Raw genomic sequence first — 57,671 nt, forward strand, 5'->3', positions numbered from 1 at the left:
TGGTGAGGGCGGATACAGTCTTTACACCGAGTTTCTCCTGAATATTCTTCCTGTGGCTGATGACGGTGGTGAGAGCGATGTTCAGTCTGTCGGCAATTTCCTTGTTCATCAGTCCCTTGGCTATCAGCGACAGAACCTCTATCTCGCGGCTGCTGAGGATATTGGCTTGTGCGTTATGTGGCATCTCCGGTAGGTGCTGGCCACGTCCGTGCGCATGCTGCTCCAGAGCAAGAACCGCCCTTACGAGCTGCTCCTCAGCGACATTGGTACAAATGGTGTGGAAATCAGCAAGCTGCGCATGGTCGAGCGATGGAGACAGCACAATGGTCTTGTTATGCCGTTCGGTGAAGAACGCCCTGTTCTCGAGCACCACGCTCATGTTTACGAAATAGTGGACATAGCTATCGGGGTGGTTTGCCTGAAGTTCGGCAAACGAGCCAAAGGAGACAACATCCATTATTGGCATCACCTCCTGCAAAATATGTCGCAACCCCATGGCCGAAAGTATATTCTGGTCAACAATAGCGACGGTTGGTCTGTGGGAGTTCATCATTATGGCAGATAATTGGCCACAAAGTTAGCAATAATATGTGAGATATCATAATTTGACGCTTGAAATATCAACAAGATTGTTGACAATGGCATAGATGGTGAGCCCTGCGGGCGAGTGTATCTGCAGTTTTCGTGCTATGTTTCTGCGATGCGTTATGACGGTGTTGACAGAAATGAAGAGATGGTCAGCAATCTCCTTATTGCTCATACCCTGGACGAGTGCCACGATGACGTCGCGCTCTCTGTCGCTAAGAGACTCCTGTATGTCGGGCGACTTGCTTATCATCTTGGTAATCTTCTGCGTGACATCGTTCTGCCTCATCTTGCGCTCCATGTTTCGTATTGCAGGCACAAAGATAAAGTCCTCCACCTGTGAGTGCTGCGCCAGCCACTCCTCGCAGTTGTAGATGTCGTAGAGAGTAGCTGAGAGATAATTGTTGTGCAGTCCGTCTGAAGGCAGGTATTTGATGAGGATGTTCTTCAGCTCCTTTAGTTTCTGGTCTATCTGCAGGTGGTGTTTGGAGAATGTCTCTATATCGTAGTCGGGCAGTGGGTGACCGTCGATGAGCGACTCCACGTAGGGGAAGAGGTTTTTCTCCTCATATACCATGTGGTTGCGGATGGTGTGGGCATAATCGTCGTAAAGCTTCATTATGAGCTTTGCCAGGCTGTCGTTCTCGTCAAGAGCCTCAGACAGCTCGTTGCGTATGAATGGCAGCTCGAAGCCAAGGTAGTATTCGTGGCTTGCCTTGAGATATTTCAGCAATGTAGGCACAGATAGTTTCTCCACCTCATCGTTAGAGCGATAGCCGTTGATGGTAAAGTTGACCACGGCCAGGAACGTCTGGCAGTCCACTCCCTGTTCCTCGCACACCTCCCTAACGGTCTTGTCTCCAAAGCCGAGGCTGATACCGAAGGAGCCAAGACTCTGAAGTATATTGTAGTTGTCACGGATAATCGAAACGAGGCTGTCATCGGCCTCATACATCTTTTGATTCTTCATAACGACGTATAATATTGCAATGCAAAATAACAAAAAAACTTCCGAACAAACAAGCATTTTCAGCAAAATACCAAAAAATGAGTATAGAGTAAAATGCAATATATAGAAGAACAGAGCGTTAAATAAATAAAGAGAGATAAATTAATGACATACGGAGAAACTATTATCTTAGAAGACACCCAAATAGAACTTTCCGAGTTCTCTGCCACGAGCAGGGAATGGCATGCGATTATACACACTACTGGAACGCGCAAGCCGTTTGCCCATCAGGTCTCAGACCTGCGTCACGGTCTGAGCGGGCTTCTATCGCTGCTGCCCTCCACGGCAGTTGCTATGTTCGCCCGATGCCATGTCAGCGATGCTGCCAATCAGTCGGCAGTGCTCCGTCAGGGACTCTTGGAGCTGCTTGACTGTCCATTGTCCATTATACAGCAGCCACCCCTTGACGGTTCCAAGGCTGCCCTGTGGATATATTTCGTTGACCAAGGCTCGGCAAGGACACTTCACGATGGCACATACGCCGTTGAGCATGGATCCTACACACATCTTTGGCACACAGACACAGGACAGGCCAACGGCGACCCATACATGCAGACGAGGACGGCAATGGAGAATTATGTCAGAGTGCTGGAGGACAACGGATGCTCGCTGGCAGACAACTGCCTGCGCACGTGGCTCTTCGTGCATGATATCGACAACAACTATCCTGGTGTGGTAAGGGCACGCAACGACGTCTTCGGCCAGTACGGACTGACCAACGACACCCACTTCATTGCAAGCACGGGTATCAATGGCTCGGTTGGACGGCAGGGTGTATTGCTCAGTATGGACACCTATGCCGTCAGGGGACTTGCTGACGGACAGGTAAGGTACCTGTTTGCTGCATCGCACATGAACCGCACGTCTGACTACGGAGTGAGCTTTGAGCGTGGAACAGCCATTGAGTATGGCGACAGGGTGCATGCCCTGATTTCAGGCACGGCCTCGATAGACAACAGGGGGCAGATAGTATATCCCGGTGACATAAGAAAGCAGACGGGAAGGATGTGGGAGAATATATCGGCCCTGCTCGACGAGGCAGGCATGGACATAGACGCTGACACGGCATCGATGAATGTATACCTGCGCGACACGGCTGACTATGCTACGGTGAGAAAGCTCTTTGACGAGCGTTTCCCCAACAGACCAAAGAACATACTGCTGGCTCCTGTTTGCCGTCCGGGATGGCTCATAGAAATGGAGTGCATGGCAGTGAAAGACCATCGCTCGGGTTTCCCCGTTTTCTGATTATCCCTCACCACAGTTTCCCTCAATATTGTGAACACCCATCTCAGACATAAGGAGCTTGAGGTATGGGCGTTCCCAATCGTCTATATGGTGGCGGATGCCGTCATACAGTATCAGGTCGACATCAATCTTTATCCTACCCTCCAGACGTTCCTCATGCGTGCTTCCCATAAGTACCTCTATTCTCTTGGCCATTTCCGTGACCTCCGATGTCGTCATCGAGGTGGTGGCAAGGCACAGGCAGTTGAGGAAGCAGGGGCCGCCGATACCGATAGGCTCCGTGGACAGCACACGGCTGAAACGGACGTTGCCGAGCTGGCAACGCAGTATGTCGCATACCTTGCCGATATTGGTGGCGGCGTCAGTATTGGAGCCAAGGGATAATATAATTCTATGTTCCGTCAGTATTGCAGAGAGTTAAGAGGCCAGACGTACTATCTTCTGACGTATGGCAAGGATGTTGAACACTGTGACAACGAGAGTGAGCAGCAGTCCGCAGGCCAATCCGGGCAACAGGCTTCCGTCGGCAATGTCGGGGAAGAGCGCTATGAGGATGTCCATATAATATGTGCGGACGACAAAGAGCAGGGCCAGCGCCATGACGAGGACTCCAAGGTTGAGCCAGATGGAGAGCAACTGGTAAGGACGGGCAACTCTTGCAGGGCTATAGCCGATGAGCAGCAGGTTCTGAAGCTTAGTAGAGTTCTTCTGCACAAGAAGGAAGATACTCAGCATGAGGATATAGAAACTGAGTACGGAAATCACTATGCCCACAGCCATCACCATAGTCACCATCATGCGCAGGAAATAGGTTGTCTTCTCAGCGTCGAGCTTGTCGGCATCAACGTCATACCCCTTGCGCCCGATGTATTTCGCTATGTTCTCGTCAGCAGGGTTAGCCACCTTCATTACGACACGCGTAGGCTCAGAATGCTGCCCTGGGGCATACTTTTCGTTGGACCATTCCATAAACGACTGTGGAACAAGAATGGTGTTAAGCCGGCTGGAGAAACCAATAACACGTCCGCGCAGACAGTCTTCGTGACCATTGCCCTTGAGGAAGAGTGTGAAGTCAATCATTCCCACCAGCCCCTCCGACAGCTTGGGCAACGAGCGGCTCTGGGCGAAGCCGAAATTATACATCGCCATATACGAGCGTGGCAATATGATGGGTATGGTGTTGTCACCAGGCTTGTATTTCCAGCTGTTTAGCGGTACGTCGACAAACTCATCCGGCACGCTCTCAAAGAACAACTCCGAATTGAGCACGCTAAGTCCGTTGACGCTCATTCGGGCATCCACCTTGTATTCCGTCGATGTGAACACCCCTACGGAAGTGGCAAACTGCTGCCTGGCAATATCATCTACATCGGCATTGCTGAACGTATTCTCACGGCTTCCCATAAGGTCGGCAGCCCCTACTTTCTTGCTCATGATGATATAGTCGGCCTTCATGAAGCTGTCTTCAGCCGTAAACACTGGTACGACATCGCTGTAGAACTGATACCCCAGCATTACTATCAGCATGCCGCAAAGGTTGGCAAAAAAGAAACCCACAAACTGTGGGACACTAATATGCTGTCTAAGTAATTTCCAAACTAACATTACATTATTATATTTAGGAGGTTCAATGGACATCACCTCATAACCTCAAAACCCTATCGTACTCGAGCTGCATGTGCTTGCCGATGCTTGTCACTATCACTCCTGCTCCCTGCCTGTGTGCCTCTTCCATCATCAGCTGGGCCATGACTGCGGAATTGTCATCATCGAGATGGCTTATCGGCTCGTCAGCAACGATGAAGTCGAAGGGCTGTGCGAGAGCACGCATAAGGGCTACACGCTGCTGCTGCCCGAACGACATCTGCCCCACCCTAACGTTGCACTTGTCAGCTATGCCCAGACGGTCGAACCAACGCAGAATCTCCTCCTTACTCTTATAGTCTGTCAGGCGGTTCTTTATCAGAACATTCTCCAAGGCAGTAAGCTCAGGGAAGAGCCGCAGTTCCTGGAAGAGCATGCTAACCTGCGATGTGCGCACCATGGTCCAATCGCGGGTGCTGAATTGCCTAATATCACTGCCGTCGAAAAATATCTGACCGCTATAGTCATGTCGGTAACCAAGAATATAGCTGCAAAAAGTACTCTTTCCCTTACCGCTTGCCGCCTCGACGAGCGTCAGGGTATTCTTACTGAATATAAGTTCCTGCCTCCACACCTCTGAGTGGATGTCCGGACATTTTGAAAATACTTCCGGCAGGACGGACTTGAATTGTATAGTCTCCATTATTTCTGAGTGTAAACAATGGTTTTGAAGTTTCCGAACACGGGCGAGAGCACAGACGCTACAGCAGAGGCGTTGCCCCCCGTGAGTGCACCGATATTGATGACAAGCGCCATTTTCTGACCTTTCACCTTCTGTTGCAAAGCTTTTGATATGGGTGTTTCCGACTGTCCGAGCAACGCCATTGCGTCCTCTGGGCTACTGCCACTATAGAACTGCTTGTCTGCTGACACTCCAAAGCAGAACGTAGTCTTTCCATCGGTATACTTATATGCGTTCTCCTTCCAGTCGATAATCCTTCCTCCCTGCGGCACGCTCTGCTTCCAGTAGTCAACATCCGAGAGCCATCCTGCATGAGCCAGCTCGGCAGCCATCGACATTGACAGACGGTCGTCGAGATATTTCGGAGTAATAACGGCCATATCACCATCGACACTTTTTATGATGTTGTCCATGTCGATAGCAGCATTTATTCCGGCAAGCATGGCCTGCAAGCTGCGGTTGGAGCGCATAAGTTCTATGAATTTGTTACCGTCTACATTGACAAACAAACCCATAACGGCATCCGACGGCATGGCGGAGAGATAGCGTCCGGCAATGGGACGATATACGGTATGCGCCTCCCTGATGGCCTTGTCTATTTTCCTGTTGAAAGAGAAGGTGGAGCCATCTACAAACATCACTCCTGACTTAACACTCATCTCAGCAGCTATCATCACTTGTGAGGCATCAGCATCCTTGGGAACACCAAGCATGAAGGGCGTGACGAACTGGTCGGGCAAGGCATGTGCCTGTGCTACCATGGCCATTGGCGAGGATAGAGAGTCGAGCTTTGCAAACAATGGCGTTGCAGCAATGCCGTTATCCTCACTCTGCGACAGATACCGTGCCATCCGGTTCTGAAGCTCTGGCGCGGCAGCGGCAGTAACAGGTCCCATGACAAGCAGCGCATCATCGGAGAAGCCCACGAGCCACGAGCCGTTAACCATTGCAAAATCATAACCGCGCTTGCTGACAACCTCGCATCCCGCCTTGGCCAGTGAGGAGCGAAGGTTGCTGGCATTGTCTACACTGGCACATAATCCCATGTTGCCATCGGCACACTCAAAAAAATAAATCTTACGAGAGACATCAACACCGCAATCGCCATAGCTGGAGACTTTGAACAATGTCTTCAGTACAAAGTTGTTGTTGACGCCAGTCATCTTTGCAAGATCTACAGAAATCAGGGCTGTGCTCTCAGACGGAATAGTGTTGATATAGTCTTTATTGGAGCATGCTGCAAGTACTGCAACCCCCACAAGAGAGAGGCAGTGCAGCAGCGTTTTAACAAAATTATTCATAACAGCCAGTACATTTATCGTTATCCATATACATCTCTTATTCCTTGCGCAAGGCCAACTGCGCCATTGTCACAGCCAACAGTCCTGCAGTCTCGGTGCGCAGACGGCTGTTGCCAAGCGTTATTGACTGATACCCCTTGCTAATGGCCAACTGTACCTCATCAAACGAGAAGTCTCCTTCGGGTCCCACGAGAATAGTCACTTTCTCGTCCTTGGGCATGTTCTGCAGGTCGCTGAAAAGGTCTATTCTCTCAATCTCCTCATAACAATGTGCTATGTACTTTCTGCCCTCGCGTGGCTGGCTGACAAATTCCTTGAAGTTGATAAAGGAGTTTAGCTGGGGTTTCCATGGTTTCCGACTCTGTTTTACAGCCGCCACAGCAATCTTGTCCAACCTCACAGTGCGCATGGACTTGCGTTCTGAAAACTTGCAGTTAAGGAAACTCATCTCGTCGAACCCTATCTCCGTCGCTTTTTCAACGAGCCACTCCACCCTGTCCATCATCTTCGTCGGTGCCATGGCAAGGTGTATGTATCCCGTCCATCCTTTCTGTTGCGGTAACGCTTCCTTGATTTCGTACATACAATGCTTAGTCGCCGCGATGGTTACCTCGGCTCTGTAGAAAGTACCATCGCCGTCCATGAGAAACATCTCATCACCGCTCTTGAGTCTGAGCACCCTAAGGGCGTGCATGGCCTCGTCCATAGGCATCTCAGTCTCGTTGGCCGCATTCGGCACGAAGAAAAACCTGGTTTCTTTCATTTTGTTCTTCTATTTATCTCATCGCGTAATAGCGATGCCAATTCGTAATTCTCAGTCTCGATGGCCTTGTCGAGCTCCACTTGCAGCAGCTTGCAGTCAAGGGTATTGAGCGGCACGGCCAAGTTGCTCCCTTTCTCCACTGGCATGCTTTGGCACATGAAGAGGTCGAAGTCCATATATATAGGTATCTGCCCTTTGCTAATGTATGACAGCAGGATGGCCTCGCAGCCGTACATAGGGAAGACAGAGCCAGTAGTCACCTCCCTCAGCTCCACATCATAGCAGCCGTCTGTGATGCCAGTAATCCTCACCTCATAGTTCTCGTCACTATGGCGTAGAAGCAATCGTAGCAGCACCTCGGGCAACAGCTTGGTCGCATCCTTGACACCTGACAGACGTAGCGAGAACTGGAAGAGCGTCTGATTGTCTCCTGTGATGTTAATCTGCCTTGTTCCATCGTCTGTGACGAGTGTAAGCAGTCCTATCTCGTCGTTGCCGACAATAGTCGATACCTTCTGGAAGTGCAAGCTAACCACTCTCATAGCCATATCTCACAGTTCCTCAAACCGACTTTGGTCTGAAACACAGGGCAAAGGCCACGCCTACCACCAGTGCGTAAGCAGCAAAGATAAACCAGCATGGCTGCCAGTCGGTAACGCCGTCAACGGTATGCGCATTGACGATAGCCTGTGCGGCCAGCGTGCCTATAGTGGCACCGATACCATTTGTCATGAGCATGAACAGTCCCTGAGCACTCGACCGAAGCTTGTGGTCTGTAGTATTGTCAACAAATAGCGAGCCGGAAATATTGAAGAAATCGAAAGCCACACCATAGACTATCATAGATAGTACGAACATCCATACGCCGCTGCCGGGATTGCCCAATCCGAAGAGTGCAAACCTTAGCACCCATGCAAACATGGCTATGAGCATGACGTTCTTGATGCCGAAACGCTTCATGAAGAATGGTATCAGCAATATGCAGAGCGTCTCGCTCATCTGTGACAGTGATATAAGGATGTTGGCATGCTGCACGCCGAATGTGTCGGCATACTCAGGAATAGCCTTGAAGCTCGTTATGAAGGGATTGGCAAAACCGTTCGTAATCTGAAGACTTACTCCAAGCATCATTGAGAAGATGAAGAATATAGCCATCTTCTTCTGTCTGAACAGGGTGAAAGCCCTAAGCCCGAAAGCGTCAACAATACTCTTCTTAGAATTGTCATTGCTTACGGCACAGCTGGGAAGGGAGAAAGTGTAGAGAAACAGAACTATGCCAACAATACCGGAGGTGACAAACTGATAGTGGCTGGCCTGGAAGCCCATAAGGTCGACAGCCCACATAGTGCATATAAAGCCTATCGTTCCGAATACCCTGATGGGCGGGAACGCCTTCACCGTGTCAAGCCCGGCATTTGTCAGGGCACTGTATGCCACGGAATTGCTCAGAGCCAGTGTGGGCATGTAGAAAGCCACGCTTAGGGAGTAGAGGCTGAAGAGCACCGCAAAGTCTGTGGATGCTCCAGCACTGTTGGCATAGTATGCAGCACTGAACATAAACAGGCCCGCAACAAGGTGGCACAGGCCAAGAAGTCTCTGTGCCGGAACCCAGCGGTCGGCAATGATACCCATAATGGCGGGCATGAAGATAGAAACTATACCCTGCATGGCATAGAACAGTCCTATTTGCTGTACCATACCGATATTGACAAGGTATGTGCCCATGGAAGTCAGATAGGCTCCCCATACAGCGAACTCCAAGAAGTTCATTAAGGCCAAACGAAATTTCAACATCTGTGCAATAATATTAAATGTGATTGCAAAGATAATAAAAAAATCAAGACGGGCAAGCCATATGGAGTGATTTTTTCCTAAAACAATGCTGCTTTATGCCATCAGGCTACCAAACGAAGCGTTGCCCGTTCCAAGTCAAGCGTCTGCAAGAGGCTATGGCAGCCATTGCCGGACGGTCGTCAATGCCCTGCATCGGTAAAGACAGGCTTAGGTCTATATGTCGTCCATCGCAGGACATCACCGCGCCCACAAGGGGTACCCTCACCAGCGTCATCAGCTCGCCATAGCGTTCAGGACTTATCGTGTCGGGGCGCACAACAAGTTGCTGCCACGACTCTGAGAGGCTGTGGAAAGGCAGGTAGGCAGCAGCATCGAGCGGCTGCCAGCAGGGGGTATAAAAATTTATCTCGCTGTCAGGCTCAGGTCCCATGTATGTTCTTAATACGCAAATCACGCTATCGCTATCCCCGCACGGCAGCAATGAAATTGCCATCTCACTCGATGCAGATATGGTGATATGTAGGTAATCAGCTGTCAGAGTGTCCATGACGCTATTGCTGCCAAGCATGTTCTTCACCTCTGCCTTCACCTTGTAGTCCACAAGGTCGAGCATCTCAAGGCGGCGCACCCTGTCAATGGCAGGTACGATGCTGTCGGGAACCGTCTGCCACACATCACGTATACCGTCAGCCCACAATGGGAGGTCTGCCATACATGCCATGAGGAGAATAAAGGCAGAAGCCATCTGCCCCCTCCATCTCCATGCCAATGTCCGGGCAAAAGACAATCTGCCCTTCTGATTTAAAAACTTTACAATAATTCGCATTTATCTCTTATTCTCGTTAAATTCTCCACGCGGCAATACACCGTTGTATGGCGCAAGTGCTACTGTTTGCGGAAAGCAAATGGTCCGAATCGGAGCTGCGTAGACCATGCGCCCTTGTACGGGGAAGCATATATGGTAAACAAGTGTCCAACATCTAATGGCGACTTTCCTCCCTTATAGAACGGCGTGCCATCATCCTCCAAATCACGTGTCATTGCATGCTTGTCACCCATTACCCTGGCAACGGCCTTCACGCTCTGAACGGCATTGGCCTTACGGCTTTGGCGTTTGTACATGCGAACCTCGCTGAGCTTGCCGTCATCGAACAAGAAAAACACCTCGTCCCATACCAGTCCCTCATACAGAGTTTTGCTGTAATACAGGTTTCCTTCCGTTGTGGCATTAGGTTTGCCAAACTCTTTCTCTACGGCCGTCAAGGCCTCTTTGTAACCCACCCCAAACAACGAAGCGTCTATTGTCTGCGCATCCATGTGTAGGGGCGTTGCCAGCAGCAAGGCCAGCATCATTTTTTTCGTAATACTCATAAAAATCATAATACAACTATTGTTTCTTTTTGTTTCCCTCATGCTAAAGAGTTACACACCCTCTTTACAACAAATGGTTGGGCCTGTAAGGAAGGGCATTTCTCTTTTGGTTTGCAAAATTAATCAATAATTGCGAGAAGGCAAAACTTTTATGGGCAATTTTCGAAAACAACATGTCTGAGCGCATGTGGTAATAGACATAAATGAAGGCGCCATTCCCCGCAAACGTTTCGTGGGCGGTTGCAATGCTTTTGTCTGAGATGGTTAAACACGAGAATATAGCATCGAAGCATTCACGCCATACAAAGGTCAAGTTGCTCTCATATCAGTGCAGAAAGACCGTACAGCAAAAACACAACTTCCTTTAAAAATTACAACTTCTTTTTACCGACGGGCTTAAATTCGAGACTTTTATGTAAATTTGCACTTAAATTGAAATAAAATAACTAGGGTGTCCAGTTCGTTGTACCAATTCTAGCTCACTTTCCTAAGCGTTTTGGTTCGTTCTGTAACCCTGTTTTTGGACAGGTGCCCGGTTGCCCAGGTACTGATGTCCTTCTGCCTTCGACTCCGAGACACAGGAGCGCATGGTGGTATATCAGGCTCTTTATGGAGACCAAGCCTATTGGGTTCGCCCAGAAAACATGTTCTTCGGGAAAGTTACGAGGGACGGCAGAACTTTTAATCGTTTCACAGAAATAGACAGATAATTATGGAGACATTTAATAACGTAATAAACAGTAGCCAGCTCGTTCTGGTCGATTTCTTTGCTACATGGTGCCAACCATGCAAGGCGATGCACCCCATTCTGGAGCAGGTGAAGAGTGTATTGGGCGACCGCATCCGAATCATCAAGGTGGATGTGGACAAGTACGGCGAAACAGCAAGCCAATTCCGCATCCAATCCGTGCCAACGCTGATGCTTTTCCGAAACGGAGAAGTATTGTGGCGCACAAGCGGTGTGGTAGATAAAGCCGAACTGCTGGCTACGCTTGATCCTTTCTTAAAATAAAAAGATGAAAAGAATAAAGGAAGAGCAGCGAGTTGTGGAGCAGATGATACGTTCTGTACTGCAGGAAGAAGGAGGGCAATAATAAATTATGTCCTGGGTGCCAAGAGTTGCTACAGTACGCTACTGCAAGACTGGAACGCTGTAAGTTTGGCGAGAACAAACCAACTAGCAAAAAGTGTCCCATCCACTGCTATCGTCCTCAGATGAAAGAACGAATGTGCAAAGTGATGCGCTGGGGTGGGCCAAGAATGATTTTGTATCACCCGGTAGCTGCCATCAAGCATGTCATAAGAGAATTGTAACAATAAGAAAATGAGCATAAAACAGATAGAAACACTCGTCTTTGATTATGGAGGTGTCATCGTGAACATTGATGATGCTTCTGTTGTGAAAGCCATGGAGAGCCTGGGCGTAACGGCGTTCAAGCGACTAATCCATGTCCGCAAGATCAAGAGACTGATGCACCAATATATTAATGGTCTTGTAGCGGAATCAGAAACATTGAAAGAGATGCTGAGTCTTTGCCGTAAAGGAACCACAACCGAAGATATTGAAAAAGTGCTCGAAGAGCTGTGTGGTAATCTGCCCGTAGAAAGACTTGAAGCATTAGTCAAACTTCGGAAGCAGTACAAGGTCTATCTGCTCAGCAACATCAACGACACGCTTTGGCAGAAGTCGGTCTGTCTGATGAAGCAGCTTGGATATTCCACGGACGAGTTGTTTGATGAAGTATTCCTCTCATACGCCATGCGGAAGGAGAAGCCATCCGTCGAAATCTATGAAGAGATGACGAAACAGACTGGATTGAATCCAGCCACCACCCTCTATTTCGATGACCGTGCCGAGAATGCCGAAGCTGGCAGAAACTTCGGCTTCCAGAGTGTACTGGTAAAGACCAATCATCTGGAGGAGCATCAGGAATGGCAAGAAATTAACAAGAATATAAAAGAATAATCTTATGCGCATAATAGGAAACTTACTTTGGTGGCTCTTCGGAGGTCTCGAAGCTGCCATCGGTTATTTCACCGGAAGTCTGGCTCTTGCATGTACTATCATCGGCATTCCCTTTGCGATACAGACATTCAAGATTGGCTTGCTCTGCCTATGGCCTTTTGGTTCTACAGTAAGAGAATCGAATAGTCCAACTGGTTGCATTCGCATCCCGCTGAATTTACTCTGGCTGTTTTTCGGAGGTTTGTGGGCTTGCCTCATGCATCTATTCTTCGGCTTTCTCTTATGTATAACCATTATCGGCATTCCTTGGGGCAAACAGCATTTCAAGATGGCCGGACTTTCGCTCGCACCATTCGGCAAGGATGTGGAGTTGGGATTTTAAAGAGAGATGAAAACGCAGTTGAAGAGTATGAACACATTACATAGTTACCTCGCCTACTATCTCCTTGCCATCAACGCTGTTGCATTCATCGTGTATGGCATTGACAAATACAAGGCCAAGAAAGCCAAGTGGCGCATTCCAGAAACCACGCTTTTGTTGCTGGCTGCCATAGGTGGTAGTATCGGAGCATGGGCAGGTATGCGACTTTGGCACCACAAGACGATGCACAAGAAATTCAAGTATGGCATACCCATAATAATCATCTTGCAGGTTGCCTTAGCGGTCTATCTGCATACAAATAATATAGTATGAACATGAATAAAAGAGAATACGCACAAGTTAATAAAAATTGGCTTACTAACAAAGCACAGGAAGAGGGAGTGAAACCGCTCCCCAAGGGTATATATTATAAGGTATTGGCAGAGGGCAAAGCAGATGGAAAGCATCCTACGCCCAGAAGCATAGTTACTGCACATTACACAGGTCGTACCATCGACGGCAAGCAGTTTGACAGCAGCCGTGGCGGTGCTCCGCTTGCCATCCGTCTCTGTGACCTCATTGAAGGTTGGATCATTGCCATGCAGCAAATGTGTGTGGGCGATAAATGGGAGGTCTATATCCCTGCCGAGATGGGTTATGGCAAGTTCTCACAGCCAGGCATCCCTGGGGGCTCCACACTCGTTTTTGAAATTGAGCTTCTTGGCATTGCATAAGTAAAAGAAACTAAAGAGCAGCACGTCAGAGCGAAGAACTCACTCCACTTGTTTATGTGGATGATAACAAATATTACATCGAACTGAAATGTGAGCGCGGAACATGTGCCGTAATTGCTTTTGAATAAATATGAAAGTACAAGAATACAGAGATTACATTGCAGCAGGGAAACCTGTCGTGGCTGGTAGCGAACCCCACCTCTTCATGCACCAGATGGCGCAAGAGGCTATTCGCATCACTATGGAGATAAACAACAAGTACCATACACCTGAGGAACTCAGGAAGCTGTTCTCCGAACTTTGGGACATTGAAGTGCCAGAGTCGTTCGGCATGTTCCCTCCGTTCAATACGGATTGTGGCAAGAACACCCACATTGGTGAGCGTGTGTTCATCAATAGCGGTTGCAAGTTTCAGGATCAAGGAGGTATCTTCATCGGCAATGATTGCCTTATTGGTCATAATGCAACACTCTGTACTATCAATCACAATCCCGATCCAGAGCATCGTGGCGACATGACATTCAAGCCTATTCGTATAGAAGATAAGGTTTGGCTTGGAGCAAATGTAACGATACTGCAAGGAGTGACAATAGGCGAAGGAGCCATTGTTGCAGCTGGAGCTGTTGTAACAAAAGATGTAGAACCTAGAACTGTTGTTGGTGGTGTACCGGCAAAGTTCATAAAGAAGGTTTAGAAAAATGAAAGACAAGATAAATTCATTCATTTGGCAACACTTTCTGCTTCTCACCTTTTTCTTAGCTTACATCCAAACTACAGAGGCGAAAGGTCAATCACCATGTCCTTCATATGGGGCAAGCATTATGAATGGGGATTTATATTGCGGTCATCAGGAGGATAGTGCTTTTGCCATGCATAGCGTCATGAAATTTCCACAGGCTTTATACGTAGCAGACTACTTGCACAAGAAAGGACTGACACTGAGCGACTCTGTTCTTGTGCACAAGGATAGTCTGGACGCTGAGACATGGTCGCCTATGCTGTCAATATTTGAAGGTATGCGTTATTTCACATTTGCAGAGTTAATAGAATGGTCATTGAAACAGAGCGACAATAATGCGTGCGACCTTTTGTTTGCATCATGCGGACAGCCGGATGCAGTAGAGAAATATATCCATACGCTTGGATTCAAAGACATCCATGTGCGGCTGACAGAGAAGGAGATGAAAAAAAATCCTCATAGAGCCACAGGAAATTCAGCCACTCCGAAAGAAATGGCAAGGCTCTTGGAGTGGTTCTATCTTCATAGGAATGACAACAAGAATCTCTCCTTTATCTGGAATACAATGGCAGATTGTAATACTGGTAAGCAACGCATAGCAGCAGTCTTGCCCAAAGGTGGCAAACTGATTCACAAGACAGGTTCAGGCTTTCCTTCTTCTGACGGAAGACAAGATAGAAACGATGTTGGAATCGTTCTTTTGCCCGATGGTTCTCACTTATCAATTGCCATCTTCTTGCAAAACTCAAAAGAGGAGAAAGAGGTGGCAGAGATTGCAGAACAATGTTTGATGCGCATCCAGGCAGATGGATTTCTACGTAACATGCCGTCTGACCTTCTAATGCCATAAAATTTATCAATAACAATTAATATATGAACATAGAAAAATGTAAAATACAACATACCAATGCAATCATCATTGGAGAAAAGAAAGAGAATGTGTTTCTATTTGTACATGGACAAGCAGGCAACAAGGAAGAAGCGATTCGCTTTGCAAATATTGCTGTTCCTTTAGGCTATCAAGTGATTGGGATTGACTTATCCGTTATGGATGTGCCTTGGAATGTTCTTCCTAAACTTTTGGAAGTAAAGGATTTTCTCAAAGAACACTATTCAACAATAAGTCTCCGTGCCAACTCAATTGGATGCTGGTATTCCTTGTTGGCTTTTGAGAATGAAAAGATTGAACAAGCATTGTTCGTTTCCCCAATTTTGGACATGAAAAGATTTGTTGAGGGTATGGAAGAGAAAGATGAACAGTATTATGAATGGGTTGTATTACATCAAATAGCAAATTGGTCCAACAAGACATATATTTTGCGTGCTGAAAAAGATTTGGTTGTCAGCGACAAAGTGAACGAGACATTTATCAATCAGTTCATGTGCGATGTTGTAACATTAAAGGACAGCGAACATTGGTTACACACTCCGGAACAACTGTCTTCATTGAGAAAATGGGAAGAATCTGTTCTAAAACAACAAATAGAAAGAACTTGAAACATGGCAACAAAATACGGAAAGACATGGTGGGGCGAGCAATGGCTCGGCGCACTAAAGAATATTGATTACAGTAACCGATTACCTCGTGGCGCTTCATACGCTCGTAATGGTATGGTGCAGGAGATAAACTTCTCGGGCAACATCATTAGCGCGAAAGTGAAGGGAAGCCGTCGCACGCCCTATAGCGAGACCATAAAACTGCCCGAGTTCTCGTCGAAGGATATTGACAAACTCATCAAACTGATACTGGAACAACCTGTCGTGCTGAGCAAACTCTTCAACCGTCAGTTGGATGAATCGTTGGCAAAGATGGCTGAAGAGGCTGGTATGCCATTGTTCCCCAAGCAATGGAAGGACTTGAAGATGAATTGCTCATGTCCTGACTGGGCTGTGCCTTGCAAGCATCTGGCTGCCGTCATCTACAAAACGAGCATGGAGATTGACAATAATCCGTTCCTTGTATTCTCGCTGCATGGAGTTGACCTGATGGCAGAGCTGGAGAAGCGTGGCATAACAGCCACCGATTACACAGAGATGATGGAGGTGGAGAATACGAGTGCGGTGAATGCCACGATGGAACAGATGCAACTGAGGAAAGTGCCCGAACAGATGCCCGACTACACATTGCTCTCTGATCTTGCATTGCCGTTGTCCAGCCTTCTGCCATCGTCGCCTGCGTTTTGTCATCATGGCGATTTCCAACAGGCGTACCAGAAGGAACTGTTATACATAAGTAAGGTGGCAACAAAGGTGTTGCAGGATAAGCAGAAACTGTTTGAAGGTACCAGTTGCAAGACTTTGAACAAACGTGACGTTGTTTCTGTTGACGATATTCGCCCTTCCCTGCTTCAGCAATTGCTCGACATCAACATTGACTTTCTGCGTGACTATGATGATTCTATTGTAGCTCTTCGCAGTGTGCTCATCTGTGCGCTTCAACTGATAGCGCATGGTTGCGTAGTTCCACAGATTTACTATGACCTTGTGATCAGCAAAGGACGTGGACGTGCCAAGGCAAAGGAAGAGAAGGAATACCGCATTATATGGCAACCTGCCATGATTGACGAAGCCACCCGAAGCATTATGGGTAGATTGGGTCAGAGCAAGGAACTTGTCAGCAAGATGATAACGTCAGTCATTCCTATGCTATCGCATGAGAGCAAAGATGAACTGTTCTATGATTTGTTCTTCAAAGCTGAGTGTTCGCGTTTCAATGGTATCGGAGAAACGAATACCCCTGGCGGCATACGCTCATGGCTTGACCGCTACTTTATGCAGAACAAGCATCAGGTAACGTTCTTTATTGACGAGACAGAAAAGGGCTTTGCCGTGGATGTGAAGGCGGATGACCATCCGTTGGAGGATGTGATGACAAAGAAGGCATACACATCAAGCAGGATGGAGATACTGCGTCAGCTTGCCATCCTATGCGATATAGTTGACGGACTTGACGCTTACATCAACGACAAGGGCAAGAGAAGCATTGAGTTCACGATGCAAACTTTCCCAACATTCCTGCTGCAAGTGATTCCTGCCATGCGATTGCTCGGTGTGAACGTCATCATGCCAAAGACATTACAGACACTTATTCGTCCACAAATATCGGTAAAACTGAAATCGAAAGGAAAGGATTCAAATGGGTTCCTGTCAATGAGCGACCTGCTTGACTTCAACTGGCAGGTGGCTGTGGGCAATGTGTTCCTGGCACCCGAAGAATTTAACAGATTGCTCGGTCGTGCGAGTGGATTGCTCCGGTTCAAGGAACAATACGTCTATATTGATGAGGCGAGAATGTCGAAACTGCATAAAGTGCTGAATGCCCCACCAAAGATTAAGCCGGGCGAACTGTTGCAGGCGGCTCTTTGTGGTGAGTATAAGGGAGCACCTGTAGAACTGACCGATGAGGTGCGCGAACTCATAAGACAATTTACATCACAGAGCGTCATTCCTCTGCCAGAAAGTATCAATGCACAGTTGCGACCCTATCAGGAACGAGGCTTCTCATGGATGTATCGCAATATGAAGATAGGCTTCGGCAGCATCATAGCTGATGACATGGGGCTTGGCAAGACCCTGCAGGTTATTACCTTTCTGGCAAAAATGAAGGAAGAGGGCGCACTGGACAATAAGCAAGCGCTTGTGGTAGTGCCAACAGGTTTGCTGCACAACTGGCAGTCGGAGGTGAAGCGCTTCGCTCCTCAACTGACCACTGGTGTATATCACGGTACGGCACGTGACCTGAAGGACGAGGTCTGCAAGAATGCAGACATTATCCTCTCGACATACGGCGTGGTGCGCTCTGACGCCGACATACTGAAGAAACAGAAATGGCAAGTAATCGTCATAGACGAAGCCCAGAACATCAAGAACAGCGATACTGCACAGAGTAAGGCTATACACAGTATCCCTGCCAATTGTCACATCGCCATGAGTGGTACACCGGTGGAGAATCGTTTGTCGGAATTCTGGAGTATCATTGACTTTACAAACAAGGGCTATCTTGGTTCGGCAAAGGATTTCTCCGATTCATACGCGAAGCCTATACAGAAGTATGGAGACAGTCGTGTGACCGAACGTTTCCGCAAGGTGACAGCTCCGTTCCTGATGCGACGGCTGAAGACGGACAAGAGTATCATCAGCGACCTGCCTGACAAGATAGAACGTAATGAGTTGGCATCGCTTACTCCTGAGCAGGCTGCGCTATACCAAGAGACCGTCAACAAATGTATGGCTGTCATAGAGAGCATGGAGGGAGAAGACCATCAGACTCTTTTCAAACGCCAGGGACTTATCCTGCAGATGATGCTTGCCTTGAAGCAGATTTGCAATCATCCGACGCAGTATCTCAAGGACAACCGCATGGATGCAACCTTATCGGGAAAGACAGAAATGTTGCTCGATATGCTTCGTAGTATCATTGATGCTGACGAGAAGGTCCTTATCTTCACGCAGTTCCGCGAGATGGGCGATTTGCTCCGACACTTCATCCGTAACACTCTTGATGAAGAACCGATGTTCTATCATGGTGGATGCTCATTGAAACAACGCCAGGAAATGGTTGACCGTTTCCAGAACAACCGCAACGACCGCATCTTCATACTTTCATTGAAGGCAGCCGGTACAGGTCTCAACCTCACGGCAGCTACTCACGTCATACATTACGACCTATGGTGGAATCCAGCGGTAGAAGCACAGGCAACAGACCGCGCATATCGTATCGGTCAGCATAAGAACGTACAGGTGCATCGCTTCATCACGCAAAACACTTTCGAGGAACGCATTGACGCTATGATACAAGAAAAGAAACATCTTGCTGACCTCACAGTAGCTACAGGCGAGAATTGGATTGGCAAACTTTCAAACAAGGAGCTGCACGAAATCTTTGGATGAGCAAAGGTGTTCTATCTTAAAAACATCGACGGGTGGATGACCAACCTCGGCCATGTTCAGGGACTTGAGAATAGGGAAGAGTTTACAAAACCTATACATTTCAAATTTTAAGGCAAAAAAAAACAATGAAGAAAATTTTCAAGATTGATTGCGGACTATATCCGCTTGGAGTAGTTGTGAAGAATATAGAACTAAGAACTGTTGTGGGTGGTGTACCGGCTAAGTTCATAAAGAAGGTTTAGAAAAATGAAAGACAAGATAAATTCATTCATCTGGCAACACTTTCTGCTTCTCATTTCGCTTTATGTGATGACGCTTGGAGTAGCCGTATGCGTAAGGAGTCAACTTGGTAGCAGCGTAATCTCGACCATACCGTACGTTATGGCGAGTGCCGGCGAGGTTATGGACGCAGTACCGGAGTGGACTATCGGTACCTACACCATACTGATGAATGTCATCTTCGTTGTGGCACAAATACTGATACTAAGAAGAAACTTTGAGTGGGTACAGCTGTTCCAGCTCGTCATCGGATTTTTCTTCGGTATGCTCATTGACTTGAACATGTATCTGACACAGTGGCTCCTGTCCGATACGCTTTGGATTAACGTCTTAGTACAGATTGCCGGCTGTACCATCCTTGGCATCGGCATTGCCATGGAGGTTAAATGTGGTTCCGTAACTATGCCTGGTGAAGGAATTACGATTGCTATCCATAAGGTTACAGGTCTTGAGTTTCCGAAGGCAAAGATAAGGGTTGACACATCACTCGTCATCCTTGCCGTAATCCTATGCATTCTTCTACTCGGCTCATGGCAATGGCAGATAGTAGGCGTTGGCACGCTATTCGCCATGGTGTATGTGGGCGTGGTGGTTAGATTTACCGACAAATATCTCGGATGGTTTGACCGCATCCTTGCCTACAAACCAGGATTCCGTCGCTATGTCTATGGTTTGGCTCGCTATATCAAACATTATTAACACATCAAATCATGACTTTTGACTATCTCGAAAACGTCCCTAACATCGCAGCAACAGTATGCGATAAAGAAGGTATTATACTCTATCAAAACAAACGTGCCATTGATCGTGATGGCGATGTGGTTGGCAAAAATCTCTATAATTGTCATGGAGAGAAAGCTGGAGCTATGATTCGCTACATGATTGAATCTGGCGAAAGCAACACCTATCAGATTATCCGTCACGGCAAGCATAAGCTTCTGCACCAGACGCCATGGTATGATGCAGAGGGAAATGTTGCAGGATTGATAGAATTAGCTATTGACCTGCCCGATGAGATGCCGGTATTCAATAGAGACACAATATAATGCAAGCATACACATACATAGAAAAAGGAAAGTTCGCATTGCTTGAAAAAGCAAAGCCAACGCTCATAGAACCTACAGATGCCATCGTCAAGGTGACTTTGGGAAGCATCTGCACAAGTGATCTCCATATCAAGCATGGCAGTGTACCTCGTGCTGTGCCAGGAATAACCGTTGGTCATGAAATGGTGGGAATCGTTGAACAAGTCGGTTCTGAGGTGACTGCCGTAAAGCCAGGTGACAGAGTGACGGTGAACGTAGAAACCTTCTGCGGAGAATGCTTCTACTGCAAGAATGGCTACGTAAACAACTGTACCTCACCACATGGCGGTTGGGCATTGGGTTGTCGCATTGACGGCGGTCAGACGGAATACGTCCGTGTACCATTGGCAAACCAAGGATTGAACCGTATTCCTGAAGACGTAACCGATGAACAGGCATTGTTTGTAGGTGACGTACTGGCTACTGGATTCTGGGCAGCACGTATCACTGAGATAACAGAAGACGATACAGTTCTGATTATCGGAGCTGGTCCTACAGGTATCTGCACCCTTATTTGTGTGATGCTGAGGAACCCAAAGCGTATCATCGTTTGCGAAAAATCTGAAGAGAGACGTGAGTTTGTTCGTAAGCACTATTCTTCAGTTCTTCTGACTACTCCCGAAGAGTGCCAGGAGTTCGTTATCAAAAACAGTGTCAATGGTGGTGCTGACAGAGTTCTTGAAGTAGCTGGAGCAAACGACACATTCCAACTCGCTTGGCAATGTGCTCGTCCAAATGCCATAATTACGGTAGTTGCCCTATATGATGAAGCTCAGATGCTTCCACTCCCACAAATGTACGGCAAGAACCTCACTTTCAAGACAGGAGGTGTGGATGGCTGTGACTGTGAAGAGATCCTGCAACTCATCAAGGAGGGCAAGATTGACACCACACCGCTCATCACCCACCGTTTCCCGTTGGAGAGGATAGCTGAAGCCTACGAACTCTTTGAGCAGAAGCGAGATGGAGTTATCAAAGTGGCCATAATCAACTAAAATCATAGACATGGAACTTAAACAGAGTGTCAAAGAGGCATTAGGATATTATGTATATGCCTTGGTTGATCCAAGAGATCGGAAAATATTCTACATCGGCAAAGGGAAGGGGAACAGGATTTTCCATTCGGCAGCGGTGGAGCCACCAGATATATAACATCAATATGAAGATAGAAGAAGCCATAGTATATGTGATGGTTAAGAGAAATGGCGGTATGACTACCGACCAAATTGCTGATGCCATCAATCGCCAAGGGTTGCACCAACGAAAAGACGGGCAACCTGTGACGAGCAAGCAGGTGTATGCAACGATTTGCCGCTTTCCCGAAATGTTCACAAAAGAAGCAGGCAGGATTATGTTGATGATATAAACGTAATGAGATGACAATAGATACAACCAATATGTGCTCACACCTTCAGAAGAAGCTGTTTGAACCAGATGGTGTGTATTATCCGATATGGCAAGCCATGAAGGATAATGAGACCTTGACGGATGTGGTACGGAGTAGGCAACCGACGAACGAAGCAAGAGCAGAGATGAGCTTGCTCAATCTATGCCTTGCAAGGAGGAGGAAGGCGAAGCCAACTGCACATCTACAGGAATGGGAAGAAGATTCTCGTTCTGGCAGGTAAGGCACAACCGAAGATAATACGAGAAGATAAATTGAATGAATTGATAACAAAATAAATAGAATAAGAATGAACCGACGAACGAAGGAAACGCAGAGTAATGCAGGCATTAACTCTGCTTTACAAGGAGGAGGAAGACCAAAGGTCAAATCATTTGGACAAAAATCGTGGATGCTTCCACAGCCGGTACTGATTATCGGCACATACGACAAGAACGGCAAGCCCAATGCTATGAATGCTGCTTGGGGCGGTCAATGGGACGCAAAGGAGATTATGATTGCCATGGGTGCGCATGCCACCACCGAGAACTTGAACGACTGCCCTGATTTTACCGTGGCATTTGCTACAAAGCAGACCATGGTAGCTGCTGACTTCGTCGGCATCGTATCAGCCAAGAACGATGCAGACAAGATGGCGAAGACAGGTTGGAAATGCGAGAAGTCAGAGAATGTAAATGCTCCCGTCTTCACCGACTTTCCCATGACCTTGGAGTGCCGCATCAAGGAAAAGATTGACGAGTCGGAAGAGGGCTATTACATCGTGGCAGAGATAGTCAACATCCTTGTAGATGAGAACTATCTGGCAGAGGACGGCAAGCCCGACATGGAGAAGATGGAACTCATCGTGTTCGACCCGATACATCATGGTTACATCGAACTTGGCAAGACCATCGGAAAGGCATTTTCAGACGGCAAGGCTTTGAAATGATGACACTCAGATACATCTTCCATAGTGGATTCCTGCTTGAAACGGATCGGTGCATCCTGGTCTTTGACTACTGGATGGATCCTGCCGATGTAATGAGTGGGTACATGAATACATGTAAACATGTGTACGTGTTTTCAAGCCACTTCCATGAGGACCACTTCACGAAAGCAATCCTCAGATGGAAGAATAGAATCCCCAATATCACATACATCCTGTCAAAGGATATACTCAAACGAAGAAGAGCGCAGAAAGAGGATGCCGATGTATGGATGGCCAAAGGAACGGTATGGGAAGATGAGAACCTGAAAGTGATAGCCACAGGCAGCAATGACAGTGGCGTGAGCTGGATTGTTGAAACAGAAGATAAAACCATCTTTCATGCTGGTGACTTGTGCAACTGGTACGCACGCTTCCTTGTTGACGGCACGCCTGAAGGAGAGGTCTTCAGTGAAGAGTTCGGTCAACACATCAATCCTGTGGCAGAGGAAAAGCGGTTCCTTGGTGAACTGAAAGACATTCGAAAGATAACCGATTCCTTTGACCTCGTGATGTTTCCTGTGGACGGACGCATCGGCAATGGCTATACGCTTGGAGGGCGTCAATTTATAAATCGCTTCAAGGTTGGAATGTTTGTCCCAATGCACTTTGTCATGAGTGGGTTTGAGAGTGCGTGGCGCATGGAGCCTTTCTGCAAAGAAAAGGATGTCCCCTTTTGGTGCATCGGGTACGAAGGAGACAGCATAACAATATAGGTGGGTTCTATAAGTCACCCCATAATTGTTAACTCTTTTGACGGTGGGAATTTATAGAACCCACCTATAATAATAACACATTAAATCATCTAAACAATGGACGCAAAAGAAAAAGTATATGGAATACAAAGATAAAGTAGTCATCGTGACCGGTGGCGCACAAGGCATTGGCAAATGTATTGCCGAAGAGTTCAGAAAGCAAGAGGCCCTGGTAGAAGTCATCGACAAGCAAGAAGGACTGGATCATTTTGTTGGCGACCTCTCTAACAGATATGCTATTGAGGAGTTCACGAAACTGGTAATCGAAAAATACGGCAAGGTTGATTTCATCGTGAACAACGCCCTACCCCTGATGAAAGGCATTGACGAATGCTCATACGAAGAATTTGAGTATGCGCTCAAAGTGGGTGTAACAGCGCCTTTCTACATGGTGAAACTCCTGAAGGATCATCTTGCAGAAGGAGCTTCCATCGTCAACATTTCATCTTCTCGCGACCGCATGAGTCAGCCTCAGACAGAAAGCTACACGGCTGCGAAGGGCGGTATTGCAGCACTCACACATGCCCTTGCCGTCAGTCTTGCAGGCAAGGCTCGTGTCAATTCCATCTCTCCAGGATGGATAGATACGGACTATCAAGTGTATGAGGGTCCCGATGCTTACCAGCAACCGGCAGGCCGTGTCGGCAATCCTCTCGACATTGCCAACATGGTACTTTTCCTCTGTTCCGAAAAGGCTGGTTTCATCACTGGCGAGAACATCTGCGTCGACGGTGGCATGACCAGGCAGATGATTTACCATGGCGATCATGGTTGGACGTTGACGAAGTAGGTTATATCAAAGATGATAAGACAATGAAGAAACTATCGGCAAAAGGAATGAAGGCATTGAAAGTCGTACACCTCGTATGTGCCATAGCTTGGTTTGGCTCTGCCATATCCATGAATCTGTTGCGGCACCTTGTAGTGGTAAAGGATGCAGCAGGAATGTATTGGATGGCAGAGATACTGGAAGCCATTGACATGAAGATACTAGTTCCTGGAGCTATCGGGTGTTTGCTCACAGGTATTGTCTATGGCGTTTTTACTAACTGGGGCTTCTTCAAGCACAGATGGCTCACGGTGAAATGGGTACTAACTATCTTCATGATTCTGCTCGGCACGTTCCACATGGGACCATTGGTAAAGGAGAATGTGCTGGTAGGCAAGGCTATCATGGAGGGCAACGGTGATGCAGCACAATATTGGCATAACGTGAGTACAAATGCCTATGCTGGCCTGCTCCAAATAGTGCTGCTGACCGTCGTAACCATTGTGTCTGTATATAAACCATGGAAGCGGAAAGGGCATTGAGATGGTGAATATTATTCTTTACTCAACTTTAGCAAGTAGTAAAGAGGAGATAAATAACGTATGTTTAAGCCAGGCTTTTACTATTGTCTTCGTCGATTCTTTAGCTGCACTCGGCATAGCTCAAACGAGTTTGGCTCTGCTCTCGTTTGAAAAAGAATTGTCTTCGTCGATTCTTTAGCTGCACTCGGCATAGCTCAAACAAGCTTGGCTCTGCTCTCGTTTGCAAAAGAATTGTCTTTTAACTTCCTAAGCGACCAAAGGGAGCGAGTTTCGGCTTTGCCGCTCGCCTAAGCGAGTTTCGGCTTTGCCGCTCGCCTAAGCGAGAACTCCTAAAGTTCTTCGCAAGCGAAGCGGCAGCCTAGCGGAGCACATGCGAAACTTAAATATATTATTCTTGAAGTTTATTATTAACTGAAGTGGGTGAAATAGTTTGCCATAGGACATGAATACGTTTGCAACCCTGATAAGGTTAATAACCTTACGGCTGAAAGGTTAATAACCTTACGGCTGAAAGGTTAATAACCTTACGGCCTTAAGGTTATTAACCTTATCGGCAATTATATATATATGCATAGACCACGCAACAATATATTGTCACTCGAGATATAGCATGAACCGCAAATACGAATACGCCACAGACAAGATTTGTAACCTTAGCGGCAATGAAGGTAACAAATACAGACCAGACTGCTATAAATGATAATCACTCGAAATGTCGGATGAACCTTATTTTAAACCCTTATACACAGAGAATTATCACATGAGAAACTTAAGTAATGATATAATGACAAAATAACCGTCACATCATCATTTCACAGTTCATTTTTGAAGAGTAATCTTCCCACATTATTATCAAGTTATATTGTCAGATTATACAAGTAAAATCATTAAAGAGTAAATTATGGATTCAATAGCACTATTTTTTAAAGCATCTAAAGATTTGGGTAAAGAAGGAACATTGTTATACAGAATAGTTTATAATGGTAAAACTCGGCAAATTGATACAGGATTTCGTATTTATCCCGAAGAATGGAGTGAAGAGCAAAAAACTATTGTTCTTCCAAGTAATGACAATCGGAACTACAACTATCTCATTTCTATCCGAAATGATTTGGAATGGGAAATGAAACGTTTTGTCCTTTTGGCTAATTACTTTAAAAAGAACCAGAGTTGTATAGACGATTTTGTGAAAGCATTCCAAGGCAGTACTGTAGAAGGAAAGGGGGTGTTTGAGTTTATGAGAAGACTGTCAGAAAAGTATTCTCAATTAGGACGTACGCGATGTGGGGAGACCATGGAAAGTACATTACGGAGCTTTATGGAATACCGTAATGGTATAGACCTTAGTTTCCCTAAGATGACGACAGAAGTGGTGGAGCGATATGAGGCGTTTCTCAAATCAAGAGGTGTAACGCGGAACACGAGTTCTTTCTATATGCGTAACTTACGCTCTGCCTACAATTTAGCTGTTAAAGAAGGTCTTACTGTTGATAGGTTGCCATTCCATATTGTATATACTGGCATTGATAAGACGAGGAAAAGGGCTATTTCCATTTCGGAAATTCGCAAGATAAAAACTGTAGATTTGTCTCGTCGCCCTGCACTCGAATTTGCGCGCGATATGTTGATGTTCAGTTTCTATACGCGAGGCATGAGTTTTATTGACATGGCATATTTGTGCAAAAAAGACGTGGCAGATGGTTATATAACATATCGCAGGAAGAAAACAGGCCAAGAGTTATCCATTGCCTTCGTACCTGAGATAGGTACTATTGTGGATAAGTATCAGAGTCCAACAAAATATCTTCTGCCTATTATAGCGATTGAAAATTGCGCAGAACGACAACAGTACAGGAATCAACTGATACGCATTAACCGCCATTTGAAAAAGATTGGAAAGATGATAGGTATATCCATACCCCTCTCAACTTATGTAATGCGTCATTCATGGGCAACTATAGCTAGGAACAAAGGAATATCCTTGTCCATTATAAGTGAAGGGCTCGGGCATGATAGTGAAACAACGACGAGAGTCTACCTTGACTCCATCCAAAAATCAAAAGTGGATAAAGCCAATCGTCTCATACTTGATGATATATAATAAATAGGGAAATAATAAAATTTAGTAAGTTGTTTTTAATGCATATCTCTGTAATAGAGAGATGCACTTTGGAATTAAAGCAAGCAAAATATCTATCGAAATAATCACAAAAAGATTAAAACTTTGAGCTTTTGCAGCATTTTCTGAATTATTATTTCACATAAGAAAGGAAAATAGACAAAATATTTGGTTCGTTAAATCATTTTGCTTACCTTTGCACCGTTTTAATGCATCTCTCTATTACAGAGATATACACTTTGGGCAAAAAAGGATCCTTGCGAGGCTGTTTTGCAGAGAGTCTTTTGCCATTTGCATTGACAGACAAATGAAACAAATATAAGGGAAAGACAAAGTTTCATGCCGACTTGCTGATAGTGCGAGCCGCGCTGTAGGCGTATCCGTCAACGAGCGCAATTGGTACATCGCCATAGTCAAGAATAACACAGAGAAATCATCCAGTATGAAACTCCGCGCCCTTGGCTATGAGGTTTTCGTTCCAGTTCAGAAGGAAATGAGTTTGTGAAAAGGAAACTCAAGAGCAAAAAGAATAATTCATAAACCCAAACGCCTCAACCTCCTATAAGGCGTTCCCCAATCAAGGGGTCAGGAGGAGGTACAGAAGAAATGAAGAAATTTATACCGAACATGCTCGCGGTCCTATCCGTATTGTTCATCACCCTTGTCTTCCTGCCGCAGACGGCAATGGCAAAGGCATGGAAGGCCTATGTGGTAGAAGATGACAGCACACTTACCTTCTATTATGATGCCAAATGGGATACACGATCCCGCACCACCTACTACGACATTGATGACAAGCGAACTGATGACAGAGAAATTCCGGCTTGGGCGGGAAGCTCAACAACAACACCCAACGACCGCGTCACGAAGGTAGTCTTCGACAGCTCATTCAAAGCCTACAAGCCTACTTCTACTAGAAACTGGTTCTTAGATTGCACAAAGGTGGTGTCATTTGAGGGCATGGAGAACTTGTGCACCGACTCAGTGACCAACATGTTTCGGATGTTTTGTGGCTGTGAATCACTGAAAACAATCGACGTTTCGTATTTCAATACGGCAAAAGTGAGATACATGGAGTATATGTTCGCCGCCTGCTCTAAGCTGACCACCATATACTGCGATGAAGACTGGGATGATGGAAATAATCGCGGCGCATATATGTTTAACGCGTGCAATAGCCTCAAAGGCATCGCTCACTACAAAGATTACGAGTGGAACGAAGAGATGGCAAACGCTGCCACGGGCTATTTTACCAGTAAGGCATACGTCGTGGTGAACGACGGTACTCTTACCTTCTATTACGGCACCGACAGGGCTACTCGCACCGGTTCCAAATACGGTATCTATGAAACCTGGCCTATTGAAGGTTTGGAAGATTGCCCTATTTGGACGATTCAATATGACATCAAAAAAGTTGTCTTTGACAAATCATTTCAGGTGTTTAAGCCGACTACTACGAAAAAATGGTTTTCCGGTTTCGGGAATCTCTCGAGCATTCTTGGCGAAGAGAACTTGTGCACCGACCGTGTGACCACCATGAACGGAATGTTTCAAAATTGCAGTTCCCTACCCTTCATTAACATGGTCAATTTCAACACGTCAAACGTGACCGATATGAGCGCGATGTTCTTCGGCTGCTCTTCCTTGACAAGGCTCAACGTGTCAAATTTCGACGTATCTAAAGTGACCAACATGAGTGAAATGTTCTATGGATGCAAAGCCTTGATAAACATATTCTGCAATGACGACTGGAATAGTAGCGTATTGCAAGAGGACGATAGGATGTTCTCAGGATGTGAAAATCTCCGGGGAGAAGAATCTTACACTTCTCTCAAAACCGACGCTTCGATGGCTAACCCCACCTCAGGCTACTTCAAGAATACATTATATGTATTATACTATGAAAATACGCTAACTTTCTATAACGACGATTCTAAGGGGGGGTGGTTGCGTCCCGGAAAGGCCTATTTCTTCGATGAAAATCTGCCTTATACAGAGTCTCCCGCCTGGTTGGAACAAATCGGGTAGGAGGTAAATGCTAATCATAGAAAGGCATTTGCCTCCTACTTTCACATTTACCGACCTCCCACACCACCGTACAAGCGGTTCCGCATACGGCGGTTTCGCGCTTTCTCATCTCACGATGTGTGGCAAGTTGTTTTCAGCCATCCCTCGGACTAGCGTCACTCCTACTCTATTGTCGGATTCCGTCCTATCGTGGTGAGTAGGGAAGCTCCTTTCGGACATCTGACTACAAAAGAGTCTCAAGGGTAGCAGTCATTTACTATTGCACTGCGCGATTCGGTCCTTCCCCATAGACACACGTGTCTTAGGTACTATGACCTCTGCTGACTTCTCACGGCAAGCTTTACTCCGTCAGGGCACATCGAATGGGTACATCTTCGCCATGCGTCCGTGAGACCTCCTCAGATAAGGGCATTAACTTTCCATCTTATGTCTGCTTCATTTACACCAACCGTTCCGAATAGCTATTGGGCTTCAGTTCGTTTGGCAACCTTACCCACGGTCATATGCCTTGTATGAAGTTTCTGTTCGTCAGACCAGATGTTTGCCGCCGGCTTCCTTCAGATTCCACCTCGCGATGGACACCCTTGCCCTTGGCTATGTGATTCCCGCTATTAGGGCTCACTCGGGACTCGCACCCGTTAGCTAATGCTCATGCTGAGCGTACCAAAAAAGCAGCACTGTGCAGGAGTGATTTCCGCACAGTGCTGCTATGATGTATACTGGCTACAGCCAGAGGCCTGAGCCACAGGCTGCCAACAGGATGTTATTCCTTTACGCGGTTGAGGTAAGATCCATCGCGTGTGTCAACCTGAATAAGGTCGCCCTCGTTGATGAAGAGAGGTACACGAATCTCAACGCCGGTCTCCAGAGTTGCAGGCTTGGTAGCGTTGGTAGCTGTATCACCCTTGATACCTGGCTCAGAGTGGGTTACGCGCAGATTGGTCTTAACAGGCATTTCAGCGAGGAGGATAGTGCCGTCGCTGGTGTCGGTAACAACCTCAACAACATCGCCTTCCTTCATAAACTCCACACCGGTAATCTGCTCCTTGTTGACAGGTATCTGCTCGAAAGTTTCCTGGTTCATGAGGATGCAGCCTGTTGGGTCTTCATAAAGATACTGATATGGGCGACGCTCCACGCGTACGTCCTCAAGCTTGAAGCCAATCTGGAATGTGCGCTCGAGCACTCTTCCGTCGGAAACATTCTTCAGCTTGGTAATCATTACAGTGTTGCCCTTACCTGGTTTCCTGTGCTGGAAGTCGATGCAAGTCCAGATTTTGCCATCCATGCGGATGCAAGTTCCAATTTTGATTTCCTGTGAATTAATCATTGTCTTATATGTGTAAATGTTTGTATATTCACTAATTTTGCGGTGCAAAGTTACTATATTTTTATAAAAAAACATAGAAATGTGGGCGAAAAATCACTTTATTCTTTGTCAATTGGAAAATTATGAGTAATTTTGCAGCCCAAAAGGCAGGTTCCGCCTGCTGTTACACAGAACATAGCATCAAAAGGTTACACAGAACATAACATCAAAAAGTCAAGAATAAAATGAAAAGAACATTTCAGCCCCACAACCGTCGCCGTGTGAACAAACATGGTTTCCGTGAGAGAATGTCGACAAAGAACGGCCGCCGCGTATTGGCTTCCCGCCGTCGTCATGGTCGCAAGAAGTTAACTGTTTCTGACGAGCACCACGGAAAGTAATCCTGTTTGCTACAAAGAAGCGTAAGGGCAGCAAAGAGACTGATTGTTTCTTTGCTGCCTTTGTTGTTTGCAGTCGTTTTGTCCAATGAGCCATATATGCAAAACCAAAAAAAGTCTTTTTTGTTTTGACATATCACTCGTTTGCATTATCTTTGCAACAAATAATTAACGTATGACACCATCCGAATTTATTGGCAAGTTCAAGAGCAAGTATCTTTGGGGCAACCTGATGGCAATGGGCATCGTGCTGGTGCTCCTCTTCCTTGGAGTACGCTATGGTCTTGACATATATACGCATCACGGCGAAACTATTCTTGTGCCAAATATAAGGCATAAGAGCCTTAGCGACGCAGAGAAGATACTCGGGCACCTTGGCATAGAAATGGTGGTGAGCGACACGGGGTATGTGAAGACGTTGCCCCCTGACTGTGTCCTTGAGCAGAGCTTGGAGCCTGGCGAGAGGGTGAAGTCGGGACACAGAATATATTTAGTCATCAACTCCTCACACTCTCCAACCCTCACGCTCCCCGACATCATAGACAACAGCTCCCTGCGCGAGGCCACAGCCAAGCTGACATCAATGGGGTTCAAGCTCGGCCAGCCGAAATTTATTCCTGGAGAGAAAGACTGGGTGTACGGAGTACAGGTTAAGGGCGTAAATATCAACTCGGGCGACAAGGTGTCGGTAGAAGACGTGCTGGTGATTGTTGCCGGCAACGGCCGGCTCAGCGAGGAAGACTCCATAAACATGGTTGAGCAGGACTACGACGATTTCGACAGCTTCGAGGAGGCTACCGGCGACGACGAGGTGAGAGACTATGACCCTGTGGAGGAACAAGCGGAACCTAAAGCTGAGCAGCACACAGAGAAGCAACATCAGGGAACAACACCAAAGCAGGAGAACTCCTCGTCACAGCAACCGGCCAAGGGACCGGTCGTAAGAAAGATTGGCTGATGATGGAAAATGATTTTGAACTGACAGACAACCTCGACGAGCTGTGCGACATTGGGGACGGACAGCAACTGTACGAGCACTGGAAACTGCAGGTGGACCAGGGGCAGACACCATTGAGGATAGACAAGTTCCTGGCCGAGCACATGCAGCACTCCAGCCGCAATCGCATACAGACGGCTGCCGATGCGGGCTTCATACATGTCAACGGCAAGCCCGTGAAGAGCAACTACAAGGTCAGGGCGGGCGATGTGATAACGCTGATGCTCGACCGTCCACGACACGACAACACCATCGTTGCCGAGGACATACCACTCAATATTGTCTATGAGGACGATGTGCTGATGGTGGTCGACAAGCCTGCAGGCCTCGTGGTACATCCCGGTGCCGGCAACTTCCACGGTACGCTCATCAATGCCGTGGCATGGCATCTGAGAGACATGCAGTCCTTCGACCCCAACGACCCCGAGGTGGGACTGGTACACCGTATAGACAAGGACACCAGCGGACTGCTCGTGGTAGCCAAGACGCCTGACGCTAAGACCAACCTTGGCAAGCAGTTCTTCAACAAGACCACACACCGCAGCTACAATGCACTTGTATGGGGCAACTTCACTGAAGAGGAGGGACGCATAGAAGGCAACATCGGACGCGACCCGAAAGACCGTCTTCGCATGGCCGTGTTTCCCCCCGACTCAGAGATAGGGAAGAGCGCCGTCACCCACTACCGCGTGCTGGAACGCTTCGGATATGTCACTCTGGTGGAGTGCATCCTTGAGACTGGCCGCACACACCAGATACGCGCACACATGAAGCACATCGGCCATCCGCTGTTTGCCGATGAGCGATATGGCGGTACGGAGATACTACGCGGCACACGCAGCGCATCGTACAAGGCGTTCATACAGAACTGCTTCAAGCTCTGTGGCAGACAGGCGCTGCACGCACGCACCCTGGGCTTCGTACATCCTCTGACAGGACAGCAGATGGACTTCAACTCCGAATTGCCTGCCGATATGGAGGCACTAATCAGCAAGTGGCGCGCATTCATTGCCGGAAACAGCCAGAACGAACAGTAAACAACCGCAGGACAACAGTTCCTGCTACAATAATATATATAGCAACACAATGAAAACCCAGAAGAGAATTATTGCCATCGTGTGTGGTGGCGACTCGTCAGAACACGATGTTTCGTTGAGGTCGGCACAGGGACTATACTCCTTTTTCGACCACGACCGTTACGAAATCTATATTGTTGACGTTAAGGGCACCGACTGGCACGTGAACCTCGACAACGGAGAGACTGTCGATATAGACAAGAACGACTTCTCCTTCGTGCTTGGTGACAGAACGGTGTACTTCGACTATGCCTACATAACCATCCACGGGCAGCCTGGAGAGAATGGCGTCATGCAAGGATATTTCGACCTCATACACCTACCCTATAGTACAAGCGGAGTGCTTGTCGAGGCCATGACATTCGACAAGTACGTACTCAACAACTATATGCGCGGCTTTGGCGTGAGGGTTGCCGACAGCATACTGCTGCGCCGGGGCGACAGCTACGACGAGCAGCAGATAGCACAGCGCATAGGCATGCCGTGCTTTGTGAAGCCCGCTGCCGACGGCTCCAGCTTCGGAGTATCGAAGGTGAAGAATGCCGACCAGCTGGCACCCGCCCTTCGTGTGGCATTCATGGAGAGCGACGAGGTGATGATAGAAGGCTTCCTCGACGGCATGGAGATTTCGCAGGGCATCTACAAGACGGCGCAGAAGACAGTAGTGCTGCCTGCCACCGAGGTGGTCACCAGCAACGAGTTCTTCGACTACGATGCCAAGTACAACGGTCAGGTGCAGGAGATAACACCGGCACGCCTGAGCGAGGAGACGGCCAGAAGAGTTGCCGAGGAGACCTCGCGCATCTACGACATACTGCATGCCAACGGCATCATACGCATAGACTACATCATCTCCAAGGACAACGAGGGCAACGACCAGATAAACATGCTGGAGATAAACACCACACCAGGCATGACTGCCACGAGCTTCATTCCCCAGCAGGTGCGTGCAGCCGGACTTGACATCAAGGACGTACTGAGCGAGATTGTGGAAAATCAGTTCTAACAAACAGACATACAAGCCTATGATACCTGAAAAGTTCAATGACATCAGACCTTTCGAGTCTTATGAGTTGCCGGAGGTATTCGACCGGCTCGTTTCCAACGAACAGTTCCGTGCCGTGCTGGCTTACCTCTACCCTGGCGTGCCTGCAGAGGGTCTACTGGCCAAGATGAGACAGTGCAGGACTAATCTCGATTTCCAGAAAGCCTTCTGCTACGGCTTTCTAAAGGAGCTGCTGAGCAAGGCAAGCCGCGGCTGCGACGCAGACTTCTCTGCCGTCGACCTCGGCAAGCGCCACACGTTCATAAGCAACCACCGCGACATTGTCCTGGATTCCGCGCTGCTCGACGTGCTTCTCATCGATGCCGGATGTGCCACGACATGCGAGATTGCAATTGGCGACAACCTCCTCTCGCTCCCCTGGGTCAAGGACCTTGTAAGGGTTAACAAGAGCTTTATCGTAAAGCGAAGCCTGTCCATGAGGGAAATGCTCATGGCGAGCAAGCTGCTCTCGGAATACATGCACTATGCCATCAGCGAGAAGAACGAGAACATCTGGATAGCTCAGCGTGAGGGAAGGGCCAAGGACAGCAACGACCGCACGCAGGACGCCATACTGAAGATGATGGTGATAGGAGGAGAGGGCTCTGTCGCCGAGCGGCTGGCCCAACTCCATCTTGTACCTCTTGCCATATCCTACGAGTACGACCCATGCGACTTCCTCAAGGCGCAGGAGTTCCAACTCAAGCGCGACGTGCCAGGATGGAAGAAGTCGGCACAGGACGACGTGGTGTCAATGCAAACTGGCATCATGGGATTTAAGGGCCGCATACACTACCATTGCGCACCATGTATAGACGCCTGGCTGAAGGAGATAGCTCCCGACACACCGAAGACGGAGCTTTTCCCGCTTATTGCTACCCATATTGACAAGGAGATACACGCCAACTACCGCCTCTACCCCATCAACTTCGTTGCTCTCGACATGCTTGAGGGCGGGAACGCTCATGCTGCAGAGTATTCGGCTGATGACAAGGCAACATTCGAGAAATACCTCGCCGGACAGATGGCAAAGATACAGCTACCGAATAAGGACGACAAGTTCCTTCTTGACTGCATGCTAAGGATGTACGCCAACCCGGCAATAAACAAACTTGCGATATCATAGCCTATGGCAGGCATCAGAAAAGCTATAATTCCTACGCTTATGGCTCTGCTGTCGTCAGTCTCTTGTACCAATGAGGGGTACGAGACTGGCGATGGCAAGTACAGCTATCTGTGTACGGAGTTTGTCGATGCCTATACCTCCGCGGACACCCTCGTGACGAGGGTTGTTACCGATGACGATGATACCCTCGGGCTGCTGCCTAATATCAGGCCGTCATGGGTGACACGCCCGGACACTGTCTATCGTGGGCTGCTATATTATAATAAGGTGGGAAATCCCGTCAAGGCATTCTCATTGGCAATGGTTCCCGTGCTGAAACCTGCAGAGAAGGTAGAGCAAGTGGCCACCGACCCTGTGGGACTGGAAAGCGTATGGGCAAGCCGCAACGGGCGTTATGTCAACATCGGCCTGCTGCTTAAGACAGGTGTTCCTGACAGCGTAGATGCCAGGCAATGGATATCGGTAATGCGTGACGGCGATTACGTCTCGGATCAGACAGGCGTATATGCCATCCGTCTGCTGCATGGCCAGAACGGCGTGCCGGAATATTACACTTCCCGTTTCTTCGTAAGTATTCCTGTCGACACATTGCCCACAGGACACAGAGTGCGGCTGAGAGTAAACACCTACGATGGCGAGGTTGTAAGGGAAATAATCCTGTAATAATTGCCAAAAAGAGCCAAACTACCATAACATGCTGAAGATAGTACTCATAATGCTGCTTGGTGTAGTCGTGGGCCGATGCCTGCGGCGTTTTCGTTTGTGCTGGCTGCCACGAGTCACAACACTGCTTGTATGGGCGTTGCTGTTTCTTCTTGGCATCGAGGTTGGCTCGGACAGCCGGGTAGTATCTGGTATTGGCACATTGGGGCTGGAGGCATTGCTGCTTTCTGCGGGAGGCATTGCCGGAAGTATATTCCTGTCGTGGATGATGTGGAGAAAAGTCTGTAAGGGAAGGAGGCAGAGGCCATGAAGGGCAGCATCATCATTACGGCATTCTTCATAGCAGGCATAGTCTGTGCCCAGACGGGTATGCTGCCTCTTGGTATCATCGACGACAACTGGAGCTTCTACGCCCTTTGCCTGCTGATGTTCTGTGTCGGCATGTCTGTGGGTAACGACAGCGACATAACGAGGCAGTTCTGCGGTATAGACCCTCTGCTGCTCATGCTTCCGCTCGTAACAATAGCAGGCACGCTTGCCGGAACGTTTGCCGTCTCGCTGTTCCTGCCTCATCGGCAGCTTACAGACTGTCTTGCCATTGGCTCGGGATTTGGCTATTATTCCCTTTCGAGCATATTCATAACCCAATACCGTGGTGCCGAGATTGGCACCATTGCCCTTCTTGCCAACATCATCCGCGAGCTTGTCACCCTGCTCCTTGCCCCTCTGCTTGCCGCACGGTTCGGCAAGCTGGCGCCAATAAGCGTCGGGGGAGCTACAACCATGGACACCACCTTGCCCATAATTACCCGTGTGTCAGGTCAAAGCCTTGTCATAGTGTCCATATATCATGGTTTCGTTGTCGACTTCACGGTTCCGTTCCTTGTTACTTTCTTCTGCTCGCTTGCGTAATTAACACAAGCAACCGCCGACACACGTTCAACGGGAAGAGGAAGGCTATCCTCAATACAGAACTGATGAAAGACAAAATAGCTGAATAACTTGTGTTTTTATCAACACACAGGACATTTCTGAGAAAAAATGACTATATTTGCAAGCGTATAACAATAGACGGATATGGAAACGAAGCAACTAAAACGGCTGCCTGTGGGCATACAGACTTTCGACAAACTCATTCAGGGTGGATATCTCTATATAGACAAGACAGCGTATATCCATAAGATGGTAAGTGAAAGCAATTATATTTTTCTGAGCCGCCCAAGGCGGTTCGGCAAGTCGTTGCTGGTATCTACACTGCAAAGCTATTTTGAAGGAAAGAAGGAACTGTTCAAGGGGCTTGCCATTGAACAGTTGGAAAAGGAGTGGGCGCAACATCCTGTGCTGAGGTTCAGCCTTGCTTCGGGTAAGCACATGGAGAAGGAACAGCTGGAAAGGTATCTGTTGGATATTCTGTCTGACAATGAAGAACGTTTTGGACTGCACTCTGACAAGGTTGACACCAACATAAGGCTCAAAGATCTAATCAAGAACGTATATGACAAGACGGGCAAACAGGTGGTGGTGCTCATCGACGAGTATGACGCTCCGCTTTTAGATGTGGTGCATGAGAACGAGCAGTTGCCCATTCTCCGTCAGGTGATGCGCAACTTCTACAGTCCGCTGAAGGACTGTGACCCCTATCTGAGGTTTGTATTCCTAACGGGCATCACCAAGTTTTCGCAACTGAGTATATTCAGCGAACTAAACAATCTGAAGAACATCAGTATGCTCCCTGAATTTGCTGCCATCTGCGGTATCACGGTGGAGGAAATGCAGACACAGATGGCTGACTATATTGATGTGTTTGCCAAGACTGAGGAGACTGGTCATGAGGAAATGGTGGAAAAGCTCAAAAAACAATATGACGGCTATCACTTCACATGGCCATCACCTGATATTTTCAACCCGTTCAGTCTGCTCAATGCCATGCAGGACAGAAGGCTCGACAGCTACTGGTTTGCCAGTGGTACACCTACCTATCTGATAGAAATGCTGAGAAAGTTTGATGTGCTGCCATCAGAGATAAAGAATATTGAGGCAGAGGCTTTCGACTTTGATGCACCAACTGAAAACATGCAGAGCATCACACCGCTACTGTATCAGAGCGGCTACATCACCATCAAGGACTACAATAAGAATTTTAATTATTATACACTATCCATACCCAATAAAGAAGTAAGAATTGGACTTCTGAGGTCGCTTGTACCCTCGTATGTCCAGACATCCACACTGGTTGTGAACAACACAGCCCGGAAAATGGCGCAGCTTATCGTCAATGATGATGTAGACAGCGCACTCTCCCTGTTGCAGAAGTTCCTGCAAACAGTACCCTACTGCGACAATGCTTCGAGCGAGGGACACTACCAACAGGTAATGTTCATCGTTTTTTCTCTTCTATCCAACTATATAGCAGATGTGGAGGTGCGCACACCCTCTGGCCGCGTGGACATGGTGATGCGCACTAACAAGGCATTGTATCTGTTTGAACTGAAAATGAACAAGTCGGCAGCAGCTGCCATGAAGCAGATTGACCTTAAGGACTACCCAGCACGTTTCGCCATGTGCGGACTTCCCATCGTAAAAGTGGGCATCAACTTTGATGATGAAAGGCGCACTATCAGCGACTGGCAAATCGTGCCAACCCGGTAGTGGATTATCCCATTTAGCACATCTTACATAATGATGCTCTCTAACAAGAGAAACAAACAAAAAATACTGAAGATCTTCGTCTCTGCCTATGCCTGCGAGCCTCTGTCTGTGATCAGATATTAATTCAGCAGACACTAATTAGGCCTGTTACCGGCACACCACCTTCTCCAGAGCCTCAATTTCCTCACGTTTGGTAGCCCAGCTTGTCACAAAGCGGCAGATGGTGTGATTGGCATCGGCTGGTCCCCAATGGGTGAACGCAACAAGCTTCTCAAGCCTCTTCACTTCCTTGTTCTCTATGATTACAAACTGCTGGTTTGTGGGTGAGTCTATATAGAAGTCGTAGCCGGCTTTCCTGAACACCTCTATCATCTCCTCTGCCCTGACGTTGGCGTTGCGGGCAATCTCAAAATAGAGGTTGTCGGTGAACAGGGCATCGAACTGCAGTCCGAGCAGTCGGCCCTTTGCGAGTACGGCTCCATGTTGTTTCTGTATGCTGAAGAAATGCTCGTAGGCATTATGGTGGGTGAACACCACAGCCTCGCCGCATAGCGCGCCTATCTTGGTACCTCCGATATAGAATACGTCGCAGTGATGGGCAAGGAACGGCAGGTCGATGTCGGTGCCAGTGGCTGTAAGGCCATAGCCCAGTCGTGCGCCGTCAACATACAGCGGCATATTGTACTTCTTGCACAGTTGGTACAGCTCGTCAAGTTCCTTCGCCGTGTAGACAGTACCAAACTCTGTAGGGAAAGTGATGTATACAAGCCCAGGGAATACAGCATGCATGTTGTTGCCGTCGGCAAGGAAATTCTCCATAAAGTTCTCAAGCACGTCCGCTCTCAGCTTGCCGTTGTGGTTTGGCACGTTGATAATCTTGTGCTCGGTGAATTCTATGGAGCCTGCCTCATGGGTATTGATATGTCCGGAGTCTACGGATATGACACCCTCGTATGAGTGCAGTATTGAGTCTATGACCGTAGCATTGGTCTGCGTACCTCCGGAGAGGAAGAATATGTCGGCATCGTCATCCTGACAAGCCTCCATAATCTTCTTCTTCGCGGCATCGCAATAGATGTCGAATCCGTAACATCCAGTCCGTTCACTATTGGTCTCAATAAGCCGTTGCAGCACCTTTGGGTGCGCGCCGTTGTTGTAGTCGCAATCAAGAGATATCATGGCGTTAAGTTTTGTTTGTGCAAACTTACAACAAATCTTTTGAATAACATAGTAAAAAGACTAAAAGTTTCGTGTTGTCCTTTGACTAAATATTTTCCAGCACTCGTTTCAGCACAACCTGTGCCGAGATTTCCCTGTTGGCAGCCTCAGGAATGACAAGGCTGTGGTCGCTCTCTATGACATCATCGGTGACAATAAGTCCTCTGCGAACCGGCAGGCAGTGCATGAAGTAGCCGTTGTTGGTCCATGACATGTGTTCCGTGTCAATAGTCCACGCCATGTCCTTAGACAGTATCTTGCCATAGTCAGCTGCATTTGTAACGCCAGGGCAGCTCCAGTTCTTGGCATATACGAAGTCGGCGCCCTCGAGGGCTTTGCGCTGGTCGTACTCCACCTTGGCGTCACCCACAAACTTCGGGTCAAGTTCATATCCTTCGGGATGAGTAACCACAAGGTCAACGTCCGCTGCGTTCATCCATTCGGCAAACGAGTTTGGCACGGCCTGTGGCAAGGCACGGCAGTGTGGTGCCCAGGTAAGGACAACCTTGGGACGCCTAATCTGCAGCTCGCCGCACTTCTCACTAATGGTGATAAGGTCGGCAAAAGCCTGTAGCGGATGAACCGTGGCGGTCTCCATGGCAACAACCGGCTTGCCGCTGTATCTTACAAACTGGTTCACGATGGTCTCTGCATAGTCGAAATCACGGTCCTGCAAGCCTGCAAATGACCGTACGGCAATGATGCCGCAATAGCTCGACATCACAGGGATGGCCTCGAGCAGATGCTCGCTCTTGTCACCGTCCATAATCACGCCACGCTCTGTTTCCAGCTTCCATGCACCTGCATTAACGTCAAGCACTATGACGTTCATGCCCAGGTTCATGGCGGCCTTCTGTGTCGACAGGCGCGTGCGCAGACTGTTGTTGAAGAATATCATGAGCAGAGTCTTGTTCTTGCCAAGATGCTGATATCCGAAACGATTGCTTTTTACCTCCTGTGCCTCGGCAAGCGCCTTGCCCAGGTCACCTATGTCCTGTACGTTGAAGAATGTTCTCATATCTTGTTTGATGTTTGAAATTTCAATATTCACCCTGACGGTTGCACTGCAAAAATACAACATTTCTGTTTAATGACAAAAACAAGCTGCTGATAATTGCCTGTTTCATGCACAGATTACAGATATATGATGATATTATGCAAAAAATATATCACACAACAATTTGGTTATTTGTAGAAATATTGTATATTTGCAGACAAATTATCAATAACAAACTAATCTACGCTAACAAATCAAGACAATGAAAAAGTATTTACTGTTATCTTTGCTTGCGATGATAGCCATCATCGCCAATGCAGGTGTCAACGACCTTTGCTGGGACTACACCAACGCAAACATCCCGACTAAAGGACCTGACAACGGCCTCTATTATGGTGCGTACGTCAACGACGCTGCAGGCACCAACCTCGGGCTCCATGGCGTGAAGCTCAACTCTTCGGGCTATGCTTACTTCGAGAAGGCTCCCGTAGCAGGAAAGCTGAAACTCGTCATAAGTAACCGAAAGAACACTAATGACTATCAGGTGGATGTCTTCCGTGGTTCTATGGTTGACGGCGTACCCACCAAGGGCGACTTGATCGAGACTTCAAGTGTGGCAAACGGACCTACAGAGGTGACCATCGAGCTTGACGAGACCGTAACGGGCGTGTATATCTGCCGTCACACAGGCGCGGAAGGTGTGCTCTGCAAGGTACAGTTCGTTGAGACCGTACCGAGGACTTTCAAGGACTTTGAACTAAACTTCGTAGGTGTAACCTCCATGCCCGAGACATTGCCCGATGGTGTCACCGAACTTACTGGCTCACCACGTGAAGACGACCACGGACTTAACAATTTCAAGATGGTGGTTGAAGTGGACGGGCCTGTGAAATTCACCATTGGCGGTTGCCAGTTCAGCTCCACTCCTGCCATCATCAAGAACGGTGAGGCTGTGCTTGCCGAGATTGATGTTGCAACTCCTGGCTGCTATCACAAAGGCGGTGTGGCAACATGGACATACAACTCCATGGAGCCTGCAACCCTCACAGTGATTGGCGGACAATACACTCCATATATAAAGGTAGAGGCATGCGAGTATGTGGCAAATGTAATCATCACCTATTTCGATCAGAACGGAAACAAGCTCGGTGAGGAGGCTGTAGAGCCGGGAACGGCATTTGTTCCCAAATACACCGTGGCCAACCTTCCCGCCATTGCCGATGGACAAGCGTTCCGCGGATGGTTCAACAATTCTGGGGTGAAGATAACCGAAGGTACGGCCATTGATGCAGACACCAAGCTGACAGCCAAAGTGACGGCCATAGAGAAGGCCGAGACTGGCACAAACTACGACTACGACCTTACATCGAACACATGGTATCAGGAAGACCACGAGCTGATAACTGTAGACGGCAGCTACTACAACACCCACGGATGGCTTGCCAGCTCCATAAAGCTCGACGTCTCTGCCAAGGCTGTCGTAATGGTACGCAACTGCCAGTTCACGGATGAGCAGACAGCAGAAGTGAAAGACATCAAAGGAACTATCGTGGCTTCATTCCAAGCCAGGGTCGAGGCTGACGGTGGCGTAGCATCGTTCACTTACGAGGGAGAGCCGACAACGCTCACCATAACATATCCGGCATCGGCATACGTACATGGCGTAGAGGTGTACAATGTAGAGGACTTCGTGACAAAAGATGAGACAACAGGCTATTATGTCATCTCGTCCGGCGACGTGTCGAGCCTGCTGCTCGCCATCAAGTCGGCACAGGAAGGCGACCGCATATTCCTGCCAAACGGCACGTACGACTTCGGAGAGACCGTGATGACTCCTATCTCTGCCAACAACCTTTCCATTATAGGACAGTCTGCCGACGGAGTCATCATCAGGAATGCTCCCGACGTGAAGGTGGAGGGACTTGGCTCTGCCGACCTATTCCAGAACTTCTCCACAGGACTATACATGCAGGACCTCACGCTGCAGAACGACCTTGACTACTACAAGGCTGGTACCGGGCGTGCTCCCGTGCTGCAGGACCTGGGAACACAGACCATAATGAAGAACGTCAACATGCGCTCTTATCAGGACACCTACTATTCGAAGAGCGGCGACTACTACTTCGAGGGCGGTCTCATTCAGGGTACCGTAGACTATATCTGCGGTAACGGCAACGCATATTTCAATGGCGTGACGCTGCTCAACAAGAGCCGTTCGGCCACAGGCTCCACAGGCGACTGCACCATCACCGCAGCCAACACCTCGAGCAACCTGAAGGGATATGTCTTCAACGGATGTACTATCGAGACAGAAAGCAAGACGTTCAACTTCGGACGCTCATGGGGAACGGCAAAGACCGCTTTCCTCAACACCACTATAAACAGCGGAAAACTCGCAGCCACACGATGGACCGTTGCAGGAATGAACTCTGCTCCTGTATCTTACAAGGAGTATAACACCGTTGACAAGTCGGGTAACGGCATGAACACCCCGGCATCCAACATCATAGAGTTCACACACTCCACAGGCAACAACACTATGGAAACCGTCCTCTCTGCAGAAGAGGCTCAGGAGTATGCTCTCGACAAGTTCTTTACCGACTGGGCCCCTGCCGCCAAAGCTGCTCAGGAGACCATTGACACAGAGAACCTCGACCCAGAAGCAGTGTACCTCGTGGAAAACAACGGTGCGTTCGTTGCTCTTGTCAAAGGCTCAGCCCTTTCGGCATACACACAGGGCACCGTACGCAAGGCCAATGCACGGGGCGGCTTCGGCGCAGCTGTCGACCTGTCTCTCGTTACGGGCATCAAAAATGCGGCAAGCATGGAGCAGCCTACACACCACCACGCCATCTACGATGTTCTCGGACGCCGCCTCACCACCCTACAGAAAGGCATCAACATCGTTGACGGAAAGAAGATTGCTAAGTAGAGAAGGACAGATGTAAAAATTAACTAACACGTCGGTTTTTGCCTGAATGTGGAATGAACAGTATACATTCGGGCGAAAACCGATTTTTTTATTCCCTGAACAATAGTAACAGAAAAGCAAATAAGGGCTCAGTAGAAAAAACATGGGGATGGGACTCCTAAATGAAGGCAATGCTTTGCATGGATGGTTGCAAAGCTTTGCGTGGGCAGATGCAATGCTTTGCGTTAGAGTTGAACTGAACGGGCACAGAAAAGTCTGTCCTATTCTGGATAAGATAAAAGGGGGAAAGACTCACCCTACGGGGCACTTAGCCCCCAGGAAATTTCTATTGAACCCTTATATCAGAAACGTTTTGAACATACATTGTCTTTGCGCTCTTTGCGCCTTTGCGAGAGCTTTTTCTCGCAGATGTTTATTGCGTGATATTTTTCTCGCCAAGCCGCCAAGGTCGCAAAAATCTATATTCCCTCGCGAGACCTTTGCACACTATGCGCAGCCGTCATATAAGCCGCTCGTCACGGAAACTATTAAGTATGGGCTGATAAAAATCAAAAAAACATTGCTGTTTTCAATGTTCTTTCTACATCTGTATGTTAAAAAGATTATTTTTTGTAACTTTGCACTCAGGAAATAGGGCTTGTCATGTTCATGCTGAGCGAAGCATGGCATAGGCAGGTACCCATCTCTGATTTCCTGAGTGCGAAAAAGCACATTCAGTATTTTTGGATTTCGAAATTAATAGTGCTCGAAATTCTTCTCCTGATTTATTCCCTAATCAGAGAGGTTTGTAGCGCATTGCGGCAAACGTTTGATTTGTCCGAACCACAATGGTTCATTATTCGTATTTCCGAGGGAAGGAAAAAGATTAGAAGAATAATGAATTGTAAGATTACATTTATTTGTTTAATGAGCAATAACAAGTATCTTTGTGCTTTGGCCGTAGTCATGACGGTCGGAGCATGTTGCTGTGTACCCATGTGGGCACAGCAGCGGATGAGTCTTCGAACGCTCTTTGACCTGGCAGACGAACAGAACCAGCACATAAAGGTCAGCGAGGCGGCATTGAAGGCAGCAGAAGAAGGGGTGGCATCGGCTAAAGCAGCCATGCTGCCGAGTGTGGAATTCGGTGTGCAAGGTTCGTATACGGGCAATGCGTTCATGATGTCACGAGGGTTTTCTACCAGTGGCACTACGGAGTATATCGTTCCTGGCCTTGGTCCTCAGCAGGTGCAGAATGGCAAGCAGCCAACACCGCATTGGGGCAATAGCTTCACGGCGCAGGCGAGTCAGGTGATATATGCTGGCGGCGCCATTCGCTCTGGTATCGAAATGGCAAAGTTAGGGCGGCAGTTGGCAGAACTCGATGTGGAGAAGAACCGTCAGGAGGTGCGTTTCCTGCTTACTGGCTATTACCTCGACCTGTACAGGTTGCAAAACCAGTCGCAGGTGATAGCCCGGAACATTGAGCTGACGGAGAAGGTTATCGAGCAGATGAAAGCTCGCAGGGAACAGGGCACGGTGTTGAAGAACGACATCACCCGCTACGAGCTGCAGCAGCAGAGCCTTCTGCTTGCAAAGACTCAAGTGGACGACGCGCAGAAGATAATTCGTCACCAGATAGCCACGGCCATCCATCTGCCCGATGGAGAGGATTTTGAGGTTGAAGGGTTTGAAGGGTTCGAGGGGTTCGAAGGGTCCGAAGGGTTCGAAGGTTCGAGAGGTTCGAAGGATTACGAAGGATTACGAAGTGATGGCGAGGCGTTGTGGCAGCAGAGGGCTACTGACCACAACATAGACATCCGTCGGGCCTCGCTTGCGACGGAGCTTTCCGAGCAGAAGGTAAGGAACGCCCGTGCCGCATCGCTGCCCTCGGTGGCTGTCGTAGCCGAGAACAGCTTGTCTGGTCCTTACACTGCTGACCTTATTCCCAAGAATGCCAACGTCAACGTATGGTTTGTCGGAGTTGGTGTAAAATATAATCTCTCTAACCTTTGGAAGAACAGGCATGACATCCGTAAGGCTAAGCATGAGAGCACTCAGGCTCGCGAGAGCGTGCGGATGGTGCGCGAAGACGTAGAGAATGGCGTGCAGGCAACCTATACCAATCTGCTGACCAGTGCGACAGAAGTGCAGACCCAGGAGAAGCAGGTGGAGCTTGCCGACCAGAACTATGCCGTGGTGAGAAATCGATACGCCAACGATCTGGCGTTGCTTACCGACATGCTTGACGCCTCGAACATGAAACTCTCTGCCGACATGGCCTTGGTAAATGCGCGCATAAACGTGCTCTACAACTATTTCAAACTTAAATACATAACAAATACACTTTAACGAATATGGAAAATAATAAAATCTCTACCTATATATATAATGTCGTCATCATAGTCTGCATAGCATGTGGAGCGGTGTATGCAGTCTGTCAGTTTATGCATTTCGGGGGCGGCGAAGTGACCGATAATGCTCGTGTATGTCAGAACATTGTTCCTCAGAACTGCCGCGTTCAGGGTTTTATACGCGAGGTTCGGTTTGCTGAGTTCCAAAAGGTGAAGAGAGGCGACACGCTTGTTGTCATCGAGGATGCGGAGTTTCGGCTTCGCCTGGCTCAGGCAGAGGCCGACCTCATGCGTGCCGAACGGGGCTCGAGGGGCACGGCAAGCAGCATACACACCACAAAGACCAGTATGAGCGTGACGGATGCCAGCATAGAGGCTGCACGGGTGCAGATGGAGAATGCCAAGAAAGAAGATGGCCGTTTTCAGAAACTTCTGCAGCAGGATGCTGTTACGCAGCAACAGTATGACAATGTACATACTGCTTATCTGAGTGCCAAGGCTGGATATGAGCAGGCGCTTCGCTCGCGTACGACTCAGACGGCTGTTGTGGCTGAGCAGGGTCATCACCTGTCGGCATCGGAGGCTGCCATCGAACTGGCACGTGCTCAGGTGGAACTTGCCCGGCTGAATCTGTCGTACTGTTACATTATAGCCACCTGCGACGGCGTTGTAGGCAGCAAGGATATCCATGTAGGTCAGTTAGTCAATCCCGGCCAGACATTGGTGAGCATCGTTGACAGGAATGAGAAATGGGTGGAGGCCAACTATCAGGAGTCGCAGATGCCGCACATAAAGGTGGGCGACAAGGTTCGGTTTACTGCCGATGCCGTTCCCGACGTTGAATATACTGGCGTGGTAGAGCGCATATCAGATGCCACGGGGAGTGCTTTCTCTCTAATCCCCATAGACAATGCTACAGGCAACTTCGTAAAGGTGGAGCAGCGCGTGACGGTGCGTATCAAGATAGATGCCTGCGACAATCTGGAAATGCTGCATGGAGGATATAATGTTGTTTGTAAAGTGGAAGAGTAATGGGAAAACTGACAGAATTTCTGATGAAGGCCCCAGCGCCACCACCACAGATGGGGTTCTGCATGCCTATGATGAAGAGATGGGTGCCCGGCAGGCTGCAACCGTGGATATACGTCCTTACGGCTTTTTGCTTCCAGTTCTCGGGCGGCATGTATCTTGGTGCGCTTGATGGCATACGTGGCACGACAAACTTCATGATAGAGGACGTGATGTTTCTGCTCTATGCCACTCTTGCCGGCATGGCTGTATGGTTTCCCATGCTGTTCAAGATGAAGTTTCGCTTCACCAATCAGCAGCTCCTCTGCACCTCAGCCATCGTCATTGGCATCTGCAACGTAATCACCATGTACTGCCATTCGATGTCCATACTCGTAATAGCCTGTTTCATTGCCGGAATTGCCAAGATACAAGGCACGTTCGAGTGTATGAGCAACATCCAGCAGTGGATAACGCCAAAACGCGACTTTGCTGTATTCTTTCCCGTTCTCCACATCATACTTCTCACAGCTATAGAGGGTAGCGGATGGCTTGCGGCATGGATGGCCCACCATTTCACATGGCAGATGATGCACGTCCTCACCGTAGGCACTATGTCGTTCGTATTGCTGACACAGATTCTGCTGTGTAGTCCGTTCTGCCCTATGCCCAAAAGGTGTTCGCTGAGGGGGACCGACTGGCAGGGAGCGTTGCTTATCTGCCTGACGATGCTGCTGTATTCCTATATCTTCGTCTATGGTGATTACTACAGATGGTTAGCCAGCCAACACATAAGAATGGCTGTAGCGTTGGCTCTCGTCTCCACAGGACTTACCATTTACCGACTGTTCCACAACCGCTATCCATACGTAGAACTGGAGTTGCTGAAATGCAAGAACGTGGTGCCGATACTCATCGTTACCACCTTGGCGGAACTGGCATTCGGAGCCGAGCACACACTGGAGGAGATACTCTACTCCGAGGTCGTAGGCCTTGAAGAGCTGACCAAGGAGAGCCAGTATCTGTGGACATTGCCGGGCATGTTTCTTGGCATCGCCCTGGACCTGTACTGGCTTAAGGTACAGAAGTGGAAGATATGGAAACTGATTGGCATAGCCTTTCTGTCCATCTTCTCCTACGCCCTGCTGATGTACACCACGATAGGTACGGATGTGAACATCGAGCAATACCGTCTGGGCATCGTTCTCCGCGGCTTCGGCTATGGCATCATGTCGCCAGCACTGATGTGGGCATTACAGGAGTCTGTATCCAGACTTGAGCTGTTCTTCATGGGCTTGTTCTTGTTCAACATCACCCACATGTACTTAGGTGGAGCCATGGGCTACGGCTTCTACGCCACCATCTTCTCGCATTTTCTCAATGAAGACATGATGCACTATGGCCGCCTGCTCACACTCACAAACATCGATCTCTCCCAATTCAATTTCGGAGCTTTCATGGGCGGCGACTATCTGCACGCCATGATGCTTGTGGCCATAAAGCAGGTGTATGGCTACGTCATCTGGTTCTCACTTCTCCTCGCAGCCATCTTCCTGTTGTGTGATATTCCTGCCGTAAGAACAAACATACGCAAAGTGCCTCTATGGCCGGTATTGGCGATAGAATATCTTTCTGAAAGACGCAAGAGCATGTCATAACCAAAGAGGGGTTTGAAGGGGTCGAGGAGTTCTCCTTAACTCCTCTTACCTCCCTTTATCTTCATTTACCTCCCCTTGACTCCCCTTAACTACTCTTAACTACTTGGTAAGTTGAGTTATATAATAAATAGCCAAGTGGGGTTATCTATACAGACATGCCATGAGCATCTATCGTTGCCTTGTCCAATGACTGGATTGAAACTGCCAGATTTAAGAGTGTCAATAAACAAAGCGCACAATAAACGCTTTCCCATAAATTAGTTGCTGCAAAGATAAGTTGTTTTCGGTTAACACATGACGGTTATATGCGTCCCTCGTCACGATAGCTGTAGTATTTGCCGTCGCATACTATTACGTGGTCAAGGAAATATATGCGCATGGTCTCGCACGCATCCCTCATACGCTTGGTAAGCTGGTCGTCCATGCGGCTTGGATGGGCGTTGTTGCTCGGATGGTTGTGGCAGATGGCAAGGACGGTGGCGTTAGCCAATATGGCCTCCTTCATCACCACCCTCACGTCTACTGCTGTCTCACTTAATCCTCCATGGCTTATCCTTACGGCCTTAATGAGCCGGAAGTTCTGGTTCATCATCAATGCCCACGCCTCCTCCACGTCAAGGTCCTGCATCTTGGGGTGCATATATTCGTATATAGCCTGTGGACTGCCCATGTCGGGACGCGCCTCTGGCTGGCATGCGGCCCTTCGCTTGCCCAGCTCGCATGCCGCTATAATGGTGACGGCCTTGGCCTCTCCAATGCCGTTGTAGTCCATAAGCTCGCTCAGCGACCTCTTGCCAAGGGTGTTAAGGTTATTGTTGCAGTCCTTAAGGATTCGCTTCATCAGGTCTACGGCACTCTCCTTGGTAGAGCCCGACCCTATGAGTATGGCCAGCAGCTCCGCATCGGAGAGTGCAGAGACTCCTTTAGACATGAGTTTCTCGCGCGGACGGTCTTCCTCCGCCCAATCTGTAATGCAGAGTTTTTCCATCATTTTCCCACCATAGAACCTATGAACTACTTATAGAATGTTTTCTCGAAAGCGGAGAACTCGTCCTTCCCCAACACGCACCTGCGCCACCAGGCATTGATGAAGCCGCATCCGTAGCCAAGAAGCTGCACGAAGGCCGACACCACGCTCAGTGCTCCCACCACAAGACTCCTGTTCACGGTGGAGGAATCGAGGAATATGGCAGCAGCGTATAAGGCAAGTGGGAGCAGCGCCCACAGGAAGCCTATAGCGGCAAGCAAGAGCAGATATGCCACACCAACGGTGAACACCATGGGCAGCAGATGGACAATCTTCAGGCTTTCGGGATATTTCTTGTAGAGATTGATACGTGCAATACCGCTGTTGTACACCTGTCTCCAGAACTTGCGGAAGTCGGTGCGCCGCTTATGCCACACCCAAGCCTCAGGGAACAGGCGGCAACGGCAACCGGCCTTGAAGATGCGGATGGAGAAATCGATATCCTCGCCGAAACGCATCCTCGAGAAACCGCCAAGCGACATGTATGTCTCCCTGCGTATGCCCATATTGAACGAGCGTGGATAGAACTTGTCGAGTTTCTTATTGCCACCCCGTATGCCTCCCGTGGTATAGAATGATGTCATGGAATATGATATCGCCTTCTGGGTATCAGTAAAGGAAGGATGTGCCCTGTCCGGTCCGCCAAAGGCATCGGCAGGAGAGTCCTGCAGCTCCTTGTCAACAGCCGCCAGATAGCCCTCAGGCAAGACTACGTCTGAGTCAAGCACTATCAGATACTCGCCGCCGGCACGCTCGGCACCATAGTTGCGGCTCTGGCCAGGACCGCTGTTCGGCTTAATATAATAATGTATGTCAAGCACGTCGGCATGGCGGTCGCAAACGTCCTTACACGGTTTGTCGCTGCCGTCCTCAACAACGACAACCTCGAAATCCTTGAGCGTCTGACCCTCAAGACTCTCCAACAACTCATCAACCTCGTCAGGGCGGTTGTATACAGGCACTATAAAGGAATATTTCATATAATCCGGTTTTATTTTGCAAAGATAATGCAAACGAATGGAATAAAAAAGGAAAATGGGATTTTTACTTTTTTATTCCTGAGTGCAGCCTATCTCATTTTTTTTACGTACATTTGCACTATCAATATTGAACGAAACAAATATGACACAGGAAGAGAAAACAAGAATTGAGGAAAGAATAGTAGACGTTCTCAAGACCGTCTACGACCCAGAGATACCTGTAGACATATGGAATCTCGGAATGATATACAAGATTGACGTACAGGAAGACGGCACCGTGGATGTTGACATGACGTTCACTGCCCCATCTTGTCCTGCGGCCGATTTCATACTTGAGGACGTAAGGACAAAGATAGAGAGCGTGGACGGTGTGACGGGTGCCAACATAAACCTCGTCTTCGACCCCGTATGGGACCAGAGCATGATGAGCGAGGAGGCAAGGGTAGAACTGGGATTTGAGTAATTATGAAGAATGTATATTTCCTGAGCGACGCACATCTCGGATCCCTGGCCATTGACCATGGCAGGATGCAGGAGAGGAGGCTCGTCAGATTTCTCGACAGCATAAAGGAAAAAGCCAAGGCCATATACCTGCTTGGGGACATGTTCGACTTCTGGAACGAGTACAAATACGTTGTACCCAAGGGCTACACGCGCTTCCTCGGAAAACTGTCAGAGCTTACCGACATGGGAGTGGAGGTACATTTCTTCACCGGCAACCACGACATCTGGACATACGGTTACCTTGAGAAAGAATGTGGGCTTACCGTACATACCAAACCGGAGACGACAGAGATTTACGACAAGGTGTTCTATCTCGCCCATGGCGACGGGCTCGGCGACCCCGACAACAAGTTCAAGCTCCTGAGGAAGGTCTTCCACAACCGTCTATGCCAACGGCTGCTAAACTTCGCACACCCATGGTGGGGAATGCAGCTCGGACTGAACTGGGCCAAACACTCGCGGTTGAAGAGGGCCGACGGCAAGGAGGCTCCCTACATGGGCGAGGATAAAGAGTTCCTGGTTACATACACAAAGGAGTACATGAAGACACACCCCGACATCGACTTCTTCATCTATGGTCACCGCCACATAGAGCTCGACCTGATGCTTAGCCGCAAGACGCGCATGATGATACTCGGAGACTGGATATGGCAGTTCACCTATGCAGTCTTCGACGGAGAACACATGTTCATAGAAGAATATGTCGAGGGCGAGAGCCGTCCCTGACGCAGCGTGGCAAGAGGCGGCAGCCAGTTTTCTCACCATCCCTGTATGCCAATGATGGTGAGAAAACGGCCTAGCTCACGAGTTTTTCCTAAAGTCCGAGGCCGGATGCTTGCATGTCGGGCAGACAAAGTCGTCGGGCAAGGTCTCGCCTTCATATATATAGCCGCACACGGTGCATATCCATCCCTTCTTCCGGTTTTGCGGCGCCGGCTTAATGTTCTTGTGGTAATAGCTGTATGTGGCAGACGGTGTATCTTCGGTGACAAAGGCATCAGTCACTTCGGCAATAAACAGCGTGTGCGTACCGAGGTCGACAGTCTGTTCCACCTTTGCGCACATCACGGCATTAACGCCATCCACAATATATATCACGCCGTTCTCAAGCCTGAAGAACGTAAAGTCTTTTGTCTTGTCCACATCCTTCCCGCTCTGGAAACCCCAATGCTTGAAAGTGTCGAACTTGGCATCCTCCGACAATACCGAGACATTGAACACCCCCGTACGCAATATCATGTCGTGCGTATAGTTGTTTTTGTTAATCGTTACCGATATGCGATTTGGTGTTGTTGTCTGCTGCACTACAGTATTTGTCACGCAGCCATTGTCTCTGTCACCTTCGTGGGCTGTCACCACAAAGAGTCCGTAGGATAGTTTGTAAAAAACAGAATTGTCCATATTGTTGCATTATTATGTTGTGATAATCTGCCTGCAAAAATACAAAAAAATCAGGAAAGCAGCAACAAAAAAAACCTCACTTTGAGACTCCTCGTATCGTTAATATGTTTTCCCTCCGCTGTTGCTATCTATGCTTTTGCTCTTACAGCCCGACAATTACCCACAATAGAATTAGGGTGTCCAATTTTTGCGCATCAAATTGGACACCCTGGCTTATACCCCAGTATTTTTCGCTGAGCCAAAACTCTTCACTTTGACACCCTATATAGCTAATGCCAAAAGGCAGGGATTACAGGCTGTCAAGGGCATTCAGCATATCCTCTATGCCTTCCCCACCCTTGGTAACCTCTTCTTCCTGCTTGATCTTTTCTAGACTGGCGGTCACCTCCTGTTCCGACTTTGTGAGCACGTCATCGCTAAGCGTGACACCCGGCAGGTTGCGCAGTTTCGGGTCGCTGAGTCCCGATGCTTGGTCAGCTTCCTTGATATATGTGCGTATTTTTGATTTCTGAGCCGCAAAATTGTCAACAAGTCCCACTTTCACCGCCTTGCCCATGTTGGTAATCTGCTTGATGGCGGTAGATAGTGTGCTTACAAGCGACAGTGACTTCAGCGGGTCCTTAAGGTCAACAATCTCCTTGAAATGGTCCTTGAGGTCAACAGCCTCCTTGCCGACATTCACGATGTCTGAACTGAGTATGGCAGCAGCCTTACCCGCCTGGAAGTACTGCATGAACGCCTGATACCGGTCTCTTATATTGCCCTGCTCATCCACCACGGCCACAATGGTATCACCCGTCTCAGCAATGGCAATCTTCTTCACGTCGTAGAAAGTCATGCCTCCAACAAGTTTCTGCACATTGGCGTATAGCGAGTCTCCTGCCACGAGTATTTCATCTAGAGCAGCCACATCCGTTTTCTGACCAGCCTCATGCGACCATTTCAGGCTCGACACGAGTTCAGTAGGTGTCAGTACTTTTTTTCCTTTCTCTTTTTTTGCAGAGGCTGTCATTGTAAGACCCAATGCAATAATAACAAACAGTTTTCTCATAAAATAAAACTTATTTTTATTAAACAAAGTGATTAGTCTTCTTTTAGTACTACCAACAGTTTTGCATCTCCCGAATGTTTGATTTCGTTCGATTTGTATTTCTTCACTCCATCAGTGTAATGGAACACGAGAGTGTCGTCATATCCGCCATTAAATTCAAGGGAGAAATTGCCTTGCTCGTCAGTATCAAATTGGATTTTGGTCCTTACAGCATCAGAGTCGCCATAATGGTCTTCAAGAGTAACGCCTGATATTTTCTGTTGTTTTCTCTTTACCCACACATTTTCATGTTTGTACATAATGCTGACAGTTCCCTCGAGCACTTTCGTCTGACGTTTCTCGCTAAGAAGCTTTCCGAACTTATCGGCCAGAGTTTTTGCAGCCCCGATGCTTGAGAGCTGATAGAGCCTGTTATACCAATAAGCAGCACTGTCGAGAGTACAGATGACATAGTTTTTGTTGGCCTCTCCGGTCTGCGCGGCTTTTATGTAGCGTTTCGCATACAGGGTAGCGTTCTCGTTGGCCACCATCAGTTGTGGCAGCAATGCAAGTCTTTTGCGTGCGAAGTTCCTGTCGAATTCAGAAGAGCTCGCGTTATTGACAATGTCATCATACATTTCCTGAGCATCGCCGAACCGCAGTTTTTCGTAGAACCTGTTTGCCTGAGCCACAACAGCCGAAGGCACCGACACGCGTATTCTGTAAACGCACTTGCCCTTCAACTCGTCAAGCCCCCACTCGACGAAAGACACTCTCAAGGCATGGAACTCGCTGTGCTGCAACACTATGTCGGTAGCGCCGTAGTCAGGGTCAGCAGTGACGTACGCCCACAGTTCTCCTGTTTTGTGAACAGTCTTTCCTACCGTTGCGTTTTGTTCCACTTGTACGCCATCGAGCGGTATCTCTATTTTAATCAAGGCATACGGCTGTTTGTTGTTGTCGTATTCGATATTGGCCTGAGCCTCAAGGTCTGTAGCGTCATAATACATGGTGTCCACCACGAGTTCACCCTGCTGCGCATTAGCAATGACGGCATACGCCATCATCAAAATTGTGGACGCTATTCTCATTATTACTTTCATACGGATCGGTTAGTTTGGAAGCACGAAGTCTTTTGCGGTATATTTTTTCGTATCGTCAGGATGCTGCCAAACACGGACGAGAATTTGCGGACTTTCCGGATCTTTAAAATCCCAAATGACGAACAGATGTCCCACATCGCTATAACTAGTTGTATTCCAGTGCTGGGTGCAGTCCACCATATAGTATCTCGGATTACCACCGTGACGGCGGTATTTCTTGTCGGTGAAGAGGATATTGATCTGCGGATTGGCCTTAGGATTGAATATCTTGGCCAGTTTGCTGAGATACTCCTTCTTTGTGGAGACATTATACTCAAATGCCGCCTGGTCTCTGAGGCGCGCGTCAGTATGTTGCCTTACCATTTTTCTTTTTCCCGTTATGATGAGAGCGTCCTCGCTGAAGACAGCCTCAAAGAACGACATGTCGCGCATGTTGTATGCTGTCTGCAGCTGGTCCATCCAGTGTGCCAGCATCTTTCGGTTGTACTCATCCTCCACGTCGACGGCATTTTTCAGTATCTCCCCATACTGCTGCTTGCTCATAGTGATGTTGAAATCGACAATGCACCCTCTCCGGTCGAAATTGATGCTGACCTCGTTGTACTCCTTTTTGGCCTCCCCCTTCACGGTCTGCATCCTCATCGGGATATTTCTCACCTGATACTGGTTGCCTCGCATGGAAAGTACCGTTTCCTCTATGTACGCCTCTTCCTCGCCCTCGTCGAGCCATACGTGCATGTGCTGGTATTTCCAGATTAGGAGAATTGTCTGCCTTGCCTCGTCATTAATATTCAGCCCGTTGAAGTTGAGCGTATTCTTCCCTGCCTCCTGAGCCTCGTTGAGCATTTCAAGCAATTTCGTGGCCTGGCTCTCGATATTTGTCTTCAGCGTAGGGTCATCTATGCCGTTTCTCACCACGAAAGTGACTGACGATGATGCAATGGCAACGGCATTCAGCGCAAGTCCAAGGAAAAGTGTCAAAAATATCTTTTTCATTGTTCCGAAATTATTGTCTTGTTATAAATAACTTTTATTACAATCTAAACCACAACCTACTGTTGTATTTCCCGAGGCTGTCTTCATTCCCGGTTTTGTAGTCCCATCGCTTACCGTCACGTTCCGGACTGAGAATGGTGACTCCATTATTAGTGGCCACCACCCAATAGCTCTGCGAGGAGTTCCGGCAGCTTGCCGGCGAGCCAAATCCCTTTACGTTCAACAACGACTTCTGTTCCGTGAGAATAGCCTCTGCCTGATCAATAGTGCTTGCACCTGCTATTTTCGCAAGCGTGGCAGCCCTGCTGCCTGTAATCTGTGCGAAAAACCCTCCTGCAATATTATTACTACTGGGATTGTCGGCGGGAAGTGCCTCACTTTCTGGTTGCGGAGTTTCAACTTGCCCTGTTGCAAGCTGCTGGGGCTCAGGCTTTGCAGTTTCCGTCTGCGCCGAGTCTACGATTTCCTCCACCTTCGACTCCATCTTCGGCAAAACATCCTCTACTTTCATTACAGTAACACCCGACCTGCTCGTAGTAATATCCTTCTTCTTCACATACAGGAAAACGCGATACATATCACCCCTTTTTAGCGAGATACTGCTTGCTACCTGCCCGATGTCCTTAACAATCACGGCTACGGCATCTTCGGGAACATCCGAATTTACAACATACTCTTTCACTTGCCTGTCTAATTCTGCCTTTGCGACATTTGCAGCATCCTCTTCTGTAGCCTCAGTAGACTCTGCGTAGATGTACTCCTTGCTTTTTTTTATCTTTGTGATGTCGCTGGCCGTCAGCTGTGCCATTGAGCCAACAGCTACCGTCATGGCGGCGACAACAGTAAATAGTCTCTTTATCATACCGATTATTTTTTTATTTCATGTCGTTATACAATTCCTCTATGTCGTGAGTCATAACATAGCCAGTAAGAGAGACTTTTATGTTCCCCTTACGGGTGTCCAAGTCCTTAACATTCATTCTCACTCTCATCAGATGCTCGTAAGCCTGCTGATGATTGCGCATTTCCACCACGGCATCGATGTCGCCGGAAGCTTCGTTGTAGCCGACAACTCCAAAATAAGGGCGACAGCCCTCATCAAGACAGAACCCTACGAGTTGTGAAAGTTTTACGTTGTAGGTATCTTTCTTGAAATTATATTTAAGCTGCCTTATCTCCACATTGAAATCATTGGCAATATCGTTACCTGTAAACAGGTTGGCGACACTTTCCACGGGAAAACGCGACGAGCATACCAGAACAAAAGTGCCGGCTGCGCCTTTTGCTTTACTGTAGAACCTTTGGTTGCGCATAGACCTTATGGAGTTGACCCCCTTGTCGAGGACGTAGACACCATCTTTCTCCACAAGAGCCTGCGCATCAGGTGGCACCACACTGTCGCTATGAGATGTGTGGCTCATAATGTCATGTCTCAGCCTTTCCTCGTTTTCAAGCATAAAGCTGCCACGTAGCAATTCATAATTGGACGGGAAGAAAATTCTGCACACCACATCCTCACCTCTACTCCACTCCACAGAATAAGCCCTTTCCGTGTGATTGGTAATTCCAAAAGATAGAGTTGAGTCGGCAAACAGCGTGGGTAGCATGGCGAGATTTCCTTTCTCGAATGTGACCCTGTCAAGCTTAAGCCTGTTGCTGACCTCATCAGGCCGATGGCAGTTGAGCATGACGTCAAGTACATACCTTTCAATAAAGTCATATACTGGGGAAGGCTGTTCAAGCCGAAGTTCTTTAGGGAAGACACTGAACCCTATATTTTCCACTTTTCCGGCTCTTTTCACTATGGTAAGCGAATTGCCATTATAGGAAAACAGCCCGCAGTGGATGCCAGCCCTGAGAGTGTCAATACTTTGGGCAATACTCAATTTCCTTGCCATTTCTGCAAGTTTCCGCGTTCTGTATTTGTCATAGGTCTGTGCCCACACCTGTCCAACAAGGCAGAGGTCAACGAACAAGAATGCCAAAATAGCAATGAGGAATCTTCTCATAGAAAGAAACTGTTTGCGATGATGAACAACCTATTGCTTCCAAGGTTTCGCATCTGTCCTCCCAATGGAAGACAGACACGAAATCAAAAAAAACAATTGTAGCAACTCTCACACTATCCTTAGAGCTTCTCGCTGATGCCAGAGAGCAGCTGGCTCTCGCCACCGATGACAGCCTCACC

58 protein-coding genes and 4 pseudogenes (2 of these 62 cut by a window edge) are annotated in these 57,671 nt (G+C 48.1%); 39 read left to right on the forward strand and 23 right to left on the reverse strand.

Translation table 11 applies throughout. From position 1 onward, the window contains the following. Both CIL02_RS13485 and CIL02_RS13490 read right to left on the reverse strand, forming a co-directional pair. On the reverse strand, positions 1-550 hold the 5' portion of the coding sequence (locus tag CIL02_RS13485) for a response regulator transcription factor (protein ID WP_094402594.1). 44 nt of this gene lie to the left of the window's left edge; 550 of the gene's 594 nt are visible here — the first part of the coding sequence; its start codon is at positions 548-550; its stop codon lies beyond the left edge, outside the window. Between the two features lie 48 nt (positions 551-598). Next, positions 599-1,555, reverse strand: a complete 957-nt coding sequence (locus tag CIL02_RS13490) for a LuxR C-terminal-related transcriptional regulator (RefSeq protein ID WP_094402488.1) — start codon at positions 1,553-1,555, stop codon at positions 599-601. 144 nt (positions 1,556-1,699) lie between these two features. Between CIL02_RS13490 and CIL02_RS13495 the strand changes: the two genes are divergently transcribed. After that, positions 1,700-2,842 (forward strand): Rid family hydrolase, encoded by a 1,143-nt coding sequence (locus CIL02_RS13495; protein ID WP_094402490.1) that lies wholly within the window; start codon positions 1,700-1,702, stop codon positions 2,840-2,842. Here CIL02_RS13495 and CIL02_RS17015 read toward each other — a convergent pair whose 3' ends face one another. The 9 genes from CIL02_RS17015 to CIL02_RS13540 form a co-directional block, all read right to left on the reverse strand. After that, entirely contained in the window at positions 2,843-3,250 is a 408-nt protein-coding gene (locus CIL02_RS17015; protein WP_094402491.1) for a 2-amino-4-hydroxy-6-hydroxymethyldihydropteridine diphosphokinase, read from the reverse strand. Between the two features lie 9 nt (positions 3,251-3,259). Continuing rightward, the gene (locus CIL02_RS13505; RefSeq protein ID WP_371589492.1) at positions 3,260-4,447 is read right to left on the reverse strand and encodes an ABC transporter permease; all 1,188 of its coding nucleotides are present in this window, start codon (positions 4,445-4,447) and stop codon (positions 3,260-3,262) included. Positions 4,448-4,484: 37 nt separating this feature from the next. Then, positions 4,485-5,129, reverse strand: a complete 645-nt coding sequence (locus CIL02_RS13510) for an ATP-binding cassette domain-containing protein (RefSeq protein WP_094402494.1) — start codon at positions 5,127-5,129, stop codon at positions 4,485-4,487. Further along, on the reverse strand, positions 5,129-6,469 hold the full coding sequence (locus CIL02_RS13515) for a DUF4836 family protein (RefSeq protein WP_094402496.1): 1,341 nt from the start codon (positions 6,467-6,469) through the stop codon (positions 5,129-5,131). Before CIL02_RS13515 ends, CIL02_RS13510 begins: the two co-directional genes overlap by 1 nt. 37 nt (positions 6,470-6,506) lie before the next feature. Further along, positions 6,507-7,232: a 16S rRNA (uracil(1498)-N(3))-methyltransferase gene (locus tag CIL02_RS13520; RefSeq protein ID WP_094402497.1), complete on the reverse strand. Its 726-nt coding sequence runs from the start codon at positions 7,230-7,232 to the stop codon at positions 6,507-6,509. Continuing rightward, the gene (locus tag CIL02_RS13525; RefSeq protein ID WP_170935102.1) at positions 7,229-7,774 is read right to left on the reverse strand and encodes a UvrB/UvrC motif-containing protein; all 546 of its coding nucleotides are present in this window, start codon (positions 7,772-7,774) and stop codon (positions 7,229-7,231) included. Before CIL02_RS13525 ends, CIL02_RS13520 begins: the two co-directional genes overlap by 4 nt. Positions 7,775-7,793: 19 nt before the next feature. Then, the gene (locus CIL02_RS13530; protein WP_094402501.1) at positions 7,794-9,026 is read right to left on the reverse strand and encodes an MFS transporter; all 1,233 of its coding nucleotides are present in this window, start codon (positions 9,024-9,026) and stop codon (positions 7,794-7,796) included. A 106-nt stretch (positions 9,027-9,132) separates the two neighbouring features. Then, positions 9,133-9,852: a DUF3256 family protein gene (locus CIL02_RS13535; protein ID WP_094402502.1), complete on the reverse strand. Its 720-nt coding sequence runs from the start codon at positions 9,850-9,852 to the stop codon at positions 9,133-9,135. A 59-nt stretch (positions 9,853-9,911) separates the two neighbouring features. Then, entirely contained in the window at positions 9,912-10,397 is a 486-nt protein-coding gene (locus CIL02_RS13540; RefSeq protein WP_141210240.1) for a hypothetical protein, read from the reverse strand. 572 nt (positions 10,398-10,969) lie between these two features. Here CIL02_RS13540 and CIL02_RS13545 point away from each other — a divergent pair. The 23 genes and pseudogenes from CIL02_RS13545 to CIL02_RS16560 all read left to right on the forward strand — a co-directional run. After that, positions 10,970-11,107, forward strand: a pseudogene (locus CIL02_RS13545) (DUF1653 domain-containing protein); the annotation flags it as partial. Between the two features lie 2 nt (positions 11,108-11,109). Beyond that, on the forward strand, positions 11,110-11,409 hold the full coding sequence (gene trxA / locus CIL02_RS13550; RefSeq protein ID WP_094402506.1) for a thioredoxin: 300 nt from the start codon (positions 11,110-11,112) through the stop codon (positions 11,407-11,409). A gap of 4 nt (positions 11,410-11,413) precedes the next feature. Further along, positions 11,414-11,711 (forward strand): annotated as a pseudogene (locus CIL02_RS13555) (nitrous oxide-stimulated promoter family protein). A gap of 10 nt (positions 11,712-11,721) precedes the next feature. Next, on the forward strand, positions 11,722-12,363 hold the full coding sequence (locus CIL02_RS13560) for an HAD-IA family hydrolase (protein WP_094402510.1): 642 nt from the start codon (positions 11,722-11,724) through the stop codon (positions 12,361-12,363). Positions 12,364-12,367: 4 nt separating this feature from the next. Beyond that, entirely contained in the window at positions 12,368-12,745 is a 378-nt protein-coding gene (locus CIL02_RS13565) for a YccF domain-containing protein (protein WP_094402512.1), read from the forward strand. 27 nt (positions 12,746-12,772) lie between these two features. Beyond that, positions 12,773-13,057 carry a DUF1294 domain-containing protein gene (locus CIL02_RS13570; protein ID WP_170935103.1) on the forward strand — a complete coding sequence of 95 codons (285 nt, stop codon included), beginning with the start codon at positions 12,773-12,775 and terminating at the stop codon, positions 13,055-13,057. A 2-nt stretch (positions 13,058-13,059) separates the two neighbouring features. Continuing rightward, a complete protein-coding gene (locus CIL02_RS13575; protein ID WP_094402597.1) occupies positions 13,060-13,458 on the forward strand; it encodes an FKBP-type peptidyl-prolyl cis-trans isomerase in 399 nt (132 codons plus the stop codon). 130 nt (positions 13,459-13,588) lie between these two features. Next, the gene (locus CIL02_RS13580) at positions 13,589-14,152 is read left to right on the forward strand and encodes a DapH/DapD/GlmU-related protein (RefSeq protein ID WP_094402513.1); all 564 of its coding nucleotides are present in this window, start codon (positions 13,589-13,591) and stop codon (positions 14,150-14,152) included. A 4-nt stretch (positions 14,153-14,156) separates the two neighbouring features. Next, complete coding sequence (locus tag CIL02_RS13585) at positions 14,157-15,047, forward strand: serine hydrolase (RefSeq protein WP_094402515.1); 891 nt, start codon at positions 14,157-14,159, stop codon at positions 15,045-15,047. Between the two features lie 23 nt (positions 15,048-15,070). After that, a complete protein-coding gene (locus tag CIL02_RS13590; protein ID WP_094402516.1) occupies positions 15,071-15,694 on the forward strand; it encodes a hypothetical protein in 624 nt (207 codons plus the stop codon). A 3-nt stretch (positions 15,695-15,697) separates the two neighbouring features. Continuing rightward, positions 15,698-19,087, forward strand: a complete 3,390-nt coding sequence (locus CIL02_RS13595) for an SNF2-related protein (RefSeq protein ID WP_094402518.1) — start codon at positions 15,698-15,700, stop codon at positions 19,085-19,087. A 246-nt stretch (positions 19,088-19,333) separates the two neighbouring features. Next, complete coding sequence (locus CIL02_RS13600) at positions 19,334-20,065, forward strand: YitT family protein (RefSeq protein WP_094402520.1); 732 nt, start codon at positions 19,334-19,336, stop codon at positions 20,063-20,065. A gap of 11 nt (positions 20,066-20,076) precedes the next feature. Further along, the gene (locus CIL02_RS13605; protein ID WP_094402522.1) at positions 20,077-20,412 is read left to right on the forward strand and encodes a PAS domain-containing protein; all 336 of its coding nucleotides are present in this window, start codon (positions 20,077-20,079) and stop codon (positions 20,410-20,412) included. Beyond that, complete coding sequence (locus CIL02_RS13610) at positions 20,412-21,446, forward strand: alcohol dehydrogenase (protein ID WP_094402523.1); 1,035 nt, start codon at positions 20,412-20,414, stop codon at positions 21,444-21,446. Before CIL02_RS13605 ends, CIL02_RS13610 begins: the two co-directional genes overlap by 1 nt. 10 nt (positions 21,447-21,456) lie before the next feature. Next, positions 21,457-21,570, forward strand: a pseudogene (locus tag CIL02_RS16140) (endonuclease); the annotation flags it as partial. Between the two features lie 40 nt (positions 21,571-21,610). Next, a complete protein-coding gene (locus CIL02_RS13615; protein ID WP_094383291.1) occupies positions 21,611-21,817 on the forward strand; it encodes a hypothetical protein in 207 nt (68 codons plus the stop codon). A gap of 10 nt (positions 21,818-21,827) precedes the next feature. After that, a pseudogene (locus CIL02_RS16795) lies at positions 21,828-22,134 on the forward strand (hypothetical protein). A gap of 113 nt (positions 22,135-22,247) precedes the next feature. Next, positions 22,248-22,784, forward strand: coding sequence for a flavin reductase family protein (locus tag CIL02_RS13625; RefSeq protein WP_094402525.1), 537 nt, complete (start codon positions 22,248-22,250; stop codon positions 22,782-22,784). Continuing rightward, positions 22,784-23,536, forward strand: a complete 753-nt coding sequence (locus tag CIL02_RS13630) for an MBL fold metallo-hydrolase (RefSeq protein WP_094402526.1) — start codon at positions 22,784-22,786, stop codon at positions 23,534-23,536. The genes CIL02_RS13625 and CIL02_RS13630 overlap by 1 nt, the downstream gene beginning before the upstream one ends. 118 nt (positions 23,537-23,654) lie before the next feature. Further along, entirely contained in the window at positions 23,655-24,365 is a 711-nt protein-coding gene (locus CIL02_RS13635; RefSeq protein ID WP_094402527.1) for an SDR family oxidoreductase, read from the forward strand. 23 nt (positions 24,366-24,388) lie between these two features. Then, positions 24,389-24,886: a DUF2269 family protein gene (locus CIL02_RS13640; protein WP_141210241.1), complete on the forward strand. Its 498-nt coding sequence runs from the start codon at positions 24,389-24,391 to the stop codon at positions 24,884-24,886. 901 nt (positions 24,887-25,787) lie between these two features. After that, on the forward strand, positions 25,788-26,987 hold the full coding sequence (locus tag CIL02_RS13645) for a site-specific integrase (protein WP_094402531.1): 1,200 nt from the start codon (positions 25,788-25,790) through the stop codon (positions 26,985-26,987). Between the two features lie 645 nt (positions 26,988-27,632). Further along, complete coding sequence (locus CIL02_RS16560; protein ID WP_206073515.1) at positions 27,633-29,033, forward strand: BspA family leucine-rich repeat surface protein; 1,401 nt, start codon at positions 27,633-27,635, stop codon at positions 29,031-29,033. A gap of 763 nt (positions 29,034-29,796) precedes the next feature. Here CIL02_RS16560 and efp read toward each other — a convergent pair. Then, positions 29,797-30,363: an elongation factor P gene (gene efp, locus CIL02_RS13665; RefSeq protein ID WP_094402535.1), complete on the reverse strand. Its 567-nt coding sequence runs from the start codon at positions 30,361-30,363 to the stop codon at positions 29,797-29,799. Positions 30,364-30,587: 224 nt separating this feature from the next. On the opposite strand from efp, the gene rpmH reads away from it, so the two are divergent. From rpmH to CIL02_RS13710, 9 genes are all read left to right on the forward strand, one after another. Further along, positions 30,588-30,743: a 50S ribosomal protein L34 gene (gene rpmH / locus CIL02_RS13670; protein WP_094402537.1), complete on the forward strand. Its 156-nt coding sequence runs from the start codon at positions 30,588-30,590 to the stop codon at positions 30,741-30,743. A gap of 172 nt (positions 30,744-30,915) precedes the next feature. Then, positions 30,916-31,698 (forward strand): PASTA domain-containing protein, encoded by a 783-nt coding sequence (locus CIL02_RS13675; protein ID WP_094402539.1) that lies wholly within the window; start codon positions 30,916-30,918, stop codon positions 31,696-31,698. Beyond that, positions 31,698-32,774 carry an RluA family pseudouridine synthase gene (locus CIL02_RS13680; protein WP_094402540.1) on the forward strand — a complete coding sequence of 359 codons (1,077 nt, stop codon included), beginning with the start codon at positions 31,698-31,700 and terminating at the stop codon, positions 32,772-32,774. Before CIL02_RS13675 ends, CIL02_RS13680 begins: the two co-directional genes overlap by 1 nt. Positions 32,775-32,823: 49 nt before the next feature. Next, entirely contained in the window at positions 32,824-33,819 is a 996-nt protein-coding gene (locus CIL02_RS13685) for a D-alanine--D-alanine ligase (RefSeq protein ID WP_094402542.1), read from the forward strand. 19 nt (positions 33,820-33,838) lie between these two features. Further along, entirely contained in the window at positions 33,839-34,984 is a 1,146-nt protein-coding gene (locus tag CIL02_RS13690; RefSeq protein ID WP_094402598.1) for a 1-acyl-sn-glycerol-3-phosphate acyltransferase, read from the forward strand. A gap of 3 nt (positions 34,985-34,987) precedes the next feature. After that, positions 34,988-35,647, forward strand: coding sequence for a NigD-like C-terminal domain-containing protein (locus tag CIL02_RS13695; protein WP_094402543.1), 660 nt, complete (start codon positions 34,988-34,990; stop codon positions 35,645-35,647). A 31-nt stretch (positions 35,648-35,678) separates the two neighbouring features. Continuing rightward, on the forward strand, positions 35,679-35,957 hold the full coding sequence (locus tag CIL02_RS13700) for a LysO family transporter (RefSeq protein WP_094402545.1): 279 nt from the start codon (positions 35,679-35,681) through the stop codon (positions 35,955-35,957). Continuing rightward, positions 35,954-36,559, forward strand: a complete 606-nt coding sequence (locus CIL02_RS13705; RefSeq protein ID WP_094402547.1) for a lysine exporter LysO family protein — start codon at positions 35,954-35,956, stop codon at positions 36,557-36,559. Before CIL02_RS13700 ends, CIL02_RS13705 begins: the two co-directional genes overlap by 4 nt. A gap of 165 nt (positions 36,560-36,724) precedes the next feature. After that, positions 36,725-38,296: an ATP-binding protein gene (locus CIL02_RS13710; protein ID WP_094402549.1), complete on the forward strand. Its 1,572-nt coding sequence runs from the start codon at positions 36,725-36,727 to the stop codon at positions 38,294-38,296. A 147-nt stretch (positions 38,297-38,443) separates the two neighbouring features. Here CIL02_RS13710 and CIL02_RS13715 read toward each other — a convergent pair whose 3' ends face one another. After that, positions 38,444-39,475 (reverse strand): low specificity L-threonine aldolase, encoded by a 1,032-nt coding sequence (locus CIL02_RS13715; protein ID WP_094402551.1) that lies wholly within the window; start codon positions 39,473-39,475, stop codon positions 38,444-38,446. Positions 39,476-39,560: 85 nt separating this feature from the next. Then, positions 39,561-40,532, reverse strand: a complete 972-nt coding sequence (locus tag CIL02_RS13720) for an acetylornithine carbamoyltransferase (RefSeq protein ID WP_094402553.1) — start codon at positions 40,530-40,532, stop codon at positions 39,561-39,563. A gap of 241 nt (positions 40,533-40,773) precedes the next feature. Between CIL02_RS13720 and CIL02_RS13725 the strand changes: the two genes are divergently transcribed. The 4 genes from CIL02_RS13725 (at position 40,774) to CIL02_RS13745 (ending at position 48,442) form a co-directional block, all read left to right on the forward strand. Further along, entirely contained in the window at positions 40,774-43,443 is a 2,670-nt protein-coding gene (locus CIL02_RS13725) for a pectinesterase family protein (protein ID WP_094402555.1), read from the forward strand. Between the two features lie 906 nt (positions 43,444-44,349). Beyond that, the gene (locus tag CIL02_RS13735) at positions 44,350-45,774 is read left to right on the forward strand and encodes a TolC family protein (RefSeq protein WP_094402559.1); all 1,425 of its coding nucleotides are present in this window, start codon (positions 44,350-44,352) and stop codon (positions 45,772-45,774) included. Between the two features lie 5 nt (positions 45,775-45,779). Beyond that, complete coding sequence (locus tag CIL02_RS13740) at positions 45,780-46,808, forward strand: HlyD family secretion protein (RefSeq protein WP_094402561.1); 1,029 nt, start codon at positions 45,780-45,782, stop codon at positions 46,806-46,808. Then, entirely contained in the window at positions 46,808-48,442 is a 1,635-nt protein-coding gene (locus CIL02_RS13745; protein WP_094402563.1) for a hypothetical protein, read from the forward strand. The genes CIL02_RS13740 and CIL02_RS13745 overlap by 1 nt, the downstream gene beginning before the upstream one ends. A 301-nt stretch (positions 48,443-48,743) precedes the next feature. Here the strand turns inward: CIL02_RS13745 and radC are convergent, their stop codons facing one another. Continuing rightward, entirely contained in the window at positions 48,744-49,433 is a 690-nt protein-coding gene (gene radC, locus CIL02_RS13750) for a DNA repair protein RadC (RefSeq protein WP_094402565.1), read from the reverse strand. A 23-nt stretch (positions 49,434-49,456) separates the two neighbouring features. Continuing rightward, a complete protein-coding gene (locus CIL02_RS13755; RefSeq protein WP_094402567.1) occupies positions 49,457-50,449 on the reverse strand; it encodes a glycosyltransferase family 2 protein in 993 nt (330 codons plus the stop codon). 142 nt (positions 50,450-50,591) lie between these two features. On the opposite strand from CIL02_RS13755, the gene CIL02_RS13760 reads away from it, so the two are divergent. Continuing rightward, positions 50,592-50,912, forward strand: a complete 321-nt coding sequence (locus CIL02_RS13760; protein WP_094402569.1) for a metal-sulfur cluster assembly factor — start codon at positions 50,592-50,594, stop codon at positions 50,910-50,912. A 2-nt stretch (positions 50,913-50,914) separates the two neighbouring features. Further along, positions 50,915-51,679 carry a UDP-2,3-diacylglucosamine diphosphatase gene (locus tag CIL02_RS13765; protein ID WP_094402571.1) on the forward strand — a complete coding sequence of 255 codons (765 nt, stop codon included), beginning with the start codon at positions 50,915-50,917 and terminating at the stop codon, positions 51,677-51,679. A 75-nt stretch (positions 51,680-51,754) separates the two neighbouring features. Here CIL02_RS13765 and CIL02_RS13770 read toward each other — a convergent pair whose 3' ends face one another. From CIL02_RS13770 to CIL02_RS13800, 7 genes are all read right to left on the reverse strand, one after another. Beyond that, a complete protein-coding gene (locus CIL02_RS13770; protein ID WP_094402573.1) occupies positions 51,755-52,354 on the reverse strand; it encodes a flavin reductase in 600 nt (199 codons plus the stop codon). Positions 52,355-52,643: 289 nt separating this feature from the next. Further along, positions 52,644-53,405, reverse strand: coding sequence for a hypothetical protein (locus CIL02_RS13775; RefSeq protein WP_094402574.1), 762 nt, complete (start codon positions 53,403-53,405; stop codon positions 52,644-52,646). A gap of 32 nt (positions 53,406-53,437) precedes the next feature. Then, on the reverse strand, positions 53,438-54,487 hold the full coding sequence (locus CIL02_RS13780) for a hypothetical protein (RefSeq protein WP_141210242.1): 1,050 nt from the start codon (positions 54,485-54,487) through the stop codon (positions 53,438-53,440). 9 nt (positions 54,488-54,496) lie between these two features. Beyond that, positions 54,497-55,483: a hypothetical protein gene (locus CIL02_RS13785; RefSeq protein ID WP_141210243.1), complete on the reverse strand. Its 987-nt coding sequence runs from the start codon at positions 55,481-55,483 to the stop codon at positions 54,497-54,499. Positions 55,484-55,520: 37 nt separating this feature from the next. After that, entirely contained in the window at positions 55,521-56,345 is an 825-nt protein-coding gene (locus tag CIL02_RS13790; protein WP_094402580.1) for a hypothetical protein, read from the reverse strand. A gap of 13 nt (positions 56,346-56,358) precedes the next feature. Continuing rightward, a complete protein-coding gene (locus tag CIL02_RS13795) occupies positions 56,359-57,492 on the reverse strand; it encodes a hypothetical protein (protein WP_094402581.1) in 1,134 nt (377 codons plus the stop codon). Between the two features lie 119 nt (positions 57,493-57,611). Next, positions 57,612-57,671, reverse strand: partial view of a hypothetical protein gene (locus CIL02_RS13800; protein ID WP_141210244.1) — the end only. Its footprint extends 564 nt past the window's final position; 60 of the gene's 624 nt are visible here — the last part of the coding sequence; its start codon lies beyond the right edge, outside the window; it ends in the stop codon at positions 57,612-57,614.

Source organism: Prevotella sp. P3-122 (genome assembly GCF_002251365.1).
Taxonomy (GTDB): domain Bacteria; phylum Bacteroidota; class Bacteroidia; order Bacteroidales; family Bacteroidaceae; genus Prevotella.

What these genes read in the sequence shown, in the direction of transcription:
- CIL02_RS13490 (WP_094402488.1), bottom strand. Translation starts at nt 1,555, where the DNA reads ATGAAGAATCAAAAGATGTATGAGGCCGATGACAGCCTCGTTTCGATT.
- CIL02_RS13495 (WP_094402490.1), top strand. Translation starts at nt 1,700, where the DNA reads ATGACATACGGAGAAACTATTATCTTAGAAGACACCCAAATAGAACTT.
- CIL02_RS13505 (WP_371589492.1), bottom strand. Translation starts at nt 4,447, where the DNA reads ATGTTAGTTTGGAAATTACTTAGACAGCATATTAGTGTCCCACAGTTT.
- CIL02_RS13510 (WP_094402494.1), bottom strand. Translation starts at nt 5,129, where the DNA reads ATGGAGACTATACAATTCAAGTCCGTCCTGCCGGAAGTATTTTCAAAA.
- CIL02_RS13515 (WP_094402496.1), bottom strand. Translation starts at nt 6,469, where the DNA reads ATGAATAATTTTGTTAAAACGCTGCTGCACTGCCTCTCTCTTGTGGGG.
- CIL02_RS13520 (WP_094402497.1), bottom strand. Translation starts at nt 7,232, where the DNA reads ATGAAAGAAACCAGGTTTTTCTTCGTGCCGAATGCGGCCAACGAGACT.
- CIL02_RS13525 (WP_170935102.1), bottom strand. Translation starts at nt 7,774, where the DNA reads ATGAGAGTGGTTAGCTTGCACTTCCAGAAGGTATCGACTATTGTCGGC.
- CIL02_RS13530 (WP_094402501.1), bottom strand. Translation starts at nt 9,026, where the DNA reads ATGTTGAAATTTCGTTTGGCCTTAATGAACTTCTTGGAGTTCGCTGTA.
- CIL02_RS13535 (WP_094402502.1), bottom strand. Translation starts at nt 9,852, where the DNA reads ATGCGAATTATTGTAAAGTTTTTAAATCAGAAGGGCAGATTGTCTTTT.
- CIL02_RS13540 (WP_141210240.1), bottom strand. Translation starts at nt 10,397, where the DNA reads ATGAGTATTACGAAAAAAATGATGCTGGCCTTGCTGCTGGCAACGCCC.
- trxA (WP_094402506.1), top strand. Translation starts at nt 11,110, where the DNA reads ATGGAGACATTTAATAACGTAATAAACAGTAGCCAGCTCGTTCTGGTC.
- CIL02_RS13560 (WP_094402510.1), top strand. Translation starts at nt 11,722, where the DNA reads ATGAGCATAAAACAGATAGAAACACTCGTCTTTGATTATGGAGGTGTC.
- CIL02_RS13565 (WP_094402512.1), top strand. Translation starts at nt 12,368, where the DNA reads ATGCGCATAATAGGAAACTTACTTTGGTGGCTCTTCGGAGGTCTCGAA.
- CIL02_RS13570 (WP_170935103.1), top strand. Translation starts at nt 12,773, where the DNA reads ATGAACACATTACATAGTTACCTCGCCTACTATCTCCTTGCCATCAAC.
- CIL02_RS13575 (WP_094402597.1), top strand. Translation starts at nt 13,060, where the DNA reads ATGAATAAAAGAGAATACGCACAAGTTAATAAAAATTGGCTTACTAAC.
- CIL02_RS13580 (WP_094402513.1), top strand. Translation starts at nt 13,589, where the DNA reads ATGAAAGTACAAGAATACAGAGATTACATTGCAGCAGGGAAACCTGTC.
- CIL02_RS13585 (WP_094402515.1), top strand. Translation starts at nt 14,157, where the DNA reads ATGAAAGACAAGATAAATTCATTCATTTGGCAACACTTTCTGCTTCTC.
- CIL02_RS13590 (WP_094402516.1), top strand. Translation starts at nt 15,071, where the DNA reads ATGAACATAGAAAAATGTAAAATACAACATACCAATGCAATCATCATT.
- CIL02_RS13595 (WP_094402518.1), top strand. Translation starts at nt 15,698, where the DNA reads ATGGCAACAAAATACGGAAAGACATGGTGGGGCGAGCAATGGCTCGGC.
- CIL02_RS13600 (WP_094402520.1), top strand. Translation starts at nt 19,334, where the DNA reads ATGAAAGACAAGATAAATTCATTCATCTGGCAACACTTTCTGCTTCTC.
- CIL02_RS13605 (WP_094402522.1), top strand. Translation starts at nt 20,077, where the DNA reads ATGACTTTTGACTATCTCGAAAACGTCCCTAACATCGCAGCAACAGTA.
- CIL02_RS13610 (WP_094402523.1), top strand. Translation starts at nt 20,412, where the DNA reads ATGCAAGCATACACATACATAGAAAAAGGAAAGTTCGCATTGCTTGAA.
- CIL02_RS13615 (WP_094383291.1), top strand. Translation starts at nt 21,611, where the DNA reads ATGAAGATAGAAGAAGCCATAGTATATGTGATGGTTAAGAGAAATGGC.
- CIL02_RS13625 (WP_094402525.1), top strand. Translation starts at nt 22,248, where the DNA reads ATGCTTCCACAGCCGGTACTGATTATCGGCACATACGACAAGAACGGC.
- CIL02_RS13630 (WP_094402526.1), top strand. Translation starts at nt 22,784, where the DNA reads ATGACACTCAGATACATCTTCCATAGTGGATTCCTGCTTGAAACGGAT.
- CIL02_RS13635 (WP_094402527.1), top strand. Translation starts at nt 23,655, where the DNA reads ATGGAATACAAAGATAAAGTAGTCATCGTGACCGGTGGCGCACAAGGC.
- CIL02_RS13640 (WP_141210241.1), top strand. Translation starts at nt 24,389, where the DNA reads ATGAAGAAACTATCGGCAAAAGGAATGAAGGCATTGAAAGTCGTACAC.
- CIL02_RS13645 (WP_094402531.1), top strand. Translation starts at nt 25,788, where the DNA reads ATGGATTCAATAGCACTATTTTTTAAAGCATCTAAAGATTTGGGTAAA.
- CIL02_RS16560 (WP_206073515.1), top strand. Translation starts at nt 27,633, where the DNA reads ATGCTCGCGGTCCTATCCGTATTGTTCATCACCCTTGTCTTCCTGCCG.
- efp (WP_094402535.1), bottom strand. Translation starts at nt 30,363, where the DNA reads ATGATTAATTCACAGGAAATCAAAATTGGAACTTGCATCCGCATGGAT.
- rpmH (WP_094402537.1), top strand. Translation starts at nt 30,588, where the DNA reads ATGAAAAGAACATTTCAGCCCCACAACCGTCGCCGTGTGAACAAACAT.
- CIL02_RS13675 (WP_094402539.1), top strand. Translation starts at nt 30,916, where the DNA reads ATGACACCATCCGAATTTATTGGCAAGTTCAAGAGCAAGTATCTTTGG.
- CIL02_RS13680 (WP_094402540.1), top strand. Translation starts at nt 31,698, where the DNA reads ATGATGGAAAATGATTTTGAACTGACAGACAACCTCGACGAGCTGTGC.
- CIL02_RS13685 (WP_094402542.1), top strand. Translation starts at nt 32,824, where the DNA reads ATGAAAACCCAGAAGAGAATTATTGCCATCGTGTGTGGTGGCGACTCG.
- CIL02_RS13690 (WP_094402598.1), top strand. Translation starts at nt 33,839, where the DNA reads ATGATACCTGAAAAGTTCAATGACATCAGACCTTTCGAGTCTTATGAG.
- CIL02_RS13695 (WP_094402543.1), top strand. Translation starts at nt 34,988, where the DNA reads ATGGCAGGCATCAGAAAAGCTATAATTCCTACGCTTATGGCTCTGCTG.
- CIL02_RS13700 (WP_094402545.1), top strand. Translation starts at nt 35,679, where the DNA reads ATGCTGAAGATAGTACTCATAATGCTGCTTGGTGTAGTCGTGGGCCGA.
- CIL02_RS13705 (WP_094402547.1), top strand. Translation starts at nt 35,954, where the DNA reads ATGAAGGGCAGCATCATCATTACGGCATTCTTCATAGCAGGCATAGTC.
- CIL02_RS13710 (WP_094402549.1), top strand. Translation starts at nt 36,725, where the DNA reads ATGGAAACGAAGCAACTAAAACGGCTGCCTGTGGGCATACAGACTTTC.
- CIL02_RS13715 (WP_094402551.1), bottom strand. Translation starts at nt 39,475, where the DNA reads ATGATATCTCTTGATTGCGACTACAACAACGGCGCGCACCCAAAGGTG.
- CIL02_RS13720 (WP_094402553.1), bottom strand. Translation starts at nt 40,532, where the DNA reads ATGAGAACATTCTTCAACGTACAGGACATAGGTGACCTGGGCAAGGCG.
- CIL02_RS13725 (WP_094402555.1), top strand. Translation starts at nt 40,774, where the DNA reads ATGAAAAAGTATTTACTGTTATCTTTGCTTGCGATGATAGCCATCATC.
- CIL02_RS13735 (WP_094402559.1), top strand. Translation starts at nt 44,350, where the DNA reads ATGAGCAATAACAAGTATCTTTGTGCTTTGGCCGTAGTCATGACGGTC.
- CIL02_RS13740 (WP_094402561.1), top strand. Translation starts at nt 45,780, where the DNA reads ATGGAAAATAATAAAATCTCTACCTATATATATAATGTCGTCATCATA.
- CIL02_RS13745 (WP_094402563.1), top strand. Translation starts at nt 46,808, where the DNA reads ATGGGAAAACTGACAGAATTTCTGATGAAGGCCCCAGCGCCACCACCA.
- radC (WP_094402565.1), bottom strand. Translation starts at nt 49,433, where the DNA reads ATGATGGAAAAACTCTGCATTACAGATTGGGCGGAGGAAGACCGTCCG.
- CIL02_RS13755 (WP_094402567.1), bottom strand. Translation starts at nt 50,449, where the DNA reads ATGAAATATTCCTTTATAGTGCCTGTATACAACCGCCCTGACGAGGTT.
- CIL02_RS13760 (WP_094402569.1), top strand. Translation starts at nt 50,592, where the DNA reads ATGACACAGGAAGAGAAAACAAGAATTGAGGAAAGAATAGTAGACGTT.
- CIL02_RS13765 (WP_094402571.1), top strand. Translation starts at nt 50,915, where the DNA reads ATGAAGAATGTATATTTCCTGAGCGACGCACATCTCGGATCCCTGGCC.
- CIL02_RS13770 (WP_094402573.1), bottom strand. Translation starts at nt 52,354, where the DNA reads ATGGACAATTCTGTTTTTTACAAACTATCCTACGGACTCTTTGTGGTG.
- CIL02_RS13775 (WP_094402574.1), bottom strand. Translation starts at nt 53,405, where the DNA reads ATGAGAAAACTGTTTGTTATTATTGCATTGGGTCTTACAATGACAGCC.
- CIL02_RS13780 (WP_141210242.1), bottom strand. Translation starts at nt 54,487, where the DNA reads ATGAAAGTAATAATGAGAATAGCGTCCACAATTTTGATGATGGCGTAT.
- CIL02_RS13785 (WP_141210243.1), bottom strand. Translation starts at nt 55,483, where the DNA reads ATGAAAAAGATATTTTTGACACTTTTCCTTGGACTTGCGCTGAATGCC.
- CIL02_RS13790 (WP_094402580.1), bottom strand. Translation starts at nt 56,345, where the DNA reads ATGATAAAGAGACTATTTACTGTTGTCGCCGCCATGACGGTAGCTGTT.
- CIL02_RS13795 (WP_094402581.1), bottom strand. Translation starts at nt 57,492, where the DNA reads ATGAGAAGATTCCTCATTGCTATTTTGGCATTCTTGTTCGTTGACCTC.